The following is a 57,671-nucleotide window of genomic DNA, read 5'->3' on the forward strand; positions in this document are numbered from 1 at the left end:
TAAAAACCACAAAGCATTAGCTCCCGCACGAATCAGAAACATCTTTGCAACATCCCGTCATCTTTGCTTCTAGTCTCGGAACCATCTGTTGAGGTCGCATCAATTGGCGACCACAGAATCCCACACTGACTGATAACGATAAGTACCCAGATCCGGGAGGTTGCAATGGAAAATACGTCGGCTCGTGGTCGCGAGACAACACCCGCCCCAATCGCAGAGGGGCAAGATTTTATCCCCGCACGCAGCGATGTGGTGCGATCCCCACGCATCAGAAAAATTCAGGTCACCGCGATGTTGCTGCTGCTGTTTGCCGCCATCATTAACTATCTCGACCGCAGTTCGCTGTCGGTGGCCAATATGACCATCCGTGGCGAACTGGGCCTGTCGGCCACCGAGATTGGCGTGCTGCTGTCGGCGTTTTCGCTGGCTTACGGTCTGGCGCAGCTGCCGTGTGGCGCGCTGCTGGATCGCAAAGGCCCGCGCATTATGCTGGCGATTGGCATGTTTTTCTGGTCGCTGTTCCAGGCGGCGGCGGGTCTGGTGCATAACTTTACCCAGTTTGTGCTGGTGCGCATCGGCCTCGGTATCGGCGAAGCGCCGATGAACCCGTGCGGCGTGAAGGTCATCAACGACTGGTTCAATATCAAAGATCGCGGTATGCCGATGGGGATGTTTAACGCCGCCTCGATGATTGGCCTGTCTATCGCCCCGCCGATTCTGGCGGCGATGATGCTGGTGCTGGGCTGGCGTGGCATGTTCGTCACCATCGGCGTGCTGGGTATGTTCCTCGCTATCGGCTGGTATCTGACCTATCGCAATCGGGACAATAACCAGCTGAGCGCCGAAGAGATCCATTATTTGCAGGCGGGCAGCGTCGCCTCACGCAAAGAGCCGATCAGCTTTGCCGAGTGGCGTGGTCTGTTTAAGCAGCGCACCATGTGGGGCATGATGATTGGCTTCAGCGGCATCAACTACACCGCGTGGCTGTATATCGCCTGGCTGCCGGGCTACCTGCAATCCACCTATCATCTGGACCTGAAAAGCACCGGTTTGCTGGCGGCGATTCCGTTCCTGTTTGGCGCGGCGGGTATGCTGCTGAATGGCTATGCGGTGGATGCGCTGGTACGTCGCGGTATGGATGCGGTGAAGGTGCGTAAGGTGAGCATCGTCTGCGGTATGTTGCTGTCCGCGGCGTTTACCGCCTTTGTTGCCCGTGCCACCGATACCACCAGCGCTGTGACGCTGATCGGTATGGCGCTGTTTTGCATCCACTTTGCCGGTACGTCGTGCTGGGGCCTGATTCACGCCAATGTGACGGCGCGTATGACGGCGTCGGTCGGCAGCATCCAGAACTTCGCCAGCTTTGTGTTCGCCTCGTTCGCGCCAGTGGTGACCGGTTGGGTGCTGGATACCACCAAGTCTTTCAGCCTGGCGCTGATGATTTGTGCCGGTGTGACGGTCGTGGGCGCGCTGGCGTATCTGCTGCTGGTGCGTAAACCGATTACTGATGGGGTTTGATTGCAGGTCCCGGACGTAGGGTCGGCATTTGTGCCGACCTCGCTGAAGCGGGCGAAATGCAACGGTTAATGCCCGTGAAGCCCGCTCACCGCTACGGTTTAACCGTAAAAAACCGCGATTCACACTGCCGCGCGATCTCCCACAGCTTATGGCGAATCACCTGTTTCAGTTGCAGGGTTGATTGCGACTGCGGCTGGTCGCGGCGGCTGATCAACATCACTTCAAACGGCAGCGGCTGCGCCACCGGCAGCAACTTCAGCTGGTCGGCATAGCGGCAGGCGGTAAACAGATCGACAATCCCCACGCCTCCCCCGGCCAGCACCATGTCGGCAATCACCGAATAGGTTTTAATCGACAGCGACACCGCCGGGTCCAGCCCTTTATCACGCAGCGCGCGATGCAGCACCCGACCCAGCGGGTCCTGGTTTTGCATCATCAGCAGGTTATTGGCGCACAGCCATTCGAGGGTGACCGGTTCATTGTGGGGGTGATGCAATGGCAGCAGCGCGACCATCGAGGACTGAAACAGCGGCTCGGCCAGCAGCTCCGCATCCACCTGCTGACCAAACACCAGCGCGAAATCGAGCTGATTATCCAGAATGCTGGCGCACAGGGTGCTGAAATGCTCAGTAACCAGCTCAACGCTGACCGATGCCGCCTGCTGCCGCCAGGTGACCAGCGCCGGGGCCAGCACCATCTGCCCAAAGGCATGGGCCGCGCCGACGCGCACCGTTTGTCCTTCGCCGCGCCGCAACTGTTCGGTGAGTTGCGTAATGGACTGTAGCCGCTGATAAAGTTCTTCCACTTCCGGCAGCAAACGCCGCCCTTCCGCCGTGACGATCATCCCCTGCGCACGCCGTTCGAATAGCGCGAAGCCCAACTGCTGCTCGGCGTGATTCAGTACCCGGCTGACATTCGGCTGCGACACATTCAGCAGGCGTGCGGCACCGCTGATGCTGCCGGTCTGCACAATCGCCTGAAACACCTCAATATGCCGCAGCCGCATGGTTATTCGCCCCAGGTCGCTTCAAGCACGCGCAGCCAGTTGCCGTAACAAATCTTCTCCAGCAGCTCACGCGAATAGCCGCGATCCGCCAGCGCCGCCACCAGCAGCGGGAAACCGGCGACATCTTTCATATCGCCGGGCATGGTGGCGCCATCGAGATCGGAGCCGAAACCGACACCGTCTTCACCGACTTTTTCCAGCAGATATTCCACATGACGCACGATCGCATCCACGGTGGTCGGTGCATGGCGGTCGCCATCTTCGCGCAGGAACGGCACGGCAAAGTTAACACCAACAAAACCCTGCGTTTCGGCGATAGCCGCCAGCTGGCGGTCGGTCAGATTGCGTGACTGCGCGCTCAGTACATGCGCGTTGGAGTGGCTCGCCACCAGCGGCGCATCGCTGATCGCTGCGGTGTGCCAGAAGCCTTTTTCATCCATATGCGACAGGTCAACCATGATGCGGCGCTGGTTGCAGTCGCGCACCAGCTGCTTGCCCGCAGCCGTCAGGCCATTGCCGATGTCCGGCGAAGAGGGATAGCGGAACGGCACGCCGTCGCCAAACTGATTCGGGCGGCTCCACAGCGGCCCCAGGGTGCGCAGGCCGCTGGCGTAGAGGATATCCAGCAGCTCGCCATGGGTATCCAGCGCTTCCGCGCCTTCGACGTGCATCACCACCGCCAGCACCCCTTGCGCCATGCAGTCACGAATCTCACGCACGCTGCGGCAAATCTTTACCTGACCTTTAGAGGCCTGCTCAATACGCAGCAGCAAAGCCAGCATCGAAAAGGTGGCATCGCGCGCGCTGCTGATAATTTCCTGAGGAAAATCTGAGAGGTCTGGCGCACTTCTTGCAACTGCCGGGTGTGATGGCACCCAGGTGGCAAAAATTCCACCTACCATATTTCCCTGGCGGATGCGGGGAAAATCCATCTGGCCCGATTCGGTGCCGTTGAAGAATGCATTCACGGCATCCGGCTGATGGTGCTGCCAAAGCTTATTAAGAACATCGTTGTGACCGTCAAAAACCGGGATGGAGAGCCGATCGGCATTAAGTAAGTCAGACATAGCGTATCCGTTCCATGTTCAGAGGGGAGCGCAACCGCTGCCAGCTAGCGGGGCAAAATGCACCAAAACAAGGCAAGCGCGACTGCGTGAAACAAAAGGCTTAATGCAGGTATTAATCCCCTTGCCAGGCTGGAATGTCAAGATAAAAAACAGTAAAAATAAAATATTTTATTTTAATAATCAATAAGTTGGGAGTTTACATGGTTACCAGAAGACGTTTTCTTGCAGGATGCACCGCCGTTCCCTTCCTTTCGTATCTCAGCCTCAATTCTGCCTTTGGTGCCACGCCGCCCACCATGCTGGTGATGGCGATGCAGCTGGATAATATTACCAGCCTCGATCCCCACGAAAGTTTTGAAGCCACCGGCGGCCAGATCTGCGGCAACCTGTATCAGAAGCTGGTGATGCCCGATCCGCAACAGGCCGACAAAGTGATTGGCGCGCTGGCGAAAAGCTGGGAAGTGAGCAGCGATAACAGCGTTTACACCTTCCATCTCGATCCGGCGGCAAAGTTCGCCGATGGCACCCCGCTCACCGCAGAAGATGCGGCATTCTCCATCGAGCGTATCGTCAAACTGGATAAAAGCCCGGCCTTTATCATCAACCAGTTTGGTTTTACCAAAGACAACGTTACACAGCAGGTGACGGCAAAAGACGCGCACACGCTGGAGATGAAACTGGGCGCACCCGCTGCCGAGAGCTTCCTGCTGTATTGCCTGTCGGCCACCGTCGGCAGCATCGTGTCGAAGAAAGCCTGTCTGGCGAATCAGCAAAATAACGACTTCGGCAACGCCTGGCTGAAGCAGCACAGCGCCGGTTCCGGTGCCTTCACCCTGCGTACCTGGCAAGCCAGTGAAACGGTGATTCTGGAGCTAAGCCCGCAGTTCGCCAACCAGAGCAAAATCAAACGCGTGATCCTGAAACATATCGCTGACCCGGCGGCGCAGGCGCTGATGCTGAAAAAAGGCGATGTGGATGCGGCTTATGATCTGACCACCGAACAGTTGTTGCAGGTGAAAAATGACAGCGCGATAAACCTGGTGAATCAGTCGCTCTCCGCCATCATGCTGATGTCGTGCAACACCAACAACGAATACCTGAAAAAGCCGCAGGTCTGGCAGGCGCTGAAATGGGCGCTGGATTACGACAGCATCCAGAAAAATATTCTGTCGATGAGTTTCACCACCCATCAGAGCTTCCTGCCGAGCGGCTTCCCGGCGGCGCTGGATGACACGCCATTCCACAAAGATGTCGCCAAAGCCAAAGCGCTGCTGGCGGAAGCGGGTTATCCGAACGGTTTTGACATCACCCTCGACCACTACTCGATGCAGCCGTACCCGGATATCGCACAGGCGATTCAGACCCAGCTGGGGGCGATCGGTATCAAGGTGTCGCTGATTGCGGCAGAAAACCGTCAGGTACTGACCAAAATGCGCGCCCGTCAGCATCAGCTGGCGCTGACCGTGTGGGGCGCGGACTATTTTGATCCCAACTCCAATACCGAAGCGTTCTGCGTCAATACCGACAACAGCGATAACGCGCGCAATCGCACGCTGGCCTGGCGTTGCAGCTGGTCTGATGATGAGTTCAACAAACTGACTGAGCAGGCGCTGCATGAAGCCGATCCGGCCAAACGTATCGCGCTGTATCACCAGATCCAGCAGCTGGGCCGTGAGAAGAGTCCGTTTATCTACATGATGCAGAAAACGAAAAATGTCGCCTGCGGCAAAAATATCAGTGATGTCCACATGACCGTGCTGGAGCAGTGGCCGTATGAGCAGGTGAAAAAAGCCTGATGCCGTTACTGAAGAAAATCGTCGGCACCCTGGGCAGCCTGGTGCTGACGCTGTTTGGCCTGTCGGTTTTAACCTTTTTCATTGGCCGCGTGATGCCCACCGATCCGGTGCTGGCAGCGGTCGGTGATAACGCGCCCCAGTCGGTGGTGGAGCGCGTCCGTGCGGAAATGGGGCTGGATCAGCCCCTTTACCTCCAGTTTGGTCACTACCTCAATCAGCTGTTACATGGCGATCTCGGCAAGTCGATCCTGACCTCCAATCCGGTCACCACCGATATCGCCCGTTTCTTTCCGGCCACCATGGAGCTGGCGACCGCCGCGATTATTATCGCGGCGCTGATCGGCATTCCGCTTGGCGTGTGGGCCGCCGTGCGGCAGAGCAGCTGGGTGGATCAAACCATTCGCGTGGTTTGTCTGGCGGGCCATTCGCTGCCGGTGTTCGTGCTGGCGCTGCTGAGCCTGCTGGTGTTCTACGCGGTGCTGGGCATTGCGCCCGGACCGGGACGGCAGGACATCATCTGGCAGGATATGGTGCCGCAGGTCACCGGCTTTCTCACCATCGATTCGCTGCTGGCGGGGGAATATGACGCCTTCCGCGATGCGCTGGCGCATATGGTGCAGCCGGTGCTAATCCTCGCCTACTTCAGCATGGCCTACATCACGCGTATGACGCGCACCTTTATGCTCAACGCGCTGAGCGGCGAATTCGTGATCACCGCCCGCGCCAAAGGGCTGTCTTCCCGCCGGGTCATCTGGCGGCACGCGTTCCCCACCGTGGCGGTGCAGCTGGTGACGGTGCTGGCGCTGACCTACGCCGGGCTGCTGGAGGGTGCGGTAGTGACGGAAAACGTCTTTGCCTGGCCCGGCCTTGGGCAGTATCTCACCACCTCGCTGATGAACGCCGATATGAACCCGGTGGTCGGCGCGACCCTGCTGGTGGGTACCGTCTACGTGCTGCTCAATCTGCTGGCTGACATTCTTTATCGACTTTGGGACCCACGCGTAAAATGATCTTCTTCTCTCGTGACTGGCTGCTGGATGACACGCCCGCTAACCGCCGTCAGGCGGTGTGGGGCCGCCGTTATCGTCTGTGGCTTAGCCTGCGCAGCAACCCGCTGGCGATGGCGGGCCTGCTGGTCATTCTGCTGATGCTATTGCTGGCGCTGTTTGCCCCGCTGCTGACGCCGTTCGATCCGGGTACCCAGCATCTCGATAATCGTCTGGCCGCGCCCTCCCTGGCGCACTGGCTGGGCACCGATGAGCTGGGGCGTGATGTCTGGACGCGTATTATTTTTGGCGGACGCACCACGCTCGGCATGGTGATCGCGGTGGTACTGCTGACCGCGCCGCTCGGCCTGCTGATTGGTTGTATCGCCGGGTATGCTGGCGGGATTGTCGATAAGGCGCTGATGCGTCTGACCGATATTTTCCTCGCCTTCCCGCGTCTGATTCTGGCGCTGGCATTTGTTGCCGCGTTGAGGCCGGGGGTGGAGAGCGCGGTGCTGGCGATCGCCCTCACTGCCTGGCCGCCGTACGCGCGTCTGGCGCGTGCCGAGACGTTGCAGTACCGCCACAGCGATTTTATCGCCGCCAGCCGTCTGACCGGTGCGTCGCCGCTGCGCATTATCCTGCGCCATATTATGCCGCTGTGCGTGCCGAGCCTGATTGTCCGCGTCACCCTCGACATGAGTTCGATCATTATCACCGCCGCCAGCCTGGGCTTTCTCGGCATGGGCGCGCAGCCGCCTTCGCCGGAATGGGGCACGATGATCGCCACGGCGCGGCGTTTTCTGTTTAGCGAATGGTGGGTGCCGCTGATGCCCTGCATCGCGATTTTCCTGACGTCGCTGGCGTTCAACTTTCTTGGCGACGGTCTGCGCGACGTGCTGGACCCGAAGGAGCGCTAAATGCTGGTGGAAATTGAAAATTTGCGCATTGCCTTCCGCACACGCACGGAAACCTTTGAGGCGGTGCGCGGCGTGAGCTTTAGCGTTGGCCGGGAGAAGTTCGCCATCGTGGGTGAAAGCGGTTCCGGCAAGTCACTGACGGCGCGTAGTCTGATGCAGCTGCTGCCGGGCAACGCTGAGGTCAGCGCGGATGTATTGCGCTTTGACGGCATTGACCTGCGCGGCGCCAGCGAAAAAGTGCTGCGCCAGATCCGCGGCAAGCGCGTTGGCTTTATTTTGCAGGACCCAAAATATTCGCTCAATCCGGTGATGACCATCGGCCAGCAGATTGCCGAAGCCTGGCGCGAGCACAAGGGCGGCAGCTGGAAAGCAGCGATGCAGGCGGCGATTGGCTTACTGGAGCAGGTGAAAATCCGCGATCCTGCCGCCGTGGCGAAACGCTATCCGCACGAGGTTTCGGGCGGTATGGGCCAGCGCGTGATGATTGCCATGATGCTGGCACCAGACCCGGAGTTGCTGATCGCCGATGAACCCACCAGCGCGCTGGATGCCACGGTGCAGGCGGAGATCCTCAAACTGATTGACGATCTGGTGTCGGCGCGCGGCATGGGGTTGATCCTGATCAGCCACGATCTGCCGCTGGTGTCGCATTTTTGCGATCGTGTGGCGGTGATGTACGCCGGACGCATTGTCGAGCTGCTGGACGCCGGGCAGTTGCAACAGGCGCAGCATCCCTACACCCGTGGCCTGCTGGCCTGCCTGCCGTCGCTGCGCCATCCGCGCGAACGTTTGCCGGTATTGCAGCGTGACGCGGCGTGGCGGGATTAATCAATTGCGGATGCCGCCATCCATCCGCGCGGATTTCAACACGGTCGGCATTAATGCCGACCCTACACCCGTAGGGTGCGCATTTATGCGCACCGTTTGGATGGTCGCACGATAGGGACGACGCATTTATGCGCACCGTTTGGATGGTCGCACGATAGGGACGACGCATTTATGCGCACCGTTTGGATGGCCGCACAGACACAGCAAGCGAGCAAAACACATGATTCAAATCGATAATCTGCGCATCGCCTTTGGTGCGCACACCGTGGTGAAAGGCGTCAGCTTTGCGGTCGGCAACGGCGAAAGTTTTGGTCTGGTGGGCGAGAGCGGCTCCGGCAAATCCACCATCCTGCGCGCGCTGGCCGGACTGAATGCCGACTGGCAGGGCAGCATGACATTCGGCGGCATGGCGCTCAGCGCCAAACGCAGCCGCGCCTTCTATCGTCAGGTGCAAATGGTGTTTCAGGACCCCTACGGTTCGCTGCATCCGCGTCAGACCATAGACCGCATCCTGCATGAACCGCTGCTGGTACATCAGCTGGATCGGGCCGAACAACGTATCAGCCAGGCGCTGAGCGAAGTCGGCCTGCCTGCGACGGTACGCTTCCGTTTCCCCCACCAGCTCTCCGGTGGCCAGCGCCAGCGCGTGGCGATTGCCCGCGCATTGATCGCCGAACCGGAAGTGCTGCTGCTGGATGAGCCAACCTCGGCGCTTGACGTGTCGGTGCAGGCGGAAATCCTTAATTTACTTAGCGATCTTCGCAGCGAGCGCAAACTGACCTACATTATGGTGACGCATAACCTCGCGGTGGTAACGCACCTGTGCCAGCGCATTGGCGTTATGCAACATGGCGAGATGGTGGAGCAGCTGAGCGCGGATGATCTGCGCGCCCGGCGCATTCAGCATCCGCATACCGCGCAACTTTTTGATCTCAGCATGACGCTGGAGGAACCGGCATGACAGCCCACTGGCAACAGGCCGCAGACGTTGCAGAATCAATCAGCCAAAGCTGGCAGCAATCAGGCGCGCCGGGCGGCGCCATCGTCCTGTTTGATGCCCACCATATTCACTCCACGCACTGCGCCGGGCTGGCCGATCTGGCCCAGCAAACGCCGTTTACCCTCGACAGCGTGGTGCGCTTTGCTTCCATCACCAAACACCTGTTTGCCGCGCTGGTCACCGGCCCCGGCCGCCGTTATCTGCAACTGGATGACCCGCTGGCGCAGCATCTGCCGCAGCTGACCGGTGCCAATGGCGCGGTCACCGTCGGCCAGGCGCTGGATATGAGCAGCGGCCTGCCGGACGTGCGCGAAACCCTGTCGCTGCTGGGATTGTCGGTGTACAACGCCACCAGCGCCGCCGATCTGCTCGATTTCGTGGCGCGCGAAGGGGATCTCAGTTATCCGCCAGGCAGCGAGATCTCTTACACCAACACCGGCTACCGGCTGGTGGAGGAAGCGCTGAAAGCCAAAGGGGTACGGTTCAACGATCTGCTGCAACAGTACGTCTGCGAGCCGCTGGACATTAACCTGATCGCCCCCGAAAGCTGGTTCGATATCGTGCCGGGCTTAGTGCCGGGCTACTGGTTTAACGGATCGCAGTGGCAGCTTTCCAGTGCCGGTCTGCACCTGTCAGCCTCCGGCAGCGTTACCGGCAGCGTGCGCCATCTGACCCGCTGGCTGCAAAGCCTGCTGGCCGACACCGGTCCGGGCGCGGGGGTGCTGCAACGATTGAGTGCGCCGCGTAACCTCAACGATGGCCGCACCAGCGGTTATGGCCTCGGGCTGACCAGTTCGACCCTCGGCAGCCAGACGCTGTTTGGTCATGGCGGTTCCCACGCCGGTTACAAAAGCTACTTCCTGCTGCACCCGGAGCTGAAAATCGGCGTGGCGCTGGTGGCAAACCGCGAAGATGTCACCACCTCGGAAAGCGCGCTGCGCATCATGGCAGCGGCGCTCAACCGGACGCTGCCGGAGAAAGGCCACGATCTGACGCCGGGTATGTATGTGGCGCCGGACGCCGCCGACTGGCTGGAGATTAAAGGCGTAACCGCCACCTGGCTCGGCGCAGGGGAAACCCTGTGGCGCGACGAACGGCATGGCGATGCGGTGTCGTTGTCCACGACCTTTCCGATGCAGCTGCGCCAGGTCGGCGCGGAGATTGTTGGCGAGATCGGCCATGCCGCGCGCCGCTTTGTGCCGGTACAGCCGGACAACGCCAGCCTCGACCATATGCAGGGGCGCTGGTTTGCGTCGCCGTGGCGCAGCGAAATGGTGATTGTGGGCGATACGTTAACTATGGGGATTGGTCCGGCGGCGATTCGCGCCACGCTGCAATCGCTGGGCGGCGATCGCGTGCTGGCCACCGCGCTGGATGGCCCGTGGGAAAAACGCTTTGTGCTGGCGCGCAGTGGCGACAGCGTACGGCTGCTGTTAAACCGCAGCCGCGTGGTGACCTTTACGCGATAGGCCTGGTCGGCATCAATGCCGACCCTACGATGCAGGGTGCGCATTTATGCGCACCGCAACTCAGGCAATACGGTGACGCAGTCGCCCGATATGTGCGATCTCCACCTCGATCTCATCGCCGGGGAACATAAACAGCGGCGGCGTGCGTTTTTTACCCACGCCACCCGGTGAACCGGTGATGATCACATCGCCCGGCGACAGCGGGCTGAAAGCCGAGATGTATTCAATGATCTTCGCCACCGGATGCACCATGCTGGCGGTGGTGTCGTTCTGCACTTCGCGCTGATTCAGCCAGGTTTTGATCGCCAGCTGCTGCGGGTCGGGGATCTCATCGGCCGTGGTCATCCACGGACCAAAACCGCCGGTCTGCGGCCAGTTTTTCCCGGCGGTGAACCAGGTAAACTGCATGTCGCGCACCGTGGCATCCATAAAGCAGCTGTAGCCTGCCACATGCGCCAGCGCCTGATCCGCCTTCACCTGATACGCCGGTGTGCCGATGATCACCGCCAGCTCGCCTTCGTAGTCGAACTCCTGGGTCGTCACCGGTTTCCGCAACGGTTGCTCGTGTGCCGCCAGTGAGTCAGCAAAACGCACAAACAGCGTCGGGGCATCGAGGGTTGCGGCAAACTCGTTACGTTTGTCGGCGTAGTTCATCCCCACGCAAAACACCTTGCCCGGATTCTCCACCACCGGCAGAAAATGGATGGCGCTGAACGGGTAATCGGCAGGCTGCTGGCGATACGCGTCAAGGTCGCCGAGCGCGCCGCGTTGCAGCAGGCTTTTCAGGTCGGGACACTCAGCACCGAGGCGTTTGCCGAGATCCACCACACCGTTTTCCTGCACGATGCCGTAACTTTTTGTTGCCTGGTCAATAAGATAAAAACTGCAAAGCTGCATGACTGCCTCGTTGTTATATAAAAATTGCGCGCAGGTTACCAAAAGAGACGCGGGAAAGCGGTACGACCTGCGCGCAATACGGCTTAATTTTGCGTGCTCGCCAGATAGGAGAAGGCGCTGAGCAGGCTGATCAGGGTGCCCATCTGCTCTGCACGGTAGCCAACGGTGACCGCATCAATGCGTGTTACGCCGGGGATCAGGCTGAAGAGATCGGCCAGCACCGGCTTACTGGCCTGCAACTGCATCTCATAGGGGGCGCTGAGACGCGTAGTGCTGACCTGACGCGCCCGTTTCACCGCTGCCGTTGCGGCGGCCCGGAGAGCGTTTTGCGCCGCCTGCGGGCTGATCGACTCGGCGCAGGTGTGTGAAATCGCGCGTTTTACGCAGACGTAATCCACCGACGGATAAAATTCCGCCATCCAGCCCTGCAACTGATCGTCACCGCTTACCAGCCACAGCGGCGTGCCCTGCTCTGCGGCGGCGGCGGCATAGATATCGCTCTCGCCCATCACTTTGCCGTTGATATGAATACGCCAGAACGCTCGACCATTGATGGTGTGCGCCAGCACGCCCGGCTCACCCGCAGCGCTGTGATAACCGATAAAGAACAGGCCGTCGAACGCCTGCTGCTCCAGCCCTTCCACCATCGACAATCCACGCGGTTTGCCCTGCACCAGACGCGCACGCGGATCGATATTTTCCGCGCGCAGATTGGTCATTTGTGCATGGCTGTCAGCCACCACCACTTCCGTCGCACCACCGGCGAAGGCACCGTCGATGGCGGCATTCACTTCCTGTTCCATCAACCCACGCGCCAGCTGGTGTTCCGCATGGCCCGGTGAACATTGTTCCGGGCGCATCACGCCCGCGATGCCTTCGATGTCGGCAGAGATAAAGATTTTCATTGAGATAACCTGTCTAAAACGTCCGTTAAAGCCGGGCGGTGGTGGCCGCGAAAACCGCTGACGGCTTCCGCGCTCAGCAACGCATCCAGCACCGCATGTTCGGTAGCATCGGCGGCGGCGGCGAGCAGTGGCTCCAGCGTCGCCTCTTCCGGGGGTTGCGGCTGCGGTTGGGTAGAAAACGCCACGGCGATATCGCCGGAGCCGTGGCCCCAGTAGCTGCCCAGTCGTCCCAGGCCTGCTCCGGCGCGTTTTGCCACGCGTTTTAACTGGCGCGCATCAAGCGGCGCATCCGTCGCCATAATAATGATGATGGAACCGGCATCGCGCTGGGGCGCCAGCGTCGGCAGCAGCGGCGCAATCATCTCGCCAAGGCGCACGCCATCCAGCGTCAGCGCCGTCAGCGCGCCGAAGTTGGCCAGCACCAGCACGCCAAGCGTGGCATTCAGGGCAGGAATCAGACGTGATGCCGTGCCAATGCCGCCCTTCAGACTGAAACAACTCATGCCGCGACCGGCACCGACGCTGCCACGGGCGAAATCGGCCTGCGCCCTGTCCAGCGCGTCCTGCGCCATCGCCTCGTTAATCGCCAGCGCCTGAATATCATTCAGCCAGCCGTCGTTGCACTCCAGCGCCAGCGGATTGACCGTGGGTAAACTGCGGCCCAGCTCCGGGTTGCGGCTGATGGCATCGCGCACCAGCGCGGTAAACAGCGTCCCCACCGCCAGCGTGTTGCTGAGCAGAATCGGCGTTTGCAACACACCCAGTTCTTCCACCTGCACCAGCCCGACCGGTTTGGCAAAACCGTTAAACACCGCGGCCGCACAGGGCAGCGGCTGCTGGAACAGGTTGTCGCCCGGCGGCACAATCGCGGTGACGCCGGTCTGGATTTCACCGGCATCCAGCGTGTGGTGCCCGACGCGTACGCCAGCCACATCACTGATGCGGTTGGTCGGACCGCAGGCGCTACGCGGCTGACCGAGCTGGCGTTCCTCACGCCAGCGTTGCAGCAACAGGTCGCGCTGCATCTGTTGAAAATCCATGATTAACTCTTCAGTTTCGGATCCAGCGTGTCGCGCAGGGCATCGCCCAGCAGGTTAAACGCCAGCACCGTGATAAAAATCGCCAGACCGGGGAACACGCTGACGTGCCACATACCGGCCATCATCATATTGCGGCTCATCGCCAGAATATTGCCCCACTCCGGTACGTCCGGCTCCGGGCCGAGACCGATAAAACTCAGTCCGGCTGCGGTGAGAATACTGGTGCCGATGCGCATGGTGAAGTAGACAATCACGTTCGACAACGTGCCCGGCAGAATATGCCGCAGCAGGATGACGCGATCCGGCGCCCCGGCGCAGCGCACCGCTTCAACATAGGCGGCCTGCTTCAGCGATAGCGTCGATGCCCGCACGATGCGCGCAAATACCGGCACGCTAAACACCGCCACCGCGATGATCACGTTATTCAGGCCTGGACCCAGAATCGCCACCACCGCGATCGCCAGCAGCATACCGGGGAAGGCGAACAGCACATCGGAACCGCGCATAATCAGCATATCGATCCAGCGGCCGTAGTAGCCCGCCAGCAGGCCGAGCAGCACGCCTGCCACCATGCCAAGGGTGACCGACAGCACCCCGACATACAGCGAGATACGCGCGCCATAAATAATGCGGCTAAGCAGATCACGACCGAGATCGTCGGTGCCCATCCAGTGCGCCGCCGATGGCGGAGATGAGAGCGCCATCCAGTCCGGCGCCATCGGGTCCCACGGGGCCAGCCAGGGTGCGAAAATCGCCACCAGCACCAGCAGCAGCACAAATCCCCCCGAGACCAGCGCCAGCGGGTTGCGCACAAAAGCGTGCATAAAATCGCGCCACGGCGAGCGGATCGCCTCCTGCGCGTTGGCAGGCAGAGATTGCAGACTCAATTTAAGCCTCCTGTCGCAGGCGAATTGCCGGGTTAACCACCGCGTACAGCAGATCCACCAGCAGGTTAATGGCGATAAATTCAAACACGAACAGCATGACCAGCGCCTGAATTACCGGCTGATCCTGCGCTTTGATCGATTCGATCAACAGCCAGCCTAACCCTGGCCAGTTAAAGACGCTCTCCACCACGATCGATCCGCCGAGCAGAAAACCAAACTGCAAACCGAGCATGGTGATCACCGGGATCAGCGCATTGCGCATCACATGTTTCCAGGTCACCAGCCGGTTGCGCAGCCCTTTGGCTTTGGCGGTGCGTACGTAATCTTCCTGCGCCACTTCAAGAAAGGCGGAACGGGTGAAACGCGCCATCACCGCCGCCACCGAGGAGCCGAGCGTAATGGCGGGCAAAATGATATCGCTGGGTTTATTGAAGCCGCTGACCGAGAACAGGCCGAACGGCATGGCGACAAACTGAATGAGCAGCAGGCCGAGCCAGAAAGTGGGCATCGAAATGCCGCCGACCGCCATGCTCATCAGCGTCCAGTCCTGCCATTTGCCGCGCTTCAGAGCCGCCAGCACGCCGAGAAACAGGCCAAGGATCACTGACCAGGCAAAGCCTGCCAGCGCCAGCCAGAGGGTAGGCATAAAACCTTGTTTGATCACCTCCAGCACCGGCTGCTGCGTACGATAGGTGACACCGAGATCGCCACGAAACAGGCCGCTTAGCCAGTGCAGGTATTGCTGCGGCAGCGGGTCGTTGAGACCGAGGTGCTGACGTGCCGCTTCCACCGCCGCCAGCGGTGCGTCCGGGCCAGCGTAGATGCGCGCCGGATCGCCCGGTAGCAGTTTGATGAAGCCGAATACCAGTAGCGAGACCACCAGCAGTACCGGAATCATCTCCAGCAGTCGACGAATGATGTATGCGAACATGCGGTTCCTTTAGTTTGGTGCGGTCTTTGGCCAGGTCGGCATTAATGCCGACCCTACAGCGCTGAATGCGATCTTTGGCCAGGTCGGCATTAATGCCGACCCTACGGCGCTGAATGCGATCTGTGGCCAGGTCGGCATCAATGCCGACCCTACGGCGCTGGGTCGTAGGGTGCGCATTTATGCGCACCCTATCGATGGACGCATCCCACTCCGGGTTACTTAAACGCCGCCTGGGTATACAGGAGGTTGCCATCCGGCAGCATGGAAACACCGCTCAGGCTGCTGCGTTTACCCACCAGGTTATCCGGGGTGCCGAGGAAGGCGACCGGCGCCTGTTGCCACAACAGCTTCTGCGCGTCAGCGTAAGACGCGCCGCGTTTCGCCGGATCGGCCGTTGCCAGGCCACCCGCAATCGCTTTGTCCACGTCCGGGTTGCTGTAGTACGACACGTTGTACGAGGTCGGCACCCAGGATTCGGTGGCGTACAGCGGGCGCAGCGCCCAGTCAGCATCGCCGGTAGAGGTTGACCAGCCGCCGTAGTAGAGGTCGAACTCCGCCTGCTTCGGATCTTTCACGCCCCACAGTTTGGCGTTGCGCGTACCGGAATCCATCGGCGTGACCGTAACGCGAATACCCACGGTGGCGAGCTGCGCTTTGAGGAACTGCGCGGCACGTACGCTGGCGGTGGCGTTGGTGGTCCACAACTTCAGGTCGATACCGTTCGGATAACCCGCCGCTTTCAGCAGCGCTTTGGCTTCATCCGGCGCGTAGCGGTAGTTCGGGTCGCTTTGTTTCTGATAAAACTGCACCCCTTCCGGAATCGCCGAGGTCGCTGGTTTCCCCATGCCCGCAAAGGCGACTTTCAGCCACAGATTGCGGTCGATGGCGTAGTTGATCGCCTGACGCACGCGCAGATCCGCCAGCGGCTTGTGCTGGGTGTTGATCGCCATGTAGTAGAGATAAATGCTCGGATCGCGCTGGATCGCCAGCTTGCTGTCGTTCTGCACGGTGCCGATCAGATCCGACGGCAGCGGCCAGATCGCATCAACCTGGCCTGACTTCAGTGCCGCGACGCGGGTGGCATCTTCCGGGCTGGGGGAGAAGGTCACTTTATCCACCTTCGGCCAGCCTTTTTGCCAGTAGCCGTCATATTTCACCAGCGTGATGGCCTTGCCCGGCTGCCAGTCAACAAACTTAAACGGCCCGGTGCCGACCGGATGCAGGCGTAGCTGCGCTTCGTCCGGGTACTGTTTCAGAATGGCCGGACTCCACATCACCGCCGACGGGTGCGCCAGGGTGTTGATAAAGGCGCCAAACGACTGGTTCAGCTCAACTTTTACCTGGTCCGGCGCCAGCACCGTGACTTTGCCGATCATCTTGTACAGGCTATTACGCTTCAGCCCTTTGCTCTGATCGGCGAGGCGATCAAGGTTGGCTTTCACCGCTTCCGCATCGAACGGCGTGCCATCCTGGAAGGTCACCCCTTTGCGCAGCGTCAGGGTGAATTCGGTGGCGCTGTCGTTGCTGGTGTAGCTGGTCGCCAGCCAGGGTTGCAGCTTCATCTGCGCATCAAACTGGAACAGGCGTTCAAAGATACCGCTCTGTACCGAATAACTGACGTTGTCGGAGGTATCGTGCGGATCGAGGCCGGTGATATCGGCATACATCGAAATACGCAGATCCTGCGCCTGTGCGGCGGCCGCCAGGGAGAGGGTAAGTCCGAGGGCGAGCGACGTGCGACGGAAAAACAGGTTCATGGAATCTCCTGGTATTGAGGGTTAGCGCGAAACAATGCCGTCAGCGACCCAGTGCTGCGGAGCCACCTGCCGATAACGGGGTTTAATGACCGTTTCTCCCACCTTGCGTAACGGCGACGGGATCTCGCTGTCATCGAAGATGCGTTGCGGACGGTTCTGTGGATCAGCCACCGGCACCGAAGCCAGCAGCCGTTGGGTATAGGGATGTTGCGGGTTGTTAAACACCGACTGACGCGGCCCCAGCTCGACGATCTGGCCGAGGTACATCACCGCCACGCGGTTAGCGATACGCTCCACCACTGCCATGTCATGGGAGATAAAAATCCACGCCACGCCGGTCTGTTGTTGCAGGTCCATCATCAGGTTCACCACCTGCGCCTGAATCGACACATCCAGCGCTGAGACCGCTTCATCGGCGATGATCACCCTGGGTTTCAACGCCATGGCTCGCGCTATCGCGATGCGCTGACGCTGGCCGCCGGAAAATTCATGCGGATAACGGCGTGCGTGTTCGGGCAACAGGCCGACGCTGATCAGCAGCGCTTCCACCTGCGGCGTGGCCTCCTCCAGCGATTTCACCACGCCATGCAGCAGCAGCGGTTCGGCAATGGTGAAACCCACCGTTAAACGCGGATTGAGTGAGGCGTAGGGATCCTGAAACACCATCTGGATTTCGCGCCGCAGCGGCTGGAACTGCGCCTCTTTCAGGTTGGCGATTTCACGTCCCTGGAAGTGGATGCTGTCGGCGTCGCTATTAATCAGACGCATCAGCGCCCGGCCGGTGGTGGATTTGCCGCAGCCGCTCTCCCCGACGATGGCGAGGGTTTCTCCGGGCCACAGCGTGAAATCGATCTGCTCCACCGCGTGCACCTGATGGGTGAGCGCGGAAAAAATGCCGCTGCGAATCGGGTAATAAACTTTCAGACCGCGTACATCCAGCAGCGGCTGCTCGTCGTAGCGCGCGGTGCGCTGTTCGGCGTTATCGGCCGGGGCGGCGCCCAGCAACGGAAAACGCTGCGGCCAGCTGTGCTCACGCATATCCCCTAGCTTCGGCACCGCCGCCAGCAGGGCTTTGGTGTAGGGATGCTGCGGCGCGTTGAAGATTTCCGCGACCGTGCCCTGCTCCACCACCTCGCCGCGATACATCACCACCACGCGATCCGCTACCTCGGCCACCACCCCCATATCGTGGGTGATAAACAGCACCGCCATCTGCTTCGCGCGTTGCAGGTCGCGCAGGATATGCAGAATGCGCGCCTGCACCGTGACGTCGAGCGCGGTGGTGGGTTCATCGGCAATCAGCAGCTGGGGATCGCAGGCCAGCGCCTGGGCAATCATCACGCGCTGACGCATCCCGCCCGACAGCGAGTGCGGGTAACTTTTCATGACGCGATCGACATCGGCGATGCGCACCTGGCGCAACAGCTCGCGGGCGCGCGCCTCCGCCTCGGCGCTGCCGCAAATCTGGTGGTCGCGCAGCGCTTCAGTGAGCTGATCGCCCACGCGCAGCACCGGGTTGAGCGAGGTCATCGGCTCCTGGAAAATCATCGCCATTTCCTGGCCGCGTAAGGCGCGACGCTGCGCTTCATTCAGCTTTTCCAGCTGATGCAGCTTGCCCTGGCGGTCACGAAACTGGATGGTGCCGCGATCGATACGGCCCGAGGCCGCCAGCAGCCCCATCACCGCCAGCGAGGTGACCGATTTACCCGATCCGCTCTCGCCGACCACGGCAACGATTTCCCCTTTGTGGATCGCGAAATTAATGCCTTTCAGCGCCTGACTGACGCCGCTACGGCTGCGAAAGCTGACGCTGAGATCCTGAATAGCGAGTACCGGCGCAGGCGCGGTACCGGCAACGCTGGCGGCGTTGTCAATAAGTGAAGTGTCCGTCATCGTTGCTCCGCGTGCGGGTTATAGCCAGATTCGGCCCTGGGAATAGGAGAGGAACGGCGAACTGTCTGCCGCCAGCCAGATTGGGCCATCAAGATCGACATGCTCCGCCGCAATCGCCACCGGCAGTGCGGCTTCCATTGCCAGCGACGAACCGAGCATACAACCCACCATCAGGCGCATCTCCAGCTTCTGCGCTTCCGCCACCATCGCCAGCGCTTCGGTTAAACCGCCGCACTTATCCAGCTTGATGTTGATCATCTCGTAGCGATTGCGCAGCTGGGCGATGTCTGCCCGCGTGTGGCAGCTTTCGTCGGCGCAGACCGGAATCGGATGGGTGAAACGCTGTAAATCCTGATCCTGTCCGGCCGGTAGCGGCTGCTCGACCATGGCGATGTTGTACGGCAGCAGCGCGTTAAACAGGCTTTGCAGATCCACACCGGACCAGGCTTCGTTAGCATCGATAATCAGGGTGGCGTGCGGGGCTGCCTTGCGGATCGCCGCCACTTTTTCCAGAATCTCGTCGCGGTTGAGTTTGATTTTCAGCAGGATGGCGCCGCGCGACACCGCATCGGCCGCCGCGTCGGCCATGTTCTGCACTGAATCCAGGCTGAGGGTTTCGGCGGTGATCACCGACGCCGGCTGCGGCTGCTGGGTGATATGCCACAGCGATTGCTTCGCCAGCGCGGCGTCAAGTCGCCATAGCGCACAGTCCAGCGCATTTCGCGCTGAACCGGCATGAAGACGGGTTTGCAGATCGGCACGACTGAGGCCCGCTTCGATATCAGCGCGCAGCGCTTCCAGCTCGGCGTTGACGCTTTCCGGCGTTTCGTCGTAGCGCGGCGTGGGGGTACATTCACCGCGGCCAATAAAGCCATTCTGTTCCAGCGTGACGCGAATCACCGTCACCGCGGTACGCGTGCCGCGCGAGATGGCAAACGGACGCGCCAGCGGCAGCTCCAGCACTTCAATCTGCATCCGCCGCATCTTAGCCACGCTCCTTCAGCAGCGCGGCGATATCCGCGATACCAAAGCGCACCGGGTCGGTAGCTGGCACGCCAAACTCAGCGCTCACTTCGGCACAGTAGGCGCGGGCTTCCTCTTCGCTGTAGTTTGACGTGTTGATGGCAAAACCCGCCAGCTGCACGGAATCGCTGGTGACCGCAGCGGCACGCAGGTTAGCTTCCAGACAATCTTTCAGGCTGACCATTGGCTGATGCGGCAGATGGCGCATATGTGGACGGCCCATTTCATGGCACATCACCAGCCAGTGCGGCTGCGCACCGTGGATCAGGCCCATTGATACGCCAGCGTAAGAGGGATGGAACAGCGAACCCTGGCCTTCGACGATATCCCAGTGGTCATCTTCATTGGCGGGCGACAGCGCTTCGGCGGCACCGGCGATAAAGTCAGCGATCACCGCATCGATAGCAATGCCTGCGCCTTCCACCAGAATGCCGGTCTGGCCGGTGGCGCGGAAATCGACCTTCATACCGAGGTCCTGCATCGCCGCTTCCAGCGCCAGCGAGGTGTACATCTTGCCAACGGAGCAGTCGGTGCCGACAGTGAGCACACGCTTACCACTGCGCTTTTTACCGCTGCCGACATCCAGCTTCGGACGCATATGGCGGATATCAAACAGCTCGACGCCAAACTCCGCAGCCAGCGCCACCAGCTCCGGCTCATCCACCAGACGATGATGCAGGCCGCTGGCAACGTTCATACCTGCTTTAATCGCGCTGCATACCGTTTCCAGCCAGTGCTGGGGCAGATAACCACCGGCATTGGCGGTGCCGAGCACCAGGGTTTTCGCGCCGCGCGCTTTAGCGGTGGCAATATCGATCTCTTCCAGACCGAGGCTGACGCTACAGCCAGGCAGTTTGATTTCACCGACGCACTGCTCTGGTCGCCAGACATGAATGCCGCGTGCAGTTTTTGCCGCCAGTGGATCGGTAACGTCGCCAAGAAAAAGTAAATAGGGTTGTGGGATCAGCATGAGGTTTCTCTTATCAGACAGGTGAATAGGACCTGGGCTGACTATTTCATGCAGCGGAAGGGGTGACGAATGCTTGTTTAGTCGCGGGGTATAACGTCAGGCTATAGCCAGATCAAAAACTGATGGCTGAGGGGGTAACTGCGTGATTTCAGGGGAAAACGGGCGAAATATCAGGCGGGAGAGATAAGAAAATGATTGATAATCACCGGTCGATCCCTGACCGCGATTATCGAGGGTTACGTGCGGGGCGCTTAATTTAAAGCACCCGGCGGTACGTGTTTGAAGGTTTCAACATATGCACGAAACACGTAGCGGAAAAATCGTTTCATCTGGCACCTGGCTCAAAATTAGTTGAAGAAATACGTAAAAAGTATAGCTTCAGGCTGTTTTTCACGCAATAAATTTTGAGTCAGATCACAAAATTGGTATTTTTTCGCAGTTGCACAATCACCACGAGGTTAGCCGAACCAACCCATATGTTCGGCCAGAATGGTACAGCCGATGCTGATCAGCACCACGCCGCCCAGCACTTCCGCCCATTTGCCCAGCACCGGGCCGATAAAACGTCCGACCAGCACGCCGGTGGTCGCCATCACGGTCGTCGCCGCACCGATGGTTACGGCGGTCATCACGATATTGACCTGCAAAAATGCCAGACCGACACCCACCGCCAGCGCATCAAGGCTGGTGGCTACTGCGGTTAACGCCAGCACCATAAAGCCGTGACGCTGCGGCGCTTCGCAGGGTTCATCCGCCGTCTGACGGAAGCCTTCCATCATCATACGGCCACCCAGCAGCGTCAGCAGGCCAAACGCCACCCAGTGATCCCAGCGCATAACATAGTGGCTGGCAGCCAGACCAATTCCCCAGCCAATCAGCGGGGTCAGCATTTCAATCACACCAAAAATCAGGCCGGTGCGCAGCGCCTCTTTAAAATCCGGGCGATGCAGGGACGCGCCTTTGCCAAGTGCAGCGGCGAAAGCGTCCATTGACATACCAAAGGCCAGAATCAGGGTTGCTATAAAGGTCATGATTTTTCAGTCAACACAGACAAAACGGCGAATAAGCCTGGAGTTTGTCCGCATTTATTGTTCAGTAATGAAAAAGTGCGCGCAGTCTAACACGCAAAACTGCCAAAAAAAAGACAGTAAAATCATGGATTTAAGTATAGCAAAGGCTATAACTCATTACTCGGGCTATTTCTGCTGCTAAGTCGATGGAATAGAAGAAAATTCTGGTGGCTGACAGGCCGGGGGATTGCACCCTGCGGGGCTTTGTGCGCTAATGCCCGCGCTAATTGTTCGGGAATGTTGCGATGAAAAATCCGTTTGAAACGCTGGTTATCCCTGGCGGTATTTTGCTGCTGGGTTTTCTCTCCGCGCTGCTGCTGCCCGCACCGGCGTTCAGCCTCGCTGTGGCAAAGAACCTGCAAACCACCCTTCATTTGCAGGATCTTAATCAGCTTTACACCATGGTGTTTTGTGTGTGGTTTCTGCTGCTTGGCGCGATTGAGTTTTTCGTCATCCGCTTCGTCTGGCGTCGCTGGTTCAGGCGGTAACCGCCGCGCTGGCCCATTGCGCCACCACCGCATCCAGATCGCGGTAAGCCTGAGCTAAGCCCGCTTCACGCGCGGCCTGGTCAGCAAACGCCAATGGCTCGGCATTCACAAACTGCGGCGCCTCGATACCGATAAACCCAAAGGCGGCACGCAGCGCGGGCGTCAATGCATCCATCCCTGCATAGGGCGATCCCGGTTGCAGGCTGGCGCCGCGCGTGGTGAGAAACAGCGCTTTCTGCCGTGTCAGATTACCCTTCACATTTTGTTGTTCATCAAAGTGATAGGTCAGATTGGTGCGGATGATGGCATCAATATAGGCTTTGAACGCCGATGGCATACTCCAGTTGTACATCGGCATGGCGAACAGCAGCGCATCGGCATTGAGCAATTGCGCGCACAGACGGTCAGAATCGGCCAGCACCACTTTCATACGCGGCGTGCGTTGTTCTTCTGGCGTATAGGTCGCCTGCGCAAATTCGCCGGTGACATGGCTGACCGGATGCTGATCCAGATCGAGATACTCCACCTGCAACGTCGGCAGCTGCGCCTGCAAACGCTGAACAAAATAGCGGCTCAGGGCGCGCGAATTAGATTTGGCACCTTTCGGGCTGACATCAACATGTAATAACTTCATGGCTCCGGTTCCTCATTCATTTTGCTGAGGCGTACCTTACCCAGCTCCTTGGACCAGAAAAAGGCACAAGAACGTAGTTTTTTATTGGTCCATGCGTCGTTGATGCGCCTCCACCAGCCACTTCAGCCGTTCGGCGCAGCGGGCAAAACCCTCGCGCGGCAGCTGGGTGACGCCGAGCATAAAGCCGTATTGCCGCCCTTCGTCGTGCTGATACCAGATAGAGAGCGGCGAGGGCGCGAGGCCATAGGCCAGCGCCTCACGCGCGATTTGTTGATCTGGCGTGTCGGCAGGCAAACGGACAATCACCGCCAGCCCGGCGCGCTGCACATCAGGAAAATGCGGACGCAGCGCCGCCTCAATACCCTCCAGCCGCTCATGGTAAACCCGCTTCATCCGCCGCAGATGGCGCAGGAAATGGCCCTCGCGCAGAAATCCGGCCACCGCATCGTGCAACAACGCGGACGACGCCGGTGCCAGTAGCGCGCAGGTATCGGCAAAGCGTGCCGCCAGTGCCGCAGGCACCACCACAAAGCCGAGACGCAGCGTCGGGCTGAGGGTTTTGCTGAAGGTGCCCACATGGATCACCCGTCCTTCGTTATCAATCGCCGCCAGCGCCGGTGCCGCACGGCTGCCAAGCTGCAATTCGCCCAGATAGTCATCTTCGATAATCCAGCGCTGCTCGCGGTTGGCCCAGGCCAGCAGCGCCTGGCGACGCGGCAGCGAAAGCGTGACGCCCAGCGGTGCCTGCTGCCCCGCCGTCACCAGCGCAAAGGCGGCATCCGGCGCCCTGGCGATGCCCGCGTCCACCTGCAAGCCCTGTTCATCGACGGGAATGCCCACCGGGGTGACGTGCATCTGCTGTAGCGCCGCCCGCGCCAGCATAAAGCCCGGTTCCTCCATCCACGCCTGTTTGCCGTGCAGACCCAGCGCCAGCGCAATCAGCCCCAGCGCCCCGGCATAGCCGTTGGTGATCATGATTTGGTTCGCCTGACAGCGAATGCCGCGCGCCACCGCCAGATAACCCACCAGCGCCTGGCGCAGTGCCAGACTGCCACGCGGATCGGGATAGCCAATCGCCGGATTGGCCTGTTGCCGCGCCTGGCGTTGCAGCACGCGCGCCCAGACTTTGGCCGGAAAGGCATCGCTGGCTGGCACCCCCATCTGAAAGGTGAGCGGCGTGGTGTCGTAGTCATACACCATCTCCAGCAAGGGGGATCCGGCGCCGGTCACCGCCGCACGCGTCGGTTGCACCGATGCCTCGGTCGCCACAAACGTGCCTGCCGCCCCTTTCGCCACCAGCAGCTGGCTATCGACCAGCATGTCATAGGCGCGACGCACCGTGCCGCGCGCAACGCCGAGCTGCACTGCCAGATCGCGACACGAAGGCAGCCGCGCGCCTGCCGCCAGCCGTCCTTCGGCAATCGCCGTGCTGAGCATCTGGTGCAGCTGCTCACTCAGGCCACGCTGGTCAGCACGATCCAGCGTCAGCGTTAATGGGCCACTGATTTTGTCATTTTTTGGCACTTTCGTTGCTCCATAAGGCGGTGAACAATGCAGATGCAAACATAACTGATTGAGGAACGGAAAATGAGCCAACGTATCGATTTTTACAGTGCCGCCCCAGGCGGTATGAAAGCCCTCGGCGGCGTATACAGCTATTTATCACAAACCGATCTGTCGCAGAGCCTGCTGGAGCTGGTGTTTTTGCGTGTTTCACAGATCAACGGCTGCGCGTATTGCATCGACATGCATACTCAGGCGCTGCACAAAGCCGACATGCCGTGGCACAAGATAGTGTTAACCCAGGTGTGGCACGAATCTGGCGCGTTGTTTGACGCCCGCGAACAGGCCGCGCTGGCGTGGGCAGAGAGTCTGACCCTGATTGCCAGCCACGGCGCGCCGGATGCGCTGTTTGAGCAGGTGAAAGCGATGTTTAGCGATAAGGAGATTGTCGATCTCAACGTGGCAATTGGCCTGATGAACACCTACAACCGCATGGCGATCAGCCTGAAAAAGCTGCCTGATAGTGTGCCGCGTGATTAAGTTTTCCTCTGACGGGCGCGCTTCGCCGCGCCCAAATCCGCCATCACATAAACGTAACAATATTTTTACACGGACTGGCGAAACATTGCGCAACATAAAAACAGCATAAAAAATCAATTTTTGTTAAATTCATATTTTTCATGATGTTACGCATAAGGCAATTCTTCAGCCTCTATCCATACCTATACAACCCCCTCACAATGTCGCAACATAGTCACTCGCGTAACCGTCTGATTCGGGGATAAAAATCCCTTATGACAAGCGGGTTGAACTGATTAATTCTTATGCTGAATCATTTCTGCCTTTAAAAAATAAACAAACGTTTAATTCCGATACGAGAATGTTATATTCAAACGACTATGCATAACGTGCAGTTAACCGTTATCGCCCCATGGCTTATACCTGAGTCTTAACCTTTGAGAAACAGTGCGACGCGCTCGAAAGAAGCGTGGCTGTTTCGCCTGCGAACCTGTTGAACTTCAGGTCAACAGAGAGGAGATGTCGCCTCATGAGCAAAACTGCGGTAAACCTGGCGCTCGCTGTTAGCGCTGCTGGCATGGAAAGCGCAAACCTTCAGGAACGAAAAGACGTCGATGTGCTGCTGATTGGCGCAGGCGTGATGAGTGCTACCTTAGGCACCTGGTTGCAGGATCTGGAACCAGACTGGTCTATTGAGATGGTCGAACGCCTGGCAACAGTTGCGGAAGAGTCGTCCAATGGCTGGAACAACGCCGGTACCGGTCACGCAGCGTTGGCAGAGCTGAACTATACGCCGCAGAAGGCGGATGGCAGCATCGACATTGCCAAAGCGGTAGCGATTAACGAATCGTTCCAGATTTCCCGCCAGTTCTGGGCGCATCACGTTCAGAAAGGCAATCTGCGCAATCCCAAAAGCTTTATCCACAGTACGCCGCACATGAGCTTCGTCTGGGGCGACGATAACGTAGAGTTCCTGCGCAAACGATTCCAGGCGTTGCAGAAAAGCACCCTGTTCCGTGGCATGGCATTCTCGGACGATGCCGAACAAATCAGCCAGTGGATCCCGCTGGTGATGAATGGCCGCAATCATAAGCAGAAAGTCGCCGCCACCTGGACCGAAATGGGCACCGACGTTAACTTCGGTGAGGTGACGCGTCAGCTGATTGCCGCGCTGGAGAAGAAAGCCAATTTCCGCCTGCGCCTGCGTCAGGACGTGCGCGATATCAAACGCCTGAGCGACGGTCGCTGGCAGGTCACGCTGCATAATCTGGTCAGCGGCGAAAGCCGTCTGCTGACCGCGCGCCAGCTGTTTATCGGTGCGGGCGGCGCGGCCCTGCCGCTGTTGCAGAAATCGGGTATCCCGGAAGTGAAAGGCTACGCCGGATTCCCGGTAGGCGGTTCGTTCCTGGTGACGGAAAACCCGGAAGTGGTGCAGCAGCATATGGCGAAGGTCTACGGCAAAGCCTCGGTAGGCGCACCGCCGATGTCGGTGCCGCACGTCGATACCCGCGTGCTGGATGGCAAGCAGGTGCTGCTGTTTGGCCCGTTCGCCACTTTCTCCACCAAATTCCTGAAACAAGGTTCGCTGCTGGATATGTTCGGCGCGATGAACGGCAGCAACCTGATGCCGATGATGCAAGTAGGCCTGAAAAACTTCGACCTGGTGAAATATCTGGTTGATCAGGTTCTGCAAAGCGACAACGACCGGATGGAAGCCCTGCGCGCCTATGTGCCTCAGGCGAAGCAGGAAGACTGGCGTCTGGTCACCGCAGGTCAGCGTGTGCAGATCATCAAGAATGATGAGAAAGATGGCGGCGTATTGCGTCTTGGCACCGAAGTGGTGACCTCCGCAGACGGCAGCATCTCGGCGCTGCTGGGCGCTTCGCCGGGTGCCTCTACGGCTGCACCGATCATGCTGGAACTGATGGCGAAAGTCTTCCCGGAACAGATGCGCTCACCAGAGTGGCAGACCAAAATCCGCGCGGTGATCCCGTCGTGGGGCCGTAAGCTGAATGGCGACGTGGCGCTGACCGAGAAAGTGCTGGCCGATACCAGCCGTGTGCTGCAACTCGATTACGCACCGGTGGTTACCCCGATGGCGGCGAACGACGAAGGTCGTGAAACGGCGCATGTGGTGGGAAAGTAGCAAAACCGTAGGGAGCGCATTGATGCGCTCTTTGGCGTGGTTGGCAGCAGCAGCCCTGTGCGGGTTTTGACAGGGTCGGCATCAATGCCGACCCTACGCCTGTAGGGTGCGCATTTATGCGCACCGTTTAAATCACCGCACGATATCAATGACGCATTTATGCGCACCGTTTAAGATGCGCCCCGCATCATTCACACCAACTGAAACGCGTCATAAATCATCCAGCCGGTGGTCGCCACCAGCGATAGCGCCATCAGGCTGTTGAACGCCTGGCGTTTCCAGTCAACCTGCAAATGGCCGCGCAACCGATCCCCCAGCGCTGCCCAGATTAAAATGCATGGCAGGTTAAGCAACGCAAATCCCAGCAGCACCGGCATCACCCCATTGCCGTTGACGTACATCAGCGCCACGTTAGTGACCATCAGCCAGGCTTTGGGATTGACCGCCTGAAAACAGGCGCTGCCGACAATGGTCATCGGGCGCGCACTTTCCCGCGCCTGCGGCGCCCCGGCGCGAAAGATCTTCCACGACAGCCACAGCAGATAACTACATCCCACCAGCGTCAACGGCAGGCGGATAGCGCTCATCCAGTGCAGCAGCACTTCCAGCGCCACCCCGGCCAACGCCAGCTGCACCGCGCAGCCCAGCAGAATGCCGAGCACCATCGGTAGCGTGCGTTTCAGGCCAAAGTTCACCCCGGAGGTGGCAAGCAGCAGGTTGTTCGGACCTGGGGTGATCGACATAACGGTGACATAACTGAAGAAAGAGGGATCGAGCATGATGCAGTTCCTGATGAGTCAACATAGCTTCATGCTAATCGGAGCGACCCAATGGAAACAGAGACACAAAACGACTATTGTAATGGATACAGTTAACCAAATTTAAGATTGTACCCATCGCGCGCGGAGGCTTTTGTGTCCCTTCCTCTTACATCAGGCCAGACGCTGTATCAGCAGCTGGCCGACAGCTTTGCCGAGTCGATTCATCAGGGCACGCTCAAACCCGGTAAACGCTTACCGGCAATTCGTCGCGTGGCGCAATCGCATCAGGTAAGTATCAATACCGTGCTCAATGCCTGGCAGATGCTGGAAGATCGCGGCCTGATCGAAGCACGACCCAAATCCGGTTATTACGTGCGAAGCGTATTACCCGCAGTGACCCAGCCGGCACAAAAGCATCGCGCCAGGGTTAACGATCCCAGCAGCCAAAAGCTGGAGTTGATCGAGCAGGTGTTCGCCGCGCAAAACCACCCGGATTACACCAATATCTCGCTGGCCTGCCCGCAGGATAGCGATCTGTATCCGTCTGCGCGCCTGAGCCGGATAACCGCCTCGGTTTTGCGCCGCAATCCGCAGATTGTCGGACGCTATGCACTTCCGCCCGGTAGTGAGCGCTTACGGGAGGAGATTGCGCGCCGCAGCCTGCATACCGGCATTAATCTCACCGCGCAGGACATCACCCTCACCCACGGCTGTATGGAAGCGTTACAGCTGGCTCTGCGCGCCGTGACCAAACCCGGCGACTGCGTGGGGCTGGAATCCCCGACTTACTTTTTCCTGTTCCCGCTGCTGGCGTCGCTGGGGCTGAAGGCGCTGGAGATTCCTACCGACCCGCAGCGTGGCCTGTCGCTGGATGCACTGGAGATGCTGCTGCTGGAACAACGCATTCAGGCGCTGATCGCGATGCCGGGGGCGCAGAACCCGCTGGGCTATGTCATGCCGCTGGAGAACAAGAAGCGGCTGGCGAAGTTAGTGAATACTTACCATCTTCCTTTAATAGAAGACGGGCTGTACGACGAGTTGCAGTTTGACTGGCCGCTGTCGCCGCCGGTGAAAGCGTTCGATAGCGACGGCTGGGTGATTTACTGCACCAGCTTTACCAAAACCGTGGCGCCGGATTTTCGCATCGGCTGGACCGCTGCCGGGCGTTTTCATGAGCAGATTGCCCGGCTGAAAGCGGTGTCGTCGATGTCTGAATCGCGCCTGCTGAGCGAAGTGCTGGCGGAGTTTCTCGCCAGCGGCGGTTACGACCATCACCTGCGCACGCTGCGCCGCCGTTATGCCGCCAATCTCGATGCGGCGCGCGGCATCATCGCCCGGCATTTTCCGCACGGCACCCGCGCTACCCTGCCGCGCGGCGGCTTTGTGTTTTGGGTCGAACTGCCGGGGAAAGTGGATACCGTGGAGATGTTTCATCGGCTGCTACAGGAGCAGATTTGCGTCACGCCGGGTGCGCTGTACTCGCTCAGCGAGCGCTACACCCATGCGCTGCGCCTCTCCTGCTGCTATCCGTTCGATGCGCGTTACACCTGGGCGCTGGAGCGTACCGGCGCGCTGGCCTGCGAGCTAAGCGGCCTGTCGCCGGGCCAGGATCAGGGCGTGCCGTTGCGGCCCCAGGTGGTGTAGCCTGCGCGTTCGGTGAGGCGTTCGTAATAGGTCTGCACCGCGGGCAGATTGCCGTGCTCCAGCGGTGTTTCAAACCAGCGGTTCACTGCCAGACCGATAGGGATATCCGCCAGCGTGAAGTTACGCCCGGCAACGTAGCGTCCGGTTTTCTCCAGCTGCTGATTAAGAATGCCCATGGTATGCGCCCAGCCTTTGCAGGCGGCCGCCAGCAGACGCGGGTCCTGATGGGCCGGTGAGTTGCGCACCAGCGACATAAACGCATAGCGCCACGACGTGTTAAGTTCGGTGGATTGCCAGTCCATCCATTGATCGATGGGCGCGCGGGCGCGGGGATTTTGCGGATAAAGCCATTCGCCGCCGTAACTGGTGGCGAGGTAGCGCAGGATCGCGTTAGATTCCCACAGTACGAAATCGTCTTCGATGATCACCGGGATCATCGCATTGGGGTTCAGCGCCATAAATTCGGGCGCGTGAAGAGATTTGTTTTCGTTACCCCAATCTTCGTGCTCGTAAGGAATATCCAGTTCTGCACACAGCCACAGAACTTTGCGCACGTTAATGGAAGAAGTGCGCCCAAGAATTTTTAACATAACAGACTCCGGTTGCATAATTGTTAATCTATTCATAGCCCTGTTGATGTCCTTTAGCAATCAACATCATGTAAAACCGGATTTCAGATAACCTCAACTGAGAAGGAGTGACTAATGAAAGTCACGTTTAAACAAGTGGACGTTTTCACCTCATCAGCCTTTCACGGTAACCCGCTGGCGGTAATCATGGATGCGCAGAGCTTAAGCGATGCGCAGCTGGCCGCGATTGCCCGCTGGACCAATCTGTCGGAAACCACCTTTGTCCTGCCGCCGCAGGATGCCGCCGCGGATTATCGCGTCCGTATTTTCACGCCAGGCGGCGAGCTGCCATTTGCCGGACATCCCACCCTCGGCACCGCCCATGCGCTGCTGGAGGCAGGCTGGCCGGTGAAAACGCCGGGCAAAATTGTGCAGGAGTGCGGCGTCGGTCTGGTTGAGGTAAAAATCAGCGACGACGGCGCGCTGGCCTTTGCGGCACCGGCAGCCACCCTGACCCCCTTCAGCGATGCCCTGATTAGCAGCGCCATCGGCAGCGACGCTTTTGCGGCGGCGCAGTCGCCAACGGTGGTGGATATGGGGATTCGCTGGTTGCTGTTGCCGATGAGCAGCGCTCAGGCGGTGCTGGCGATACAGGCCAACGCCAGCGATTTGCAGCGTCTGCAAAAACATGCGGGCGTCAATGGCGTGGCGGCATTTGGCCCGCTGCCAGCAGGTGAAGCGGAACAATATGAGGTACGTGCGTTGTTTGTTGAGAACGGCAGCCTGGTGGAAGATCCGGTAACCGGCAGCGCTAACGCCTGTCTGGCGCGCTATTTCGCTGCGCAGGGCGATACCCGCGATTATCGTGCGCGTCAGGGCACCGCCATTCAGCGTGCCGGGCGTATCGAGGTGAACTTTGGCGCTGACGCGATCTGGATTGGCGGCCAGACGGTGACGGTGATTGACGGCACCATCGAACTATAAGGCACCGATGCACATCGCGCCGCTACGCAACCGTGCGGTTATTGACCGGGTCGGCATCAACGCCGACCCTACATGGGGTGGATTACAGCGCCTGGCCGCCCGATGCTTCAATACGCTGTGCGGTGATCCAGCCGGTTTCATCGCTCAGGATCGCGCTGACGGCATCGCCGATATCATCCGGCAGACCCACACGACCCAGCGCGGTCAGCGCGGCGATGGTGTCGTTGATCTCTTTGGTATCACGTACGCGGCCACCGCCGAAATCGGTCTCAATCGCTCCCGGAGCCAGAATATTGACGCGAATGCGCCGCTCGCCCAGCTCTTTCGCCTGGTAGCGCGTCAGCACCTCCATCGCCCCTTTCATCGCCGCATAGGTACCGGAGCCGGGATAGGTCAGGCGCGTCAGTCCGCTGGAGATATTCAGGATGCGTCCCCCATCAATAATCAGCGGCAGCAGTTGCTGTGTCAGGAAGTACGGCCCTTTAAAGTGCACATTCACCAGCGCGTCGAACTCGTCTTCGGTGGTCTCGGTGAACAGTTTATAGTGGCCGTGTCCGGCGTTGTTCACTAAATAATCAAAGTTGTCACGCTGCCATAACGTTTGCAGTGTCTCTTTAACCCTGGCAACGAATCCCCCGAACTGGCCGGTATCACCGACATCCAGCAGCAGCGCGGCGGCACGCGCCCCCAGCACTTCAATCTCCTTCACCACGGCCTGAGCTTCGTCTTCGTGGCTGCGAAAGGTAAAGATGATATCCGTGCCTTTTGCGGCCAGTTTCAGCGCCGCATTCTTGCCTAAACCCCGGTTACCACCCGTAATCAACGCAATTTTATGACTCATGATTCGCACCTGTTGCAAAATTGAACACGTTTAAAGGATATTCTCTGAACTTTGATCTATAAACTCGTAGTAATGCGCTGCACTGTTTCACTAACAACAACAATCGGTGAACAACATGGATAAAATTCACGCAATGCAGGTTTTTGTGCGGGTGGCGGAAATGGGCAGTTTTACCCGCGCGGCAGAAAGTCTCGGTTTGCCGAAAGGCAGCGTGTCACGTCAGTTGCAGGCGCTGGAAAATCAAATGGGTACGCGCCTGTTACATCGCACGACGCGCCGCGTGCATCTCACCCAGGATGGGCTGGTTTATTACGATCGCTGCCTCGATTTGCTGTCGATGCTGGATGATATGGACAGCCTGTTCCAGCATGACCCGGCGACGCTCAGCGGCAAGCTGCGTGTGGATATGTCGGTGGCGATGGCGACCGGCTTTATCCTGCCGCGGCTGCCGGAGTTTTTGCAGCACTATCCCGGTATTGAGATAGAGCTTAGCAGCAGCGATCGCCAGGTGGATGTGATCCGTGAAGGATTTGACTGTGTGGTGCGCGTCGGTGAGCTGAAGGATTCTGGCCTGATTGCGCGCAAAATCGGAAGTCATGCCTTGATTAACTGCGCCAGCCCCGATTACCTTTCCCGCTTCGGGATGCCGGTGCGGCTGGAAGACCTGTCGCAACATGCGATGGTGCACTACACCCAGCAGCTGGGTCAGCCTTCGCCGGGCTTCGAATATTTCGATGGCAGGCAGAGCCATTATATTCAGACCGGCGGCGTGGTGACGGTCAATAGCACCGAAACCTATCGTGCCGCCTGTATCGCGGGCCTCGGTATTATTCAGGTGCCGGCGATTGGCGTGCAGCCGCTGCTGGAGTCCGGGCAGCTGGTTGAGGTGCTACACCACTTCCCGGCCAAACCGATGCCGATCTCCCTGCTCTATCCCCATCGGCGCAATGTGGCGCGCCGCGTGCGGGTGTTTATGGAGTGGCTGAGCCAGGTCTTGCAGGAGTATGTCACCTAGCGGGCTATAATTTAAATTTCGCGGTCAACAGGATGCTAACTGTCTATGACGGACAAAAACACTCAGGAGAAGGCGGCTGAACAAAAGCCGCTGATTGATATCAAAACCGGCAACCAGCATGTGGATAGCTCGATCGTGCGCGTGTCGCGCTTCGCGACCTGGTTCCAGTCGATTCCGGCGGTGGCGCATTTTCTGCGTGCGCTGGAGCGATTTAACGATCGCCTCGGCAGCCAGTTTGGCGCGGCCATTACTTACTTCTCGTTTCTCTCACTGATACCGATTTTGATGGTTTCCTTTGCGGCGGTCGGCTTTGTGCTGGCGTCGAATCAGGATCTGCTCACGGAGTTGATCAACAAAATCGTTAACAGCATCAGCGATCCCAATCTGGCCAATACGCTGAAAAACACCGTGAATACCGCGATTCAGCAGCGCGCCACCGTGGGTCTGACCGGCCTGCTGCTGGCGCTGTATTCGGGGATTAACTGGATGGGTAACCTGCGTGAAGCGATCCGCGCCCAGTCGCGCGATGTGTGGGAGCGCAAACCTGACGATCAGGAGAAGTTCTGGAAGAAATATCTGCGCGATTTTGTCTCGCTCACCGGCCTGATGCTGGCGCTGGTGATCACGCTGTCGCTAACCTCGATTGCCGGTGCCGCTCAGGCGGCGATTGTGAGGGCGCTGGGGCTGGACGGCATCGACTGGCTGCGCCCGGCGCTGACCATCATTGCGTTGTCGATCTCCATCCTTGCTAACTATCTGCTGTTTCTGTGGATTTTCTGGATTCTGCCGCGCCATAAGCCGCGCAAAAAAGCGTTGTTTCGCGGCACGCTGCTAGCGGCAATTGGTTTTGAGGTGATCAAGTTTGTCATGACTATTACCCTGCCGAAGCTGGCGACGTCGCCCTCCGGCGCGGCGTTCGGTTCGGTGCTGGGTCTGATGGCCTTTTTCTATTTCTTTGCCCGTCTGACATTGTTCTGCGCCGCATGGATCGCCACCGCCAGATACAAAGACGATAAAGAGATGCCGCAGCCCCACCAGCAACAGTAAGCTGCCGCAGTTCGTTACATTTGCCGCAACAGCAAAAAATGTTTCCCGCTGGCTGTTTTTAAGCCAAAAGCCAGCAGGAATCGCTAAAGGGTCACTTTTATTTGGCCCTTTTGCAGAGATTCCCGCCAGAAAATCCCCACTTCCCGTTCCCATTCGCCTCAGATTGCATTAACTCAGAAATTATCCACTTTTTCGCCGATAAAGCCTGTTGTGACGCGGCTTTTCGCCATTGAATGACGCTATACAGGTGCGTAAGATTCTTTGTTTCTATTTACAATTAAGAAACAGTTATGCAAGCCTCCATCACCGAATCACTCGACAAAAAACCTGACGACACGCCCGTGAACTCGCGCGGCAAAGTGGTCGTTGCGTCGCTTGTCGGCACTGCTATCGAATTCTTCGATTTCTATATTTACGCCACCGCGGCGGTTATTGTTTTCCCACATATTTTCTTCCCGCAGGGTGATGCCACTGTCGCGACGCTACAGTCACTGGCGACGTTCGCCATCGCCTTTATTGCGCGCCCGATTGGTTCCGCGCTGTTTGGTCACTTTGGCGACCGTGTCGGCCGTAAAGCGACCCTGGTCGCTTCGCTGCTGACGATGGGGGTTTCAACGGTGCTGATCGGCCTGCTGCCGGGTTATCAGACCATTGGCGTGGCCGCGCCGCTGCTGCTGGCGCTGGCGCGTTTTGGTCAGGGTCTCGGCCTCGGCGGCGAATGGGGTGGCGCAGCGCTGCTGGCGACTGAGAATGCGCCAGCGAAAAAACGCGCGCTCTACGGTTCGTTCCCGCAGCTCGGCGCGCCGATTGGCTTCTTCTTTGCCAACGGCACCTTTCTGCTGCTCTCCTGGCTGCTGACCGATGAGCAGTTTATGCAGTGGGGCTGGCGCGTGCCGTTTATCCTCTCTGCGGTGCTGGTGATCATTGGCCTGTACGTGCGCGTGTCGCTGAATGAAAGCCCGGTGTTCGCCAAAGTACAGAAAGAGAAAAAACAGGTGCGTATCCCGATTGGTACGCTGCTGAGCAAACACTGGCTTGCCACCATTCTCGGCACCTTTATCATGCTCGCCACCTATACGCTGTTCTACATTATGACCGTGTATTCAATGAGCTACGGCACCGCGCCGATACCGGTGGGACTGGGTTATTCACGTAACAGCTTCCTGTGGATGCTGATGGTGGCGGTGATTGGTTTTGGCGTGATGGTGCCGATTGCTGGCCTGCTGGCCGACCGTTTTGGTCGTCGCAAAACCATGATCACCATTACCCTGATGATTATTGCTTTCGCCTTTATGTTCCCGGTGCTGCTGGGTTCCGGTTCTCAGGTGCTGGTGATGGGCTTCCTGCTGCTGGGTCTGAGCATTATGGGTCTGACATTTGGCCCGATGGGCGCGCTGCTGCCGGAACTGTTCCCGACCGAAGTGCGTTATACCGGTGCCTCGTTCTCGTATAACCTGTCGTCGATTCTCGGTGCCTCGGTTGCGCCTTATATCGCTACCTGGCTGAACGCGACCTATGGTTTGCAGGCAGTCGGTTATTACCTGGCATCAATGGCAGCGCTGACGCTGATTGCGTTGATTGCCTGTAGAGAAACGCGCCATCAGACGCTGTACGAAGCGGTGTGATGCGATTGCGGATGAAGTAAAAAACCCGGCTCCAGCCGGGTTTTTTATTGGTTCGGCGGCGCGGAGATGCGCGCGGTGGCCATAAATGGCCACCCTACGCCGTAGGGTCGGCATTGATGCCGACCTGGGTGAATGCGCTGAGGCGGTGTGATGCGGTTGCGGGTTAAGTAAAAAGCCCGGCTCTGCCCGGTTTTTTTATTGGTTCGGCGGCGCGGAAATGCGCGCGGTGGCCATAAATGGCCACCCTACGCCGTAGGGCCGGCATTGATGCCGACCTGGGTGAATGCGTTGAGGCGGTGCGATGCGGTTGCGGGTTAAGTAAAAACCCCCGGCAAGCCGGGGTTTTTATTGGTTCGGCGGCGCAGGAATGAGCGCGGTGGTCATAAATGACCACCCTACGGCATAGGGTCGGCATTAATGCCGGGCTGGGTAAATGCGCTGAGGCGGTGCGATGCGGTTGCGGATGAAGTAAAAAGCCCGGCTCCGGCCGGGTTTTTTATTGGTTCGACGGCGCAGGAATGAGCGCGGTGGCCATAAATGGCCACCCTACGCCGTAGGGTCGGCATTGATGCCGACCTGGGTGAATGCGCTGAGGCGGTATGAAGCGGCGTGATGCGGTTGCGGATGAAGTAAAAAACCCCGGCAAGCCGGGGTTTTTTGTGCTGAAAACGGTGCGGTGTGCGGCTTAGCCAGCGACAGCGATACGTTTCATGTCGGTCATGTAGCCACGCAGTTTGCGGCCAACCGCTTCGATCGGATGCTGACGAACGGCTTCGTTCACGTCACGCAGCTGTGCGTTATCTACCTGAGTCCCTTCCACCGCTTTGCCCAGGTCGCCCGGTTGCAGCGTGGTCATGAACTCTTTCAGCAGCGGAACGGCCGCGAAGGAGAACAGGTAGTTACCGTATTCGGCGGTATCGGAGATAACCACGTTCATTTCATACAGACGCTTACGTGCGATGGTGTTCGCGATCAGCGGCAGCTCGTGCAGTGATTCGTAGTAAGCAGACTCTTCGATGATGCCCGCGTCAACCATGGTTTCGAAGGCCAGCTCAACGCCCGCTTTCACCATCGCTACCATCACCACGCCTTTGTCGTAGTATTCCTGCTCGTCGATTTTACCTTCGTACTGGGCAGCCGTTTCGAACGCAGTCTGGCCGGTCTCTTCACGCCAGGTCAGCAGGTTTTTGTCGTCGTTCGCCCAGTCAGCCATCATGCCGGAAGAGAATTCGCCGGAGATGATGTCATCCATGTGCTTCTGGAACAGCGGAGCCATGATGGTTTTCAGCTGCTCAGACAGTGCGTAAGCACGCAGTTTCGCCGGGTTAGACAGGCGATCCATCATCAGGGTGATGCCGCCGAATTTCAGTGATTCGGTGATGGTTTCCCAGCCGAACTGAATCAGTTTTTCTGCGTAAGTCGCGTCAGTACCTTCTGCCACCAGCTTGTCGAAGCACAGCAGTGAACCTGCCTGCAACATACCGCACAGGATAGTCTGCTCGCCCATCAGGTCAGATTTCACTTCAGCAACGAAAGAAGATTCCAGTACGCCGGCACGGTCGCCACCGGTCGCCGCAGCCCAGGCTTTAGCAATCGCCATGCCTTCGCCTTTCGGATCGTTTTCCGGGTGAACCGCGATCAGCGTCGGTACGCCGAAACCACGTTTGTACTCTTCACGCACTTCCGTACCCGGGCACTTCGGCGCCACCATCACCACGGTGATGTCTTTACGGATGGTTTCGCCCACTTCAACGATGTTGAAACCGTGTGAGTAGCCCAGCGCTGCGCCGTCTTTCATCAGCGGCTGTACAGCCTGAACCACCGCAGAGTGCTGTTTGTCCGGCGTCAGGTTAACCACCAGGTCCGCCTGCGGGATCAGCTCTTCGTAAGTACCCACTTTGAAGCCGTTATCAGTCGCTTTGCGGAATGATGCACGTTTCTCAGCAATCGCCTCTGCACGCAGTGCGTAAGACACATCCAGACCAGAGTCACGCATGTTCAGACCCTGGTTCAGGCCCTGAGCACCACAGCCAACGATGACGACTTTCTTACCTTTCAGGAAGCTGGCGCCATCCGCGAATTCATCGCGCGCCATGAAACGACATTTGCCTAACTGCGCTAACTGATTGCGCAGATTCAATGTGTTGAAGTAGTTAGCCATGGGTACTCCGGTTAGATGTTGTGTTTGCTTTGTTCGGTAACGACGCTGTAAGCAGCGCCGCGAATGACCCCATCATATGACAGGAAATCTGTTGCTTAAATTGATATATTTACAAGGTCACGTTGCAGGATTTGCAATATCACTTTGAGGTTACCCGCGCATGGATTTACGAGACCTGAAACTCTTCCTCCATCTGACTGAGAGCTGCCACTTTGGCCGCACGGCGCGAGCCATGCATGTCAGTCCGTCCACCCTGTCGCGCCAGATTCAGCGCCTTGAGGAAGATGTGGGCCACGCGCTATTTCTGCGTGATAACCGTACCGTGACGCTGACTGAAGCCGGTGAACGGCTGCGCCAGTTCGCGCAGCAAACCCTGTTGCAATATCAGCAACTGCGTCATGTGATGGACCTGAATGGACCTTCGCTGAGCGGCGAGCTGCGTCTGTTCTGCTCGGTGACCGCCGCCTACAGCCACCTGCCACCGATTCTTGATCGCTTCCGCGCGGAGCATCCGCAGGTGGAGATCAAACTCACCACGGGCGATGCCGCCGATGCGATTAGCATGGTGCAGTCCGGCGAGGCGGATTTAGCGATTGCCGGTCGCCCTGAATCGCTGCCCGCCAGCATTGATTTTACGCCACTCGGGCTGATTCCGCAGGTGCTGATCGCCCCGGCGCTGCCCTGCCCGGTGCGCAACCAGGCGACGCAGGAGGAACCTGACTGGGCGCAAATTCCCTTTATCCTGCCGGAACAAGGGCCTGCGCGCCGCGGTATCGACCTGTGGTTCCGCCGTCGTCGCATTCCCAATCCGCTGATTTACGCCACGGTCTCAGGCCATGAGGCGATTGTCTCGATGGTGGCGCTCGGTTGTGGCATTGCGTTGCTGCCCGATGTGGTGCTGGAAAATAGCCCGGAGCCGGTGCGTAATCGCGTGCTGGTGCTGGAGAATGCGGAGTCAGTCGCGCCGCTGGAGCTTGGCGTGTGCGTACAAAAAAAGCGGCTCGGAGAGCCGCTTATCAATGCGTTCTGGCACCTGTTGTAATTACTGGCCAGCGAGGAAGAAACGGAACGCCGGGTTGTTGGCTTCGTCGTGGAAGTCATAACCCAGCGCCGTGAGATGCTCCTCAAAGCGCGGTTCGTCATCACCCAGTTCAAACGCCGCCAGCACCCGACCAAAGTCGGTGCCGTGGCTGCGATAGTGGAACAGCGAGATATTCCAGTGCGTACCCAGCGTTTGCAGGAACTTCAGCAACGCGCCTGGCGCTTCCGGGAATTCAAAGCTGAACAGACGCTCACGCAGCGGCTTGGATGGACGGCCGCCAACCATGTAGCGTACGTGCAGCTTCGCCATTTCGTCGTCGGACAGATCCACCACATGGTAGCCGCCTTCAGCGAGCTGACTGATGATTTCGCTGCGCTCCTCCCGCCCACGGGTTAAACGCACGCCGACGAAGATGCAGGCGTTGTCGGCATCCGCGTAGCGATAGTTGAACTCGGTCACTGAGCGGCCGCCCAGCGTCTGGCAGAACTTCAGGAAACTGCCCTGCTGCTCGGGAATGGTGACCGCCAGCAGCGCCTCACGCTGTTCGCCCAGCTCGCAACGCTCAGAGACGTAACGCAGGCCGTGGAAGTTCACGTTAGCGCCCGACAATACGTGCGCCAGGCGTTCGCCTTTGATGTCGTGCTGCTGGATGTACTTTTTCATGCCTGCCAGCGCCAGCGCGCCCGAAGGCTCCGCCACCGCACGCACATCCTCGAACAGATCCTTCATCGCCGCGCAGATGGCATCGCTATCCACGGTGATGATGTCGTCGAGATATTCCTGGCACAGCCGGAAGGTTTCGCTGCCGATACGCTTCACCGCCACGCCTTCCGCAAATAACCCGACGCGCGCCAGATCAACCGGATGACCCGCTTCCAGCGCCGCTTTCAGGCAGGCCGAGTCTTCCGACTCCACGGCAATCACCTTGATCTGCGGCATCAGCTGCTTGATCAACACCGCGACGCCCGCCGCCAGACCGCCACCGCCCACCGGCACAAAGACGCGGTCGAGATGCGCATCCTGTTGCAGCAGTTCCATCGCCAGCGTGCCCTGTCCGGCGATCACCGCCGGATGGTCGAATGGCGGCACAAAGGTGTAACCCTGCTGCTCCGACAATTCGATGGCTTTGGCTTTCGCCTCGTCAAAGTTGGCCCCAAACAGGTAAGCCTCACCGCCAAATGCGCGCACCGCATCAACCTTGATATCTGCCGTGGCCACCGGCATCACAATCAGTGATTTGATGCCAAGCCGGCTGGCCGAGAGCGCCACGCCCTGAGCATGGTTACCGGCCGATGCCGTGACCACGCCGCGTGCTTTTTGCTCCTCGTTCAGCCCGGCAATCATCGCGTAAGCCCCGCGCAGCTTGAAGCTGTGCACCGGCTGACGATCTTCACGCTTCACCAGAATGGTGTTGCCAAGACGCGATGAAATTTTTTCCATTTTCTGTAACGGCGTGACCTGTGCCACTTCGTACACCGGTGAACGCAATACCGCGCGCAAATACTCCGCGCCGCAGGGCGCCGCGGGTAGCGGTTGAGACTCAGCCATCTGTTAGCCTCCCAGCTTGGACTTATCGCGCACCGCGCCTTTGTCAGCGCTGGTCGCGAGTGATGCGTAAGCACGCAGCGCGAAGGAGACCTGACGCACACGGCCGTGCGGCGTATAGGCCGCCTCACCACGCGCTTCTTCTGCTTCACGACGAGCGTGCAGTTCGTTATCCGCCACCGCCAGCTTGATGCCGCGGTTCGGGATGTCGATTTCGATCATGTCGCCGTCTTTCACCAGCGCGATGGTGCCGCCGCTGGCTGCTTCCGGTGAGGCGTGACCGATGGACAGACCTGAAGTACCGCCGGAGAAACGACCGTCGGTGATCAGCGCACAGCTTTTGCCGAGGCCCATTGATTTCAGGTAGGTGGTCGGATAGAGCATTTCCTGCATCCCCGGTCCGCCTTTCGGCCCTTCGTAACGAATCACCACCACGTCGCCAGCCACCACTTTGCCGCCGAGGATCGCTTCTACCGCATCATCCTGGCTTTCGTAAACTTTGGCCGGGCCTTTGAAGGTGAGGATCTCTTTATCCACACCGGCGGTTTTCACGATACAGCCATCTTCCGCGAGGTTGCCGTACAGCACCGCCAGACCACCATCCTGCGAGAAGGCGTGTTCACGGGTGCGGATACAACCTTCCTGACGGTCATCATCCAGCGTGTCCCAGCGGCAGTCCTGCGAGAATGCCTGGGTGGTGCGGATTCCCGCCGGACCGGCGCGGAACATCTTCTTCACCGCCTCGTCTTTGGTCAGCATGATGTCGTACTGATCCAGCGTCTCACGCAGGTTCAGACCCAGCACGTTGCGCACGTCGGTATGCAGCAGACCGGCGCGATCCAGCTCGCCGAGGATGCCGAGAACGCCACCGGCACGGTGCACGTCTTCCATATGATATTTCTGGGTGCTCGGCGCCACTTTGCACAGGTGGGGTACTTTGCGCGACAGACGATCGATGTCGGAGATGTTGAAGTCGATTTCGCCTTCCTGCGCCGCCGCCAGCAGGTGCAACACGGTGTTGGTGGAACCGCCCATGGCGATATCCAGCGTCATAGCGTTTTCAAATGCCGCTTTGCTGGCGATGTTGCGCGGCAGCGCGCGCTCATCATCCTGCTCGTAATACTGTTTGGTCAGGTTAACGATGCGTTTGCCCGCGTTGATAAACAGATCTTTGCGGTCGGCGTGGGTCGCCAGCAGCGAACCGTTGCCCGGCTGTGACAGGCCCAGCGCTTCGGTCAGACAGTTCATCGAGTTGGCGGTGAACATACCGGAACAGGAGCCGCAGGTCGGACAGGCTGAACGTTCGATCTGCTCACTGTCGGCGTCGCTGACGTTCGGGTTAGCGCCCTGAATCATCGCATCGACCAAGTCCAGCTTGATGATCTTGTCGGACAGCTTGGTTTTACCCGCTTCCATCGGACCACCAGAGACGAAGATCACCGGGATATTCAGGCGCAGTGACGCCATCAGCATACCGGGGGTGATTTTGTCGCAGTTGGAGATACACACCATGGCATCAGCACAGTGGGCGTTCACCATGTACTCGACGGAGTCGGCGATCAGTTCGCGCGAAGGCAGTGAATACAGCATGCCGCCATGACCCATGGCGATACCATCATCCACCGCAATGGTGTTGAACTCTTTAGCCACACCGCCAGCCGCTTCGATTTGTTCTGCGACCAGTTTGCCGAGATCGCGCAGGTGGACGTGGCCTGGCACGAATTGAGTGAATGAGTTGACCACGGCGATAATCGGTTTTCCGAAATCGGCGTCGGTCATTCCTGTCGCGCGCCACAAGGCACGGGCACCCGCCATGTTACGGCCATGGGTGGTGGTGGCGGAACGGTACTTAGGCATGCTCTATTTACTCCAGTAAGAAAAGGCACGCGGACGCAGTTGCGTCCGCGAAAAGTCTTGTTATGGGTTAACTGGATCTAACCAGCCCCATTTGTCTTCGGTCTCGCCGGTGAACAGGCCAAAGAACGCCTGCTGAATGCGTTTGGTTACCGGACCGCATTTGCCTTCGCCCACCTGGATACCGTCAACGCTGCGTACCGGGGTGATTTCCGCCGCAGTACCGGACATAAACACTTCGTCAGCCAGATACAGCGATTCGCGGGACAGCACCTGCTCGCGAACTTCGATACCCATGTCTTTCGCCAGTTTGATGATGGCGTCGCGGGTGATGCCCGGCAGCGCAGAAGAGGTGAACGGCGGCGTGAACAGGATGCCATCTTTCACTTCGAACAGGTTTTCACCAGCACCTTCTGAAATATAGCCGTTGGTGTCGAGAGCGATACCTTCCTGATAGCCGTGGCGACGCGCTTCGCTACCTACCAGCAGAGAAGAGAGGTAGTTACCACCGGCTTTTGCTGCGGTCGGCAGGGTGTTCGGTGCAACGCGGTTCCATGAAGAGACCATGGCATCAATGCCCTGCTCCAGCGCTTCGGCGCCCAGGTAAGCACCCCACGGGAACGCGGCGATGATCACGTCGGTGGTGTAGCCATCTGGCGGGTTCACACCCAGGCCCACGTCGCCCACGAAAGCCAGCGGACGGATATAAGCGCTTTTCAGTTTGTTGACGCGCAACACTTCACGGCAGGCTTCCATCAGTTCATCCACGCTGGCTTTGATCGGGAAGCGGTAGATTTTGGCGGAGTCGTGCAGACGCTGCATGTGTTCGCGATGACGGAACACCACCGGGCCTTTGTGTGAGTCGTAGCAACGCACGCCTTCAAACACAGAAGTACCGTAATGCAACGCGTGAGACATGACGCTAACCTTGGCGTCTTCCCACTTAACCATCTCCCCATTGAACCAAATAAAGTCTGCTTTCTTCGTACTCATTGTTATTTCCTTTCGCGACTAGGCACGGATTTGTTGTGTTGTCTGTTGTTGAATCTGGACGCACGCGACATCCATCAGTTTGCTTAACTGCGAAGACAGTAAATCGACAGAGCGCTGGCTGGCAACGGTCATTTCGATATTAATGTTTTCGGCATTAACGGCTGATGCCATGTTCATGGCGCACACCTGGAAACCGCGGTGGCGCACGACACGCAAAATGCGCTCCAATATTTCAGGGCGGAAGCGGGCTTCGATAGACAATTGATGCTGGTTCATACTGTTTTCTCCATCATGTTTGCGTTGCTGGCACCCGGCGGTACCAATGGCCAGACGTTTTCATGCTCATCAATCGCAACATGCAGGAAGTAAGGACCTTCACTGTTCAGCAGAGCATCAAGGGCGGCGTCGACCTGATCTTTACGGGTGATGCGCTGGCCGGGGATATCAAAAGCGCTGGCCAGCGTGAGGAAATCGGGGTTATCAGTCAGGATGGTTTCGCTGTAGCGACCATCAAAGAACAACTGCTGCCACTGGCGCACCATGCCGAGGCGCTGGTTATCCAGCAGCAGAATTTTTACCGGCAGCTTGCCACGTTTGATGGTACCCAGCTCCTGGATATTCATCATGATCGAACCGTCACCGGATACGCAGATCACGGTATCGTCAGGACGGGCAACCTGGGCGCCCACCGCAGCCGGCAGGCCGAAACCCATGGTGCCCAGGCCGCTGGAGGTAATGAAGTTCTCCGGAGCGCTGAACGACATATGCTGAGCCGCCCACATCTGATGCTGACCTACGTCGGTAGTCACCACCGCGCTGTCGGCTTTGCGATCGGAGAGTTGCTTCAGCAGCAGCGGCGCGTAAATCGCTTCGCCTGGGTGATCGTAACGCCAGGCGAATTCAGCTTTCATCGCGTTGACTTCAGTGCGCCATGCGTCAATTTGCAGCGGCATACTCAGCGCAGCCAGCACCTGGTTCATATCGCCCTGTAGGGAAACATGCGCACGACGCAGTTTGTTCAGCTCGGCAGGATCGATATCGATGTGGATAACGCTGGCGTGCGGTGCGAAGGTGTCCAGCTTGCCGGTCACGCGGTCGTCAAAGCGCGCGCCGACGGCAATCAACAGATCACACGACTGCACCGCAAGGTTGGCGGCTTTGGTGCCGTGCATCCCCAGCATACCCAGGTAAACCTCGCTGCTGGCGTCGGCGCTGCCCAGACCTTTCAGGGTCGCCGCCATCGGAATGCCGGTTTCCTCCGCCATGGCACGCAGCGCCGGAACCGCCTGCGCCATCCCGACACCGCCACCGATATACAGCATCGGCTTTTTCGCCTGCGCCATCAGCGCGCGCGCTTCCGCGATGTGCTGAGGCGAGTGGCTCAGCGCATCGACCACCGGCAGCAGATGTGGCGTCAGCTCGCCGCTGGCGATTTGAATGTCTTTCGGGATATCAACCAGCACCGGGCCAGGGCGGCCGGACTGAGCGATGGCGAAGGCTTCAGCCATCACTGAGGGTAAATCATCAAGGGATTCAACGAGGAAACTGTGTTTGGTGCAGGCGAGTGACAGGCCGAGAACATCAATTTCCTGAAAGGCATCGGTACCGATGAACGAGGAGGAGACCTGCCCGGTGATTGCCACAACCGGGATGGAATCCATCATCGCATCGGCCAGGCCGGTGATCAGGTTGGTCGCGCCCGGACCTGAGGTGGCGATACATACGCCGGTCTTGCCTGTGGCACGCGCATAACCAATCGCCGCCATCACCGCACCTTGCTCATGCCGACACAGTAGGTGTTCCACGCCGCCATCGTAGAGCGCATCGTACACTGGCATGATGGCACCGCCAGGATAGCCAAACACTGTCTCAACACCCTGCGCGCGTAAAGCCTGAACTACCCACTGTGCACCTGTCATGGTTATTCTCCTGTATCCCTGCGGGAACAACAGAATTTTATGCTACTGTTCATTATCTGTTCCTCGATGATTCGCTGATATTTTGTCTGGTCGAAAAAAAACCCCCGGACCTTTCGGTGCGGGGGTTTTTCGAATTCCAGGCTTGATTTTTAAGCCTTTCTTTCTCCAAGCGTAGCCCCGCACGGTGGGATAATAATCACCACCACGCTAATCACGACTAGGCTAATCACTTGTAGAAGGGCTTTCATGTGTTGTTCGTTTTTTCGATTGTTCGAAGTAATACCTACAGAGTTACCATAGTTACTTGTGCATTGACAATAATTTTCATCAGAATTTTTTATGACGCATTGACAAAGACGCGGTTATCACCTTGTAAGTAAACGGTTATTTAGATTTGTGATAAATATTCATTACGAACGCGACGTAACCGTCCCTTCTCATTTGCGATCTCGCTTACAAAAGCGATTAACGTGCAGCAAATAACGATGAAATTACGGAATTTATCGCACAGTTATCCTTATATGGATTAGACGTGCCCAGGGAAGACCCGCAGGCTAGAGATAACAAGGAGTCGTTATGTCTTTATCCCGGGTTTTAACACGAGCGGCACTGGGCGTGCAGGCGCCGCTGGTGACCGTTGAAGTGCATATCAGCAATGGCTTGCCCGCCTTAACGCTGGTCGGGTTGCCGGAAACAACCGTCAAAGAGGCGCGGGAAAGGGTGCGTAGCGCCATTATCAATAGTGGTTTTACCTTCCCGGCAAAGCGCATCACCATCAATCTTGCGCCGGCGGATCTGCCTAAAGAAGGTGGACGCTATGACCTGCCGATCGCCATTGCAATTCTCGCCGCCTCAGAGCAGCTTCCTGACGCGAAACTCACGCAATATGAATTCCTGGGTGAATTAGCGCTGAACGGCGCGCTCTGTGGCGTTCAGGCCGCGATTCCTGCGGCTATGGCTGCGTTGCAGGCCGGCAGGCAAATGGTACTCTCTGAACAGAATCAACAGGATGTCGGTTTAATTCAGGAAAGCGTTACCCTTGTCGGCAAGCATCTGCTGGAGATCTGCGCATTTCTGCATAACCAGACGGAATTGACCGTAGCCCGATATCAGCCGCAGGAGATGGACCAGGAAACGCAGGATTTGAGCGACATCATTGGTCAGGAGCAGGGACGGCGAGCGCTGGAGATTACCGCCGCAGGCGGGCACAACCTGCTGCTGCTGGGACCGCCAGGGACCGGGAAAACCATGCTGGCCACTCGCTTACCCGGTATCATGCCTCCCCTGAACGACCAGGAGGCGCTGGAATGCGCGGCTATTGCCAGCCTGGTCAGCAGTGGCAATCTCCACCGTCAGTGGCGTAAGCGTCCATTTCGCGCGCCCCATCATAGCGGATCATTGTATGCATTGGTGGGTGGAGGATCTCTGCCGCGCCCCGGTGAAATTTCGCTGGCGCATAATGGGGTGCTTTTTCTCGATGAGTTGCCGGAATTCGAACGCAGGGTGCTGGATGCCTTGCGGGAACCGATTGAGTCTGGCGAGATTGCGATTTCGCGCGCCCGCGCGAAAGTCACCTATCCGGCACGCTTTCAATTAATTGGCGCGATGAACCCCAGCCCAACCGGCCATTATCAGGGGACGCATAACCGCAGCAGCCCGCAGCAGGTGCTGCGCTACCTGAACCGTCTCTCCGGCCCCTTCCTGGACCGTTTTGATCTTTCCATCGAGATCCCTCTGCTGCCCAGCGGCACGCTAAGCCAGCAGCAGCAGCGGAGTGAAAGCAGTGCTGAGGTGTTACATCGTGTTGTCGCTGCCCGGCAACGCCAGATATCGCGCAGTGGGAAAGTGAACGCGCATTTATCGAATGCGGAAATTCAGCGCTGGTGCGAACTGGCGCAGGATGATGCAACGTGGCTTGAAGAGGTGCTGAATTCACTTGGGTTATCAGTGCGTGCGTGGCAGCGCATTCTGAAGGTGGCACGGACTATCGCGGATTTAGCAGGCGAGGCGCAGATTACGCGTCATCATCTGCAAGAGGCGGTGGGGTATCGCAGTATCGACCGGTTAATGATTTTTCTGCACAAAAGTCTGGAATAAAAAACGGGGCACCTGCCCCGTTATCTTAATCATCGCTATCGCTGTACTCTTCGACGCTATCCATCTGCGGCTTACCGCCTGAAAGCGTGTGAAAACGCTTAGGACGCTTGATACGTGCGGTGTATTTCGACCATACACGTTCAGCTTCCGTTTGCGGCTCACGAATACCACGACATACTTCAATAAATAAACGTTCTTCTTCCGTCACCGGCTCACGTTTCGCCAGGTCCAGTTCATTAAAGGCATAACCGTGGCGCTCAAGAAGCATCGCTTCTTTAATGGTGAAGTCACCATGACGCGAAAAACCACGAGGGTAATGTTTGTTATCAAAGAAACGATTCGTTGTTGCGAAGCTATCCGCCATTTTACACGCTCCTGATTCTCATATGGCCGTGCTATTTATGGCGCGGAGTATTAGATAGGCTTGACAGAGTGTAAAACAAAACATTTAAATCAGTACGACAAACATTTTTTGGGAGAATGCTGTGGATACGGAATTACTGAAAACTTTCCTCGAAGTGAGCAGAACACGCCATTTTGGGCGAGCTGCTGAAGCGCTTTACCTCACGCAATCTGCCGTTAGTTTTCGCATTCGCCAACTGGAAAATCAGCTGGGCGTTAACCTTTTTACCCGTCATCGTAATAACATCCGGCTGACCTCAGCAGGTGAGCGCTTATTGCCCTATGCAGAAAGCCTGATGAGTACATGGCTGATGGCTAAGAAGGAAGTTTCGCACACACAACAGCATCATGAGCTTTCTATAGGGGCCAGTGCATCACTCTGGGAAGCCTATCTAACCCCCTGGTTGCAAACGCTTTATGAGAACAGAGAGAGCCTGCACCTTGAGGCGCGCATAGCGCAACGGCATTTACTGGTGAAGCAGTTACATGAACGTCAGCTTGATCTTTTGCTTACGACTGAAGCACCGAAGATGGATGAATTGACCAGCCAGCAAATTGGTCATATTTCACTCGCATTATTTCGGGCGAGGAAAACTGAGAAACGTGAAAAATATGATTACATCAAACTGGAATGGGGAGCAGATTTTCATCAGCATGAAAGTTATCTGTCCAGTGATGACGTTCCGGTATTAACCACAACATCGGCGCATGTTACCCGCGAATTGCTACATACCACTGGCGCTTGCGCGTTTTTGCCCGATTTCTGGCACAGTATTTACAGTGATTTGATGGTTATTCCTGATACGCCTGTGGCCGTAAGGCCGTTATATGCCGTATGGCTGCAGAATAGCGATCAACAGGCCCATATTCGCCAGTTGCTTAAATATCCGGTATTAACGCATTGATGTAATAAAAAGCAGGAAGGGAAGGGTTTGAGTGGATATTGGTGAAGCTCAACTCTTTTTATCACTAAATTTTAGACAAAAAAAATCCTTTGCCGAAGCAAAGGATTATTTTCTGGCAGGGGCGGAGGGACTCGAACCCCCAACACCCGGTTTTGGAGACCGGTGCTCTACCAATTGAACTACGCCCCTAAATGAGGGTGGCGGTGCGGACGGGACTCGAACCCGCGACCCCCGGCGTGACAGGCCGGTATTCTAACCGACTGAACTACCGCACCACCGAATACTGCATTACCAGCGGGGTCTCGCTGATAACCGGTGTTACCTTTTCAGGTAAATACCTAATTTGATGCCTGGCAGTTCCCTACTCTCGCATGGGGAGACCCCACACTACCATCGGCGCTACGGCGTTTCACTTCTGAGTTCGGCATGGGGTCAGGTGGGACCACCGCGCTACAGCCGCCAGGCAAATTCTGTTATCCGCACCGCCCTCTCAGGCCATGCGAACCAATCCGTTTGAACTAAGCTGAAAATTCTCTGGTCTCTCAACCAAAACGCCTCTGGCGTTGTAAGGTTAAGCCTCACGGGTCATTAGTACCGGTTAGCTCAATGCATCGCTGCACTTACACATCCGGCCTATCAACGTCGTCGTCTTCAACGTCCCTTCAGGACTCTCAAGGAGTCAGGGAGAACTCATCTCGGGGCAAGTTTCGTGCTTAGATGCTTTCAGCACTTATCTCTTCCGCACTTAGCTACCGGGCAATGCCATTGGCATGACAACCCGAACACCAGTGGTGCGTTCACTCCGGTCCTCTCGTACTAGGAGCAACCCCCCTCAATTCTCCAGCGCCCACGGCAGATAGGGACCGAACTGTCTCACGACGTTCTAAACCCAGCTCGCGTACCACTTTAAACGGCGAACAGCCGTACCCTTGGGACCTACTTCAGCCCCAGGATGTGATGAGCCGACATCGAGGTGCCAAACACCGCCGTCGATATGAACTCTTGGGCGGTATCAGCCTGTTATCCCCGGAGTACCTTTTATCCGTTGAGCGATGGCCCTTCCATTCAGAACCACCGGATCACTATGACCTGCTTTCGCACCTGCTCGAGCCGTCACTCTCGCAGTCAAGCTGGCTTATGCCATTGCACTAACCTCCTGATGTCCGACCAGGATTAGCCAACCTTCGTGCTCCTCCGTTACGCTTTGGGAGGAGACCGCCCCAGTCAAACTACCCACCAGACACTGTCCGCAGCCCGGATCACGGGCCTACGTTAGAACATCAAACATTAAAGGGTGGTATTTCAAGGTTGGCTCCACGCAGACTGGCGTCCACGCTTCAAAGCCTCCCACCTATCCTACACATCAAGGCTCAATGTTCAGTGTCAAGCTATAGTAAAGGTTCACGGGGTCTTTCCGTCTTGCCGCGGGTACACTGCATCTTCACAGCGATTTCAATTTCACTGAGTCTCGGGTGGAGACAGCCTGGCCATCATTACGCCATTCGTGCAGGTCGGAACTTACCCGACAAGGAATTTCGCTACCTTAGGACCGTTATAGTTACGGCCGCCGTTTACCGGGGCTTCGATCAAGAGCTTCTCCTTACGGATAACCCCATCAATTAACCTTCCGGCACCGGGCAGGCGTCACACCGTATACGTCCACTTTCGTGTTTGCACAGTGCTGTGTTTTTAATAAACAGTTGCAGCCAGCTGGTATCTTCGACTGGCTTCAGCTCCGGGAGCAAGTCCCTTCACCTACGCGCCAGCGTGCCTTCTCCCGAAGTTACGGCACCATTTTGCCTAGTTCCTTCACCCGAGTTCTCTCAAGCGCCTTGGTATTCTCTACCTGACCACCTGTGTCGGTTTGGGGTACGATTTCGTGTTACCTGGAGCTTAGAGGCTTTTCCTGGAAGCAGGGCATCAGTTACTTCACCACCGTAGTGGCTCGTCATCACGCCTCAGCGTTAAAGTGCACCGGATTTGCCTGGAGCACACGCCTACACGCTTAAACCGGGACAACCGTCGCCCGGATAACCTAGCCTTCTCCGTCCCCCCTTCGCAGTAACACCAAGTGCAGGAATATTAACCTGCTTCCCATCGACTACGCTTTTCAGCCTCGCCTTAGGGGTCGACTCACCCTGCCCCGATTAACGTTGGACAGGAACCCTTGGTCTTCCGGCGAGCGGGCTTTTCACCCGCTTTATCGTTACTTATGTCAGCATTCGCACTTCTGATACCTCCAGCAGACCTCACAGTCCACCTTCGACGGCTTACAGAACGCTCCCCTACCCAACAACACATAGTGTCGCTGCCGCAGCTTCGGTGCATGGTTTAGCCCCGTTACATCTTCCGCGCAGGCCGACTCGACCAGTGAGCTATTACGCTTTCTTTAAATGATGGCTGCTTCTAAGCCAACATCCTGGCTGTCTGTGCCTTCCCACATCGTTTCCCACTTAACCATGACTTTGGGACCTTAGCTGGCGGTCTGGGTTGTTTCCCTCTTCACGACGGACGTTAGCACCCGCCGTGTGTCTCCCGTGATAACATTCTCCGGTATTCGCAGTTTGCATCGGGTTGGTAAGCCGGGATGGCCCCCTAGCCGAAACAGTGCTCTACCCCCGGAGATGAGTTCACGAGGCGCTACCTAAATAGCTTTCGGGGAGAACCAGCTATCTCCCGGTTTGATTGGCCTTTCACCCCCAGCCACAAGTCATCCGCTAATTTTTCAACATTAGTCGGTTCGGTCCTCCAGTTAGTGTTACCCAACCTTCAACCTGCCCATGGCTAGATCACCGGGTTTCGGGTCTATACCCTGCAACTTAACGCCCAATTAAGACTCGGTTTCCCTGCGGCTCCCCTATACGGTTAACCTTGCTACAGAATATAAGTCGCTGACCCATTATACAAAAGGTACGCAGTCACCTAACAAGTAGGCTCCCACTGCTTGTACGTACACGGTTTCAGGTTCTGTTTCACTCCCCTCGCCGGGGTTCTTTTCGCCTTTCCCTCACGGTACTGGTTCACTATCGGTCAGTCAGGAGTATTTAGCCTTGGAGGATGGTCCCCCCATATTCAGACAGGATACCACGTGTCCCGCCCTACTCATCGAACTCACAGTAAGTGCATTTTTGTGTACGGGAGTATCACCCTGTACCCTGCGACTTTCCAGACGCTTCCACTAATGCACAAACTGATTCAGGTTCTGGGCTGTTCCCCGTTCGCTCGCCGCTACTGGGGGAATCTCGGTTGATTTCTTTTCCTCGGGGTACTTAGATGTTTCAGTTCCCCCGGTTCGCCTCGTTAACCTATGTATTCAGTTAACGATGATGCACTGAGTGCACCGGGTTTCCCCATTCGGACATCGCCGGCTATAGCGGTTCATATCACCTTACCGGCGCTTTACGCAGATTAGCACGTCCTTCATCGCCTCTGACTGCCAGGGCATCCACCGTGTACGCTTAGTCGCTTAACCTCACAACCCACAGGCGTTTTGCAACGCGTGCAGACTGCAAGCATTTGAGAGACTCGAACGCGCCGTGCTGTATTCCTTATTACGGAGGAATACGACTGCGCGTCGTTTCAAATTTTCAGCTTGTTCCGGATTGTTAAAGAGCAAATACTTCGCAGCACACCGTTTCCGGTACGCTCTGAAGTATTGAAGAACTGTAATGGTGGAGCTAAGCGGGATCGAACCGCTGACCTCCTGCGTGCAAGGCAGGCGCTCTCCCAGCTGAGCTATAGCCCCATACAGTTACTGCAGAGACCACTGCTACCACTCAACCGAGTTGCTATTCTTCAGACAAATAAAGAATGCAATCTCTTCTCATACAGCACATGCGGACAGGACGTTTACATCGGTAAACGACCGCGCATAACGCAGCGTGAGGAGAAATTTGGTAGGCCTGAGTGGACTTGAACCACCGACCTCACCCTTATCAGGGGTGCGCTCTAACCACCTGAGCTACAAGCCTGCAGAGGTTCTTCTGCTCGTTACTTTTCTATCAGACAATCTGTGTGAGCACTTCGGAGGAAGGTATCTTCAGGTAAGGAGGTGATCCAACCGCAGGTTCCCCTACGGTTACCTTGTTACGACTTCACCCCAGTCATGAATCACAAAGTGGTAAGCGCCCTCCCGAAGGTTAAGCTACCTACTTCTTTTGCAACCCACTCCCATGGTGTGACGGGCGGTGTGTACAAGGCCCGGGAACGTATTCACCGTAGCATTCTGATCTACGATTACTAGCGATTCCGACTTCACGGAGTCGAGTTGCAGACTCCGATCCGGACTACGACGCACTTTATGAGGTCCGCTTGCTCTCGCGAGGTCGCTTCTCTTTGTATGCGCCATTGTAGCACGTGTGTAGCCCTGGCCGTAAGGGCCATGATGACTTGACGTCATCCCCACCTTCCTCCGGTTTATCACCGGCAGTCTCCTTTGAGTTCCCGACCGAATCGCTGGCAACAAAGGATAAGGGTTGCGCTCGTTGCGGGACTTAACCCAACATTTCACAACACGAGCTGACGACAGCCATGCAGCACCTGTCTCACGGTTCCCGAAGGCACTAAGGCATCTCTGCCGAATTCCGTGGATGTCAAGGCCAGGTAAGGTTCTTCGCGTTGCATCGAATTAAACCACATGCTCCACCGCTTGTGCGGGCCCCCGTCAATTCATTTGAGTTTTAACCTTGCGGCCGTACTCCCCAGGCGGTCGACTTAACGCGTTAGCTCCGGAAGCCACTCCTCAAGGGAACAACCTCCAAGTCGACATCGTTTACGGCGTGGACTACCAGGGTATCTAATCCTGTTTGCTCCCCACGCTTTCGCACCTGAGCGTCAGTCTTTGTCCAGGGGGCCGCCTTCGCCACCGGTATTCCTCCAGATCTCTACGCATTTCACCGCTACACCTGGAATTCTACCCCCCTCTACAAGACTCTAGCCTGCCAGTTTCGAATGCAGTTCCCAGGTTAAGCCCGGGGATTTCACATCCGACTTGACAGACCGCCTGCGTGCGCTTTACGCCCAGTAATTCCGATTAACGCTTGCACCCTCCGTATTACCGCGGCTGCTGGCACGGAGTTAGCCGGTGCTTCTTCTGCGGGTAACGTCAATTGCGACGGTTATTAACCGTCACACCTTCCTCCCCGCTGAAAGTACTTTACAACCCGAAGGCCTTCTTCATACACGCGGCATGGCTGCATCAGGCTTGCGCCCATTGTGCAATATTCCCCACTGCTGCCTCCCGTAGGAGTCTGGACCGTGTCTCAGTTCCAGTGTGGCTGGTCATCCTCTCAGACCAGCTAGGGATCGTCGCCTAGGTGAGCCGTTACCCCACCTACTAGCTAATCCCATCTGGGTTCATCCGATGGTGTGAGGCCCGAAGGTCCCCCACTTTGGTCTTGCGACGTTATGCGGTATTAGCTACCGTTTCCAGTAGTTATCCCCCTCCATCGGGCAGATCCCCAGACATTACTCACCCGTCCGCCACTCGTCACCCAAGGAGCAAGCTCCTCTGTGCTACCGTTCGACTTGCATGTGTTAGGCCTGCCGCCAGCGTTCAATCTGAGCCATGATCAAACTCTTCAATTTAAGTTTGATGCTCAAAGAATTAAACTTCGTAATGAATTACGTGTTCACTCTTGAGACTTGATATTTTTTAAGTCCGTAGACTTTTGATATCAATCCTGCGAGTGCCCACACAGATTGTCTGATAAATTGTTAAAGAGCAGTGCCACATTTCTAGTGTGGCGCGGGTTGCGTATGTTACGCTTTCCGCGTTTTCAGTCAAGCATTTATTTTTGCTTTTCTGAAGGTTGCCACTTAAGGCCACCTTGCCAACACAGCGTTTTGTAAACCGTTGTTCCGTGTCAGTGGAGGCGCATTATAGGGAGTTCTTTGGGGCTGACAAGCGCTAAATGCAATTTAATTTCTGAGTGCTGCTTTTTTCGACGGAAAGCCCCTAAGGCGCTAGTTTTTCCAGCAAAGGGAAGCCATAACGCTGCAGAACGGGTGATAATTGCAGCGCTTCTTCATCCATTCGGGTGCAGAACGCCATATTGGCAGCCGCAGAAAGTGCAACAGGTGAGGCATGTTCCAGCAGCCAGACAGTTCGACGCGCAATTGCCGCACCGGAATCCACCAGCCGCGTTCCTTCCGGCAGAACCAATTGCAGCTCGTCACGCAGTAAAGGAAAGTGAGTACAACCCAGCACCACCGTATCCGGCGGCTCCTTCATCCGCAGCCAGGGCTGAACCACGCGGCGCACATCATCCAGCAGCACTTCTTCGCCATGCAGCTTCGCCTCTGCCAGTTCTACCAGTTCGGACGACCCCAGCATTTTGATGGTGCATTCGCGGGCGAACTGCGCCACCAGCTCGTGGGTATAAGGACGCTTCACCGTGCCACGCGTCGCCAGCAATCCCACCACACCATTACGCGTTAAGCGCGCGGCGGGTTTGATTGCGGGCACAACCCCCACCACCGGGAAATTAAACTGTGCACGCAATGCCGGTAAAGAAACGGTACTGGCCGAGTTACAGGCAATCACCACCAGCGCCAGCGGAAAACGCTGCGTGATGGCCGCAACCACCGAGACCACTCGCTCGACAATATAGGTTTCGGTTTTTTCGCCGTAGGGGAAACCTTCATTATCGAAGGCGTAAAGATAGTGGAGATCCGGCAGCAATTGCCGTATCTCCTCGTAGACCGAGAGCCCACCGACGCCGGAGTCAAACACCAGCACGGTGGGACGCAGATTAGAAGCTGTAGCTGGCGCTGAGGTAGTACTCCGTTCCTGGAGTTGGATAGCCATACACTGTCTCGTAGTCTTTATCGAACAGGTTGGCAATTCTACCACGAACCGTGAGCTGTGAGGTGACTGGATACGATACCGCCAGATCCCATAAACTTACACCACCCAATTTAATGCGCTGCGCGGTATAGGAGTGATTGTAATCGTTGTCGTAACGCTCACCGAGGTAGTGATAGGTTATAGACCAGTCAAAATCATATACCGTCCAGTCAAGCTGGTATTTCACCTGCTGTTTCGCTCGGCGTAGCAGCTGCTGATTGGTTTCGGCATCACGTGCGTCAACATAGTCATAGGAAACCGTATGGCTAAGCGGACCAGTATCGAAAGAAGCGGTAGCTTCCACGCCTTTAATACGTGCTTTATCGATGTTGTAGTAAACATAGGTGTTAGGGTCGCTATCGATCAGATTATCGATGTCATTACGATAGCCCGACACACGCCAGTTCACCGGTCCGGTTAAACCTTCAAAGCCGCTTTCCCACTGCTTGCTCTCTTCCGGTTTCAGATTCGGGTTGCCGTAAGTCTGGCTATAGAGTTGAGCCAGGTTAGGGGCTTTATACGCAGTGGCGTAAGAGGCAAAAACACGATAACCATCGACAAATTCCCAGGCCGCGCTGCTCTGCCAGGTGTTGTGCCAGCCAAACGCATTGTTGTCATCGCCACGTACCGCACCTTCCAGCGTTACGCTGCCAAACTGTTGCTGCGCGGTGGCGTAGATGCCGGTATTACGTTGCTCCTGACCTTGCACCGTTGAATTGGTACCAGGCTCGGAGGTTTGCTTCTGCCAGTCAACACCGCCGCTCACCGCGCCATGTCCAACCTGTACCGTATTCCCCCATTGCAGGTTGTATTGCTGGACATCATCCAGCGAAGCAGTTGCATCATATTTGCCGAGCTGCGGGCTGTAGTTGTAATCCTTGGTGTGGCTGTAACTGGCAATCAGCTGCGAAGAATAGATGCCCTGATTAAAACGCAGCCCGGTATCCCACGTCTGACTATACAGCTGACGCGTATCGACAAAGGTATTAGGTTCAACGTAGGTGGGATAGCCGTCGTAGGCAGTACGGTTGTCAAAACCATAACCACGCACGAAGCCGCTGAACTGATCGCTGAATTGATGCTCCAGCGAGCCGTACAAGGTTTTACTCATAAAGCCGTCGCGATCTTTCTGCGCCGGGTCGCCATAGATGTCGGGCAGGTTCGCCACCACATCGTAGCCTTTGGTGTAGGTATAGTTACCGGCCAGCGTCAGCTTAGTGGCATCGCCCAGTTGCTGTTGCGTCGAACCATCGTAGCTTTGATAACCTTTCGATCCGACGCCCGCCGTCAGCGTGGTGCCAGTTTTATCACGACCGGTAATGATGTTCACCACGCCACCGATGGCATCAGACCCATATACCGCCGAACGTGCACCACGAATATATTCAATGCGCTGCACCAGCGAGAGCGGAATCTGGCTGAGATCGGAAGAACCAGAGATGCCCGCCTGATTGAGACGAACACCGTCAATCAGAATCAGCACATGGTTAGAGTTAGTGCCACGGATAAACATCGAACTCTGTTGACCGAGACCACCATTTTGCGCGATATCCACACCCGGCAGGCGACGCATCACATCCGTTAGGCTTTTCGCCTGCCAGCGATCGATCTCTTCACGGGTAACGACAGTGGTGGGAGCCAGCACGGAAGAAACCGGTTGAGCAAAGCGGTTGGCGGTGACAATTTGCGTATCATCATTCTGCTGAGCGTAACCAAATTGCGCCCAGAGAGACATCGCCGTTGCACTGAAAGCAAACAGCGAGGCATGTGTTTTTTTCATTGTTATAGCATCCAAAAGACGAAGCAGGATGCCGCAGGCATACGACCGATAGCACGCGATGGCCGTACGAATTGCGACGTCACACCGGCAGGTCTTCGGGCTGAGAATCATTAATGGTGAAGACTTCCCATCCCACAGGACAGTGTCTGCATCAGCACTCACCACGACATTCCTTACCGCTGCGCGTCAGCTCCAGATTCACACTGGATTCCCTTTTAACTCAAGGAGGCCGGCCGCCGCAGTCTACGGATAAGAAGGCCAGAAATCCAGACTTCCAGCCATCTTCTTTTCTACAGGGCTGGACATCAGCAGGTGAATGCCTACAATCGCCCGGCAAGCAGGCTTATTACCAGGATTAAAGATGACACCCGAACAGCTCCCGATTGA

At 57.5% G+C, this 57,671-nt stretch carries 47 protein-coding genes, 4 tRNA genes, 3 rRNA genes and 1 riboswitch (1 of these 55 only partly in view); of the genes, 19 read left to right on the forward strand and 35 right to left on the reverse strand.

What is annotated here, in order from left to right; translation table 11 throughout:
* Window positions 1–165: 165 nt before the first annotated feature.
* Window positions 166–1,518: an MFS transporter gene (locus tag AC6I8V_RS19240; protein WP_497843766.1), complete on the forward strand. Its 1,353-nt coding sequence runs from the start codon at window positions 166–168 to the stop codon at window positions 1,516–1,518.
* A 91-nt stretch (window positions 1,519–1,609) separates the two neighbouring features.
* Here AC6I8V_RS19240 and AC6I8V_RS19245 read toward each other — a convergent pair whose 3' ends face one another.
* Window positions 1,610–2,524, reverse strand: a complete 915-nt coding sequence (locus AC6I8V_RS19245; protein ID WP_497843767.1) for a LysR family transcriptional regulator — start codon at window positions 2,522–2,524, stop codon at window positions 1,610–1,612.
* Between the two features lie 2 nt (window positions 2,525–2,526).
* Window positions 2,527–3,591: a dipeptidase gene (locus tag AC6I8V_RS19250; RefSeq protein WP_497843768.1), complete on the reverse strand. Its 1,065-nt coding sequence runs from the start codon at window positions 3,589–3,591 to the stop codon at window positions 2,527–2,529.
* Window positions 3,592–3,791: 200 nt separating this feature from the next.
* Here AC6I8V_RS19250 and AC6I8V_RS19255 point away from each other — a divergent pair, with 200 nt between their 5' ends.
* The 6 genes from AC6I8V_RS19255 to AC6I8V_RS19280 all read left to right on the forward strand — a co-directional run bounded on the left by AC6I8V_RS19255 (window position 3,792) and on the right by AC6I8V_RS19280 (window position 10,590).
* Window positions 3,792–5,387, forward strand: coding sequence for an ABC transporter substrate-binding protein (locus AC6I8V_RS19255; RefSeq protein WP_497843769.1), 1,596 nt, complete (start codon window positions 3,792–3,794; stop codon window positions 5,385–5,387).
* Window positions 5,387–6,397 carry an ABC transporter permease gene (locus AC6I8V_RS19260; RefSeq protein WP_497843770.1) on the forward strand — a complete coding sequence of 337 codons (1,011 nt, stop codon included), beginning with the start codon at window positions 5,387–5,389 and terminating at the stop codon, window positions 6,395–6,397. The genes AC6I8V_RS19255 and AC6I8V_RS19260 overlap by 1 nt, the downstream gene beginning before the upstream one ends.
* Window positions 6,394–7,293: an ABC transporter permease gene (locus AC6I8V_RS19265; RefSeq protein WP_497843771.1), complete on the forward strand. Its 900-nt coding sequence runs from the start codon at window positions 6,394–6,396 to the stop codon at window positions 7,291–7,293. The genes AC6I8V_RS19260 and AC6I8V_RS19265 overlap by 4 nt, the downstream gene beginning before the upstream one ends.
* Window positions 7,294–8,121, forward strand: coding sequence for an ABC transporter ATP-binding protein (locus AC6I8V_RS19270; RefSeq protein ID WP_497843772.1), 828 nt, complete (start codon window positions 7,294–7,296; stop codon window positions 8,119–8,121).
* A gap of 220 nt (window positions 8,122–8,341) precedes the next feature.
* On the forward strand, window positions 8,342–9,082 hold the full coding sequence (locus tag AC6I8V_RS19275; protein ID WP_497843773.1) for an ABC transporter ATP-binding protein: 741 nt from the start codon (window positions 8,342–8,344) through the stop codon (window positions 9,080–9,082).
* Window positions 9,079–10,590 carry a serine hydrolase domain-containing protein gene (locus tag AC6I8V_RS19280; protein WP_497843774.1) on the forward strand — a complete coding sequence of 504 codons (1,512 nt, stop codon included), beginning with the start codon at window positions 9,079–9,081 and terminating at the stop codon, window positions 10,588–10,590. The genes AC6I8V_RS19275 and AC6I8V_RS19280 overlap by 4 nt, the downstream gene beginning before the upstream one ends.
* Before the next feature lie 60 nt (window positions 10,591–10,650).
* Here the strand turns inward: AC6I8V_RS19280 and AC6I8V_RS19285 are convergent, their stop codons facing one another.
* From AC6I8V_RS19285 to mntP, 11 genes are all read right to left on the reverse strand, one after another.
* Complete coding sequence (locus AC6I8V_RS19285; RefSeq protein ID WP_497843775.1) at window positions 10,651–11,487, reverse strand: fumarylacetoacetate hydrolase family protein; 837 nt, start codon at window positions 11,485–11,487, stop codon at window positions 10,651–10,653.
* An 83-nt stretch (window positions 11,488–11,570) separates the two neighbouring features.
* Window positions 11,571–12,392 carry a M55 family metallopeptidase gene (locus tag AC6I8V_RS19290; protein ID WP_497843776.1) on the reverse strand — a complete coding sequence of 274 codons (822 nt, stop codon included), beginning with the start codon at window positions 12,390–12,392 and terminating at the stop codon, window positions 11,571–11,573.
* Window positions 12,389–13,432 carry a DmpA family aminopeptidase gene (locus tag AC6I8V_RS19295; RefSeq protein ID WP_497843777.1) on the reverse strand — a complete coding sequence of 348 codons (1,044 nt, stop codon included), beginning with the start codon at window positions 13,430–13,432 and terminating at the stop codon, window positions 12,389–12,391. The genes AC6I8V_RS19290 and AC6I8V_RS19295 overlap by 4 nt, the downstream gene beginning before the upstream one ends.
* A 2-nt stretch (window positions 13,433–13,434) precedes the next feature.
* The gene (locus tag AC6I8V_RS19300) at window positions 13,435–14,319 is read right to left on the reverse strand and encodes an ABC transporter permease subunit (protein ID WP_497843778.1); all 885 of its coding nucleotides are present in this window, start codon (window positions 14,317–14,319) and stop codon (window positions 13,435–13,437) included.
* Window position 14,320: 1 nt separating this feature from the next.
* Window positions 14,321–15,250 (reverse strand): ABC transporter permease, encoded by a 930-nt coding sequence (locus AC6I8V_RS19305; RefSeq protein WP_497843779.1) that lies wholly within the window; start codon window positions 15,248–15,250, stop codon window positions 14,321–14,323.
* Window positions 15,251–15,465: 215 nt separating this feature from the next.
* Window positions 15,466–17,007: a glutathione ABC transporter substrate-binding protein gene (locus tag AC6I8V_RS19310; RefSeq protein ID WP_497843780.1), complete on the reverse strand. Its 1,542-nt coding sequence runs from the start codon at window positions 17,005–17,007 to the stop codon at window positions 15,466–15,468.
* 21 nt (window positions 17,008–17,028) lie between these two features.
* Window positions 17,029–18,900 (reverse strand): ABC transporter ATP-binding protein, encoded by a 1,872-nt coding sequence (locus tag AC6I8V_RS19315; RefSeq protein ID WP_497843781.1) that lies wholly within the window; start codon window positions 18,898–18,900, stop codon window positions 17,029–17,031.
* Between the two features lie 18 nt (window positions 18,901–18,918).
* Window positions 18,919–19,884 (reverse strand): N-acetyl-D-Glu racemase DgcA, encoded by a 966-nt coding sequence (gene dgcA, locus AC6I8V_RS19320; protein ID WP_497843782.1) that lies wholly within the window; start codon window positions 19,882–19,884, stop codon window positions 18,919–18,921.
* Between the two features lies 1 nt (window position 19,885).
* Entirely contained in the window at window positions 19,886–20,893 is a 1,008-nt protein-coding gene (gene dgcN / locus AC6I8V_RS19325) for an N-acetyltransferase DgcN (RefSeq protein ID WP_497843783.1), read from the reverse strand.
* A 251-nt stretch (window positions 20,894–21,144) separates the two neighbouring features.
* Entirely contained in the window at window positions 21,145–21,222 is a 78-nt protein-coding gene (locus AC6I8V_RS19330) for a hypothetical protein (RefSeq protein WP_495524944.1), read from the reverse strand.
* Window positions 21,223–21,351: 129 nt separating this feature from the next.
* On the reverse strand, window positions 21,352–21,924 hold the full coding sequence (mntP, locus tag AC6I8V_RS19335) for a manganese efflux pump MntP (protein ID WP_497843784.1): 573 nt from the start codon (window positions 21,922–21,924) through the stop codon (window positions 21,352–21,354).
* 284 nt (window positions 21,925–22,208) lie between these two features.
* Here mntP and AC6I8V_RS19340 point away from each other — a divergent pair, with 284 nt between their 5' ends.
* Window positions 22,209–22,451 (forward strand): DUF1158 family protein, encoded by a 243-nt coding sequence (locus AC6I8V_RS19340; protein ID WP_497843785.1) that lies wholly within the window; start codon window positions 22,209–22,211, stop codon window positions 22,449–22,451.
* Here AC6I8V_RS19340 and AC6I8V_RS19345 read toward each other — a convergent pair.
* Together AC6I8V_RS19345 and pdxR are read right to left on the reverse strand one after the other, a co-directional pair.
* A complete protein-coding gene (locus tag AC6I8V_RS19345) occupies window positions 22,441–23,085 on the reverse strand; it encodes an FMN-dependent NADH-azoreductase (RefSeq protein ID WP_497843786.1) in 645 nt (214 codons plus the stop codon). The genes AC6I8V_RS19340 and AC6I8V_RS19345 overlap by 11 nt on opposite strands.
* 81 nt (window positions 23,086–23,166) lie before the next feature.
* Window positions 23,167–24,609 carry a MocR-like pyridoxine biosynthesis transcription factor PdxR gene (gene pdxR, locus AC6I8V_RS19350; RefSeq protein WP_497843787.1) on the reverse strand — a complete coding sequence of 481 codons (1,443 nt, stop codon included), beginning with the start codon at window positions 24,607–24,609 and terminating at the stop codon, window positions 23,167–23,169.
* A gap of 63 nt (window positions 24,610–24,672) precedes the next feature.
* On the opposite strand from pdxR, the gene AC6I8V_RS19355 reads away from it, so the two are divergent.
* Entirely contained in the window at window positions 24,673–25,128 is a 456-nt protein-coding gene (locus AC6I8V_RS19355) for a carboxymuconolactone decarboxylase family protein (RefSeq protein ID WP_497843788.1), read from the forward strand.
* A 508-nt stretch (window positions 25,129–25,636) separates the two neighbouring features.
* Entirely contained in the window at window positions 25,637–27,253 is a 1,617-nt protein-coding gene (mqo, locus tag AC6I8V_RS19360) for a malate dehydrogenase (quinone) (RefSeq protein ID WP_497843789.1), read from the forward strand.
* Between the two features lie 191 nt (window positions 27,254–27,444).
* Here mqo and AC6I8V_RS19365 read toward each other — a convergent pair whose 3' ends face one another.
* A complete protein-coding gene (locus AC6I8V_RS19365; protein WP_497843790.1) occupies window positions 27,445–28,032 on the reverse strand; it encodes a LysE family translocator in 588 nt (195 codons plus the stop codon).
* A gap of 135 nt (window positions 28,033–28,167) precedes the next feature.
* Between AC6I8V_RS19365 and AC6I8V_RS19370 the strand changes: the two genes are divergently transcribed.
* Window positions 28,168–29,658 (forward strand): aminotransferase-like domain-containing protein, encoded by a 1,491-nt coding sequence (locus tag AC6I8V_RS19370; protein WP_497843791.1) that lies wholly within the window; start codon window positions 28,168–28,170, stop codon window positions 29,656–29,658.
* Here AC6I8V_RS19370 and AC6I8V_RS19375 read toward each other — a convergent pair.
* On the reverse strand, window positions 29,625–30,248 hold the full coding sequence (locus AC6I8V_RS19375) for a glutathione S-transferase family protein (RefSeq protein WP_497843792.1): 624 nt from the start codon (window positions 30,246–30,248) through the stop codon (window positions 29,625–29,627). The two genes, AC6I8V_RS19370 and AC6I8V_RS19375, sit on opposite strands and share 34 nt — an antisense overlap.
* A 114-nt stretch (window positions 30,249–30,362) precedes the next feature.
* On the opposite strand from AC6I8V_RS19375, the gene AC6I8V_RS19380 reads away from it, so the two are divergent.
* Complete coding sequence (locus AC6I8V_RS19380) at window positions 30,363–31,211, forward strand: PhzF family phenazine biosynthesis protein (RefSeq protein WP_497843793.1); 849 nt, start codon at window positions 30,363–30,365, stop codon at window positions 31,209–31,211.
* Between the two features lie 82 nt (window positions 31,212–31,293).
* On the opposite strand, the gene AC6I8V_RS19385 is transcribed toward AC6I8V_RS19380, so the two are convergent.
* Window positions 31,294–32,052 carry an SDR family NAD(P)-dependent oxidoreductase gene (locus AC6I8V_RS19385; RefSeq protein ID WP_497843794.1) on the reverse strand — a complete coding sequence of 253 codons (759 nt, stop codon included), beginning with the start codon at window positions 32,050–32,052 and terminating at the stop codon, window positions 31,294–31,296.
* Between the two features lie 115 nt (window positions 32,053–32,167).
* Between AC6I8V_RS19385 and AC6I8V_RS19390 the strand changes: the two genes are divergently transcribed.
* The 3 genes from AC6I8V_RS19390 (at window position 32,168) to AC6I8V_RS19400 (ending at window position 35,739) form a co-directional block, all read left to right on the forward strand.
* Window positions 32,168–33,067, forward strand: a complete 900-nt coding sequence (locus AC6I8V_RS19390; protein ID WP_497843795.1) for a LysR family transcriptional regulator — start codon at window positions 32,168–32,170, stop codon at window positions 33,065–33,067.
* 45 nt (window positions 33,068–33,112) lie between these two features.
* Window positions 33,113–34,114 carry an inner membrane protein YhjD gene (gene yhjD, locus AC6I8V_RS19395; RefSeq protein WP_497843796.1) on the forward strand — a complete coding sequence of 334 codons (1,002 nt, stop codon included), beginning with the start codon at window positions 33,113–33,115 and terminating at the stop codon, window positions 34,112–34,114.
* Window positions 34,115–34,404: 290 nt separating this feature from the next.
* Entirely contained in the window at window positions 34,405–35,739 is a 1,335-nt protein-coding gene (locus AC6I8V_RS19400; protein ID WP_497843797.1) for an MFS transporter, read from the forward strand.
* A gap of 685 nt (window positions 35,740–36,424) precedes the next feature.
* Here AC6I8V_RS19400 and ilvC read toward each other — a convergent pair.
* The gene (gene ilvC / locus AC6I8V_RS19405; protein WP_497843798.1) at window positions 36,425–37,900 is read right to left on the reverse strand and encodes a ketol-acid reductoisomerase; all 1,476 of its coding nucleotides are present in this window, start codon (window positions 37,898–37,900) and stop codon (window positions 36,425–36,427) included.
* 160 nt (window positions 37,901–38,060) lie between these two features.
* On the opposite strand from ilvC, the gene ilvY reads away from it, so the two are divergent.
* Window positions 38,061–38,942, forward strand: a complete 882-nt coding sequence (gene ilvY, locus AC6I8V_RS19410) for an HTH-type transcriptional activator IlvY (RefSeq protein ID WP_497843799.1) — start codon at window positions 38,061–38,063, stop codon at window positions 38,940–38,942.
* Here the strand turns inward: ilvY and ilvA are convergent, their stop codons facing one another.
* From ilvA to ilvL, 6 genes are all read right to left on the reverse strand, one after another.
* Window positions 38,943–40,490 (reverse strand): threonine ammonia-lyase, biosynthetic, encoded by a 1,548-nt coding sequence (ilvA, locus tag AC6I8V_RS19415; protein WP_497843800.1) that lies wholly within the window; start codon window positions 40,488–40,490, stop codon window positions 38,943–38,945.
* Window positions 40,491–40,493: 3 nt separating this feature from the next.
* On the reverse strand, window positions 40,494–42,344 hold the full coding sequence (gene ilvD, locus AC6I8V_RS19420; protein ID WP_497843801.1) for a dihydroxy-acid dehydratase: 1,851 nt from the start codon (window positions 42,342–42,344) through the stop codon (window positions 40,494–40,496).
* 60 nt (window positions 42,345–42,404) lie between these two features.
* Window positions 42,405–43,334 carry a branched-chain-amino-acid transaminase gene (gene ilvE / locus AC6I8V_RS19425; RefSeq protein ID WP_497843802.1) on the reverse strand — a complete coding sequence of 310 codons (930 nt, stop codon included), beginning with the start codon at window positions 43,332–43,334 and terminating at the stop codon, window positions 42,405–42,407.
* An 18-nt stretch (window positions 43,335–43,352) separates the two neighbouring features.
* Window positions 43,353–43,610, reverse strand: coding sequence for an acetolactate synthase 2 small subunit (gene ilvM / locus AC6I8V_RS19430; RefSeq protein WP_497843803.1), 258 nt, complete (start codon window positions 43,608–43,610; stop codon window positions 43,353–43,355).
* Entirely contained in the window at window positions 43,607–45,253 is a 1,647-nt protein-coding gene (gene ilvG, locus AC6I8V_RS19435; protein WP_497843804.1) for an acetolactate synthase 2 catalytic subunit, read from the reverse strand. The genes ilvM and ilvG overlap by 4 nt, the downstream gene beginning before the upstream one ends.
* 149 nt (window positions 45,254–45,402) lie before the next feature.
* Window positions 45,403–45,501, reverse strand: a complete 99-nt coding sequence (gene ilvL, locus AC6I8V_RS19440; RefSeq protein ID WP_071783595.1) for an ilv operon leader peptide — start codon at window positions 45,499–45,501, stop codon at window positions 45,403–45,405.
* A gap of 328 nt (window positions 45,502–45,829) precedes the next feature.
* On the opposite strand from ilvL, the gene AC6I8V_RS19445 reads away from it, so the two are divergent.
* Window positions 45,830–47,350 carry a YifB family Mg chelatase-like AAA ATPase gene (locus AC6I8V_RS19445; RefSeq protein ID WP_497843805.1) on the forward strand — a complete coding sequence of 507 codons (1,521 nt, stop codon included), beginning with the start codon at window positions 45,830–45,832 and terminating at the stop codon, window positions 47,348–47,350.
* A gap of 25 nt (window positions 47,351–47,375) precedes the next feature.
* On the opposite strand, the gene AC6I8V_RS19450 is transcribed toward AC6I8V_RS19445, so the two are convergent.
* On the reverse strand, window positions 47,376–47,714 hold the full coding sequence (locus tag AC6I8V_RS19450; protein ID WP_497843806.1) for a MaoP family protein: 339 nt from the start codon (window positions 47,712–47,714) through the stop codon (window positions 47,376–47,378).
* A 121-nt stretch (window positions 47,715–47,835) separates the two neighbouring features.
* On the opposite strand from AC6I8V_RS19450, the gene hdfR reads away from it, so the two are divergent.
* Window positions 47,836–48,657 (forward strand): HTH-type transcriptional regulator HdfR, encoded by an 822-nt coding sequence (gene hdfR / locus AC6I8V_RS19455; RefSeq protein ID WP_497843807.1) that lies wholly within the window; start codon window positions 47,836–47,838, stop codon window positions 48,655–48,657.
* Between the two features lie 113 nt (window positions 48,658–48,770).
* Here the strand turns inward: hdfR and AC6I8V_RS19460 are convergent.
* The 9 genes from AC6I8V_RS19460 to btuB form a co-directional block, all read right to left on the reverse strand.
* Window positions 48,771–48,846, reverse strand: a tRNA-Trp gene (locus tag AC6I8V_RS19460).
* A 9-nt stretch (window positions 48,847–48,855) separates the two neighbouring features.
* Window positions 48,856–48,932: transfer RNA gene (locus tag AC6I8V_RS19465), tRNA-Asp, on the reverse strand.
* Between the two features lie 73 nt (window positions 48,933–49,005).
* Window positions 49,006–49,121: ribosomal RNA gene (gene rrf / locus AC6I8V_RS19470) — 5S ribosomal RNA — on the reverse strand.
* A gap of 103 nt (window positions 49,122–49,224) precedes the next feature.
* Window positions 49,225–52,129, reverse strand: a 23S ribosomal RNA gene (locus tag AC6I8V_RS19475).
* A 197-nt stretch (window positions 52,130–52,326) separates the two neighbouring features.
* Window positions 52,327–52,402, reverse strand: a tRNA-Ala gene (locus AC6I8V_RS19480).
* 149 nt (window positions 52,403–52,551) lie between these two features.
* Window positions 52,552–52,628, reverse strand: a tRNA-Ile gene (locus AC6I8V_RS19485).
* 73 nt (window positions 52,629–52,701) lie between these two features.
* Window positions 52,702–54,243 (reverse strand): 16S ribosomal RNA (locus tag AC6I8V_RS19490).
* The 16S, 23S and 5S rRNA genes sit together here with 4 tRNA genes alongside, the layout of an rRNA operon.
* Before the next feature lie 370 nt (window positions 54,244–54,613).
* A complete protein-coding gene (gene murI / locus AC6I8V_RS19495; RefSeq protein ID WP_497843808.1) occupies window positions 54,614–55,465 on the reverse strand; it encodes a glutamate racemase in 852 nt (283 codons plus the stop codon).
* On the reverse strand, window positions 55,410–57,284 hold the full coding sequence (gene btuB / locus AC6I8V_RS19500) for a TonB-dependent vitamin B12 receptor BtuB (protein ID WP_497843809.1): 1,875 nt from the start codon (window positions 57,282–57,284) through the stop codon (window positions 55,410–55,412). The genes murI and btuB overlap by 56 nt, the downstream gene beginning before the upstream one ends.
* Before the next feature lie 68 nt (window positions 57,285–57,352).
* A riboswitch (cobalamin riboswitch) is annotated at window positions 57,353–57,533 on the reverse strand.
* A 112-nt stretch (window positions 57,534–57,645) separates the two neighbouring features.
* Between btuB and trmA the strand changes: the two genes are divergently transcribed.
* Window positions 57,646–57,671, forward strand: partial view of a tRNA (uridine(54)-C5)-methyltransferase TrmA gene (gene trmA / locus AC6I8V_RS19505; RefSeq protein ID WP_497843810.1) — the beginning only. 1,078 nt of this gene lie beyond the right edge of the window; 26 of the gene's 1,104 nt are visible here — the first part of the coding sequence; its start codon is at window positions 57,646–57,648; its stop codon lies off the right edge, out of view.

The sequence above is a fragment of the Pantoea sp. X-Soil-TKNS-1207 genome (assembly GCF_059730485.1).

Bases quoted from the DNA above. Each gene is read 5' to 3' on its own strand.
- ilvA (WP_497843800.1), bottom strand. From the start codon at position 40,490: ATGGCTGAGTCTCAACCGCTACCCGCGGCGCCCTGCGGCGCGGAGTAT.
- AC6I8V_RS19275 (WP_497843773.1), top strand. From the start codon at position 8,342: ATGATTCAAATCGATAATCTGCGCATCGCCTTTGGTGCGCACACCGTG.
- AC6I8V_RS19290 (WP_497843776.1), bottom strand. From the start codon at position 12,392: ATGAAAATCTTTATCTCTGCCGACATCGAAGGCATCGCGGGCGTGATG.
- AC6I8V_RS19245 (WP_497843767.1), bottom strand. From the start codon at position 2,524: ATGCGGCTGCGGCATATTGAGGTGTTTCAGGCGATTGTGCAGACCGGC.
- AC6I8V_RS19305 (WP_497843779.1), bottom strand. From the start codon at position 15,250: ATGTTCGCATACATCATTCGTCGACTGCTGGAGATGATTCCGGTACTG.
- yhjD (WP_497843796.1), top strand. From the start codon at position 33,113: ATGACGGACAAAAACACTCAGGAGAAGGCGGCTGAACAAAAGCCGCTG.
- AC6I8V_RS19450 (WP_497843806.1), bottom strand. From the start codon at position 47,714: ATGGCGGATAGCTTCGCAACAACGAATCGTTTCTTTGATAACAAACAT.
- AC6I8V_RS19280 (WP_497843774.1), top strand. From the start codon at position 9,079: ATGACAGCCCACTGGCAACAGGCCGCAGACGTTGCAGAATCAATCAGC.
- AC6I8V_RS19365 (WP_497843790.1), bottom strand. From the start codon at position 28,032: ATGCTCGATCCCTCTTTCTTCAGTTATGTCACCGTTATGTCGATCACC.
- AC6I8V_RS19355 (WP_497843788.1), top strand. From the start codon at position 24,673: ATGAGCCAACGTATCGATTTTTACAGTGCCGCCCCAGGCGGTATGAAA.
- AC6I8V_RS19260 (WP_497843770.1), top strand. From the start codon at position 5,387: ATGCCGTTACTGAAGAAAATCGTCGGCACCCTGGGCAGCCTGGTGCTG.
- AC6I8V_RS19400 (WP_497843797.1), top strand. From the start codon at position 34,405: ATGCAAGCCTCCATCACCGAATCACTCGACAAAAAACCTGACGACACG.
- murI (WP_497843808.1), bottom strand. From the start codon at position 55,465: ATGGCTATCCAACTCCAGGAACGGAGTACTACCTCAGCGCCAGCTACA.
- ilvC (WP_497843798.1), bottom strand. From the start codon at position 37,900: ATGGCTAACTACTTCAACACATTGAATCTGCGCAATCAGTTAGCGCAG.
- AC6I8V_RS19385 (WP_497843794.1), bottom strand. From the start codon at position 32,052: ATGAGTCATAAAATTGCGTTGATTACGGGTGGTAACCGGGGTTTAGGC.
- ilvL (WP_071783595.1), bottom strand. From the start codon at position 45,501: ATGAAAGCCCTTCTACAAGTGATTAGCCTAGTCGTGATTAGCGTGGTG.
- AC6I8V_RS19310 (WP_497843780.1), bottom strand. From the start codon at position 17,007: ATGAACCTGTTTTTCCGTCGCACGTCGCTCGCCCTCGGACTTACCCTC.
- ilvY (WP_497843799.1), top strand. From the start codon at position 38,061: ATGGATTTACGAGACCTGAAACTCTTCCTCCATCTGACTGAGAGCTGC.
- ilvE (WP_497843802.1), bottom strand. From the start codon at position 43,334: ATGAGTACGAAGAAAGCAGACTTTATTTGGTTCAATGGGGAGATGGTT.
- AC6I8V_RS19375 (WP_497843792.1), bottom strand. From the start codon at position 30,248: ATGTTAAAAATTCTTGGGCGCACTTCTTCCATTAACGTGCGCAAAGTT.
- AC6I8V_RS19345 (WP_497843786.1), bottom strand. From the start codon at position 23,085: ATGAAGTTATTACATGTTGATGTCAGCCCGAAAGGTGCCAAATCTAAT.
- AC6I8V_RS19380 (WP_497843793.1), top strand. From the start codon at position 30,363: ATGAAAGTCACGTTTAAACAAGTGGACGTTTTCACCTCATCAGCCTTT.
- AC6I8V_RS19265 (WP_497843771.1), top strand. From the start codon at position 6,394: ATGATCTTCTTCTCTCGTGACTGGCTGCTGGATGACACGCCCGCTAAC.
- AC6I8V_RS19250 (WP_497843768.1), bottom strand. From the start codon at position 3,591: ATGTCTGACTTACTTAATGCCGATCGGCTCTCCATCCCGGTTTTTGAC.
- AC6I8V_RS19315 (WP_497843781.1), bottom strand. From the start codon at position 18,900: ATGACGGACACTTCACTTATTGACAACGCCGCCAGCGTTGCCGGTACC.
- ilvG (WP_497843804.1), bottom strand. From the start codon at position 45,253: ATGACAGGTGCACAGTGGGTAGTTCAGGCTTTACGCGCGCAGGGTGTT.
- AC6I8V_RS19240 (WP_497843766.1), top strand. From the start codon at position 166: ATGGAAAATACGTCGGCTCGTGGTCGCGAGACAACACCCGCCCCAATC.
- AC6I8V_RS19445 (WP_497843805.1), top strand. From the start codon at position 45,830: ATGTCTTTATCCCGGGTTTTAACACGAGCGGCACTGGGCGTGCAGGCG.
- mntP (WP_497843784.1), bottom strand. From the start codon at position 21,924: ATGACCTTTATAGCAACCCTGATTCTGGCCTTTGGTATGTCAATGGAC.
- AC6I8V_RS19285 (WP_497843775.1), bottom strand. From the start codon at position 11,487: ATGCAGCTTTGCAGTTTTTATCTTATTGACCAGGCAACAAAAAGTTAC.
- AC6I8V_RS19330 (WP_495524944.1), bottom strand. From the start codon at position 21,222: ATGAAACGATTTTTCCGCTACGTGTTTCGTGCATATGTTGAAACCTTC.
- dgcN (WP_497843783.1), bottom strand. From the start codon at position 20,893: ATGCTGATCCCACAACCCTATTTACTTTTTCTTGGCGACGTTACCGAT.
- dgcA (WP_497843782.1), bottom strand. From the start codon at position 19,884: ATGCGGCGGATGCAGATTGAAGTGCTGGAGCTGCCGCTGGCGCGTCCG.
- AC6I8V_RS19270 (WP_497843772.1), top strand. From the start codon at position 7,294: ATGCTGGTGGAAATTGAAAATTTGCGCATTGCCTTCCGCACACGCACG.
- ilvD (WP_497843801.1), bottom strand. From the start codon at position 42,344: ATGCCTAAGTACCGTTCCGCCACCACCACCCATGGCCGTAACATGGCG.
- btuB (WP_497843809.1), bottom strand. From the start codon at position 57,284: ATGAAAAAAACACATGCCTCGCTGTTTGCTTTCAGTGCAACGGCGATG.
- AC6I8V_RS19295 (WP_497843777.1), bottom strand. From the start codon at position 13,432: ATGGATTTTCAACAGATGCAGCGCGACCTGTTGCTGCAACGCTGGCGT.
- AC6I8V_RS19255 (WP_497843769.1), top strand. From the start codon at position 3,792: ATGGTTACCAGAAGACGTTTTCTTGCAGGATGCACCGCCGTTCCCTTC.
- AC6I8V_RS19390 (WP_497843795.1), top strand. From the start codon at position 32,168: ATGGATAAAATTCACGCAATGCAGGTTTTTGTGCGGGTGGCGGAAATG.
- mqo (WP_497843789.1), top strand. From the start codon at position 25,637: ATGAGCAAAACTGCGGTAAACCTGGCGCTCGCTGTTAGCGCTGCTGGC.
- AC6I8V_RS19340 (WP_497843785.1), top strand. From the start codon at position 22,209: ATGAAAAATCCGTTTGAAACGCTGGTTATCCCTGGCGGTATTTTGCTG.
- ilvM (WP_497843803.1), bottom strand. From the start codon at position 43,610: ATGAACCAGCATCAATTGTCTATCGAAGCCCGCTTCCGCCCTGAAATA.